Origin of the sequence: Motilimonas thetidivivens, assembly GCF_046452435.1 — a bacterium.
Taxonomy (GTDB): Bacteria; Pseudomonadota; Gammaproteobacteria; order Enterobacterales; family CBDFNC01; genus Motilimonas.
The window spans coordinates 1-57,671 of sequence record NZ_JBKFDK010000019.1; the positions used below are offsets into that span (position 1 = coordinate 1).

Sequence of the window (57,671 nt, forward strand, 5' to 3'; positions counted from 1 at the left end):
CAATACTAAGCCCGAGTCTCACGACTTGGGCTTTTTTACATCTGCAGAAAACTAAACAGATCCTCGGAGCAAGCTCCGGTCCTACAATGAGAACCGCGTTCAGCTCGAACATATCTAGGACACCGACTTTCATCATGCTCCCATTCGAAGAGGCCCTTACAGAAATGTAAGGGCTTTTTTACGTTTTCAGAAAACTAAACAGATCCCGGAGAAAGCTCCGGCACCACAGATCGAGTTGGTAGCGTTAAAAACGTGAAAGCTCTAAGTTGGCATCATTAATAATGATGCTCATTTTATTATTACTGAGTTGGAGAACTTGGGCATCGATGATCTCATTGTCGAAGCTTTCGGTTTTTTTTCCTCGCTTCATTACAATTTTTTTATTGACGTCAAGTTGCAGGAAGCCTTCTTCATAATGCCAAGTGCCCATGATGTCTGTTGAATTTTTTGGATCATTGAGAGATTGAAAGCTGAACTGCTGATTAGGCTTTAAAATCAAGGTTGACTTGCGTAGTGAACCTGGTGGTGTGATCCAGTTTCCAGATATCATATTGTTGGATTTATTATCAGATACCGTTGCAGTCTGCGCCTTAGTGCTTGTCGATGATGCTGCTGGGAGTTGTTTAACCGGCGGGGGAGCGACGAATTGCACCTGCTTAGCATCCACGCCTTTTGGCTTGTCTTGAGAAAAATGGGCGACACCATTATCATCAACCCAAGTGTATACCTTGTCTGCATGGGCTGTGTTGACAAAACATGCTAGCAATAACAATGAGTTAATTTTAATTTTCATGCCAGTATCTTTCCTTGATTAACAATTTTGATATATAAGAATAAGGTTTTTTAAATGAAATGTCAGCGTTGTGGTGACTGGTTTATTAAGAAGTTAGGGCGATGTCATGCTTGTATGATACAGACGGCCTTGCTGTTTATGGTTAGTCTAACGTTTTGGCTCTATTTGGAGGGCAGCAGTAGCGTTGAGGCTATCACTGCCATGTTCTTTGTTTTTGCTTCTGGCGGCCTATTTACATTACATATATTGGTATGGACAGTCAGGCGTATATTGGGCAAACCCTAAGTTAAGGTTGGTATATTGCCCCCAGTGTTGCTGCTTTTTTGGCTCCTGTTACTTCGGGTAAATTGCCTGCTTGTGATTCCAATCTTTGTTTTGCCAACCAAGCGAAGGCGATTGCCTCAACGTAGTCTGGATCCATCCCATATTCAATGCTCGAAACTACTTGTTGCTCAGGTAGCAGTCCCCGGAGCGTATTGCATAAAGTTGTATTATGAACGCCACCGCCACAAAGAATGATTTGATTCACTGAACTAAAATGCTTTATTTGATCGGCTATGGTTTGTGCAGTGAAATGCATCAAAGTGTGTTGTACATCGGCCGCTTGATAGTCATTATTTAAGAATGCAAGTAACCAGCCTAGGTTAAAATATTCTCTACCTGTGCTCTTGGGCGTTGGTAATGCAAAATAAGGGGCTTGGAGCAGCTTGTCTAACAATTCAGGAATGATGCAACCTTGAGCTGCCCAATGGCCATTTTTGTCGTAGGGCTTGTTGAGCTTTGCTTCGATCCAAGCATTCATCAACATATTGCCCGGCCCCGTATCATAGCCTAAGGTAGGTTGACCTTTTGCCAGTACCGTGATGTTAGCTATGCCACCAATGTTTAAAACGATATTAGTGCCTGTTTCAGGTGTGAAGATAGCTTGGTGAAATGCAGGAACTAAAGGCGCTCCTTGGCCACCGTAGGCCATGTCCATGCGCCGAAAATCGGCAACCGTGGTAATGCCCGTCTGTGCAGCAATAATATTGGCATCACCGATCTGTAAGGTAAACGGATGTTCACCATTGGGGTGATGAAACACGGTTTGGCCGTGGCTACCAATCGCTTTAATTTGCGCCGCTTTGATACCTGATTGTTGTAGTGCTGCATTGACACATTCGGCGTGGTATCGCCCAATTTGGTGATCTAATTGACCCAGTTGTACCAAGGTTAAGGGTTGACCTTGGCAAATACTTAGGGTGTTTTGTTGTATCGTATTGGGTAAGACAAAGGTTTGGCTAAAGATAGGTTTTATTGGCCAAGATGTTAGGTCGACGATGCTGACATCAACACCGTCGAGGCTAGTTCCCGACATCAAGCCTATATAATATTGCGGGTTAATTTGTTCATTAACCATGGCAATTATTCGTCATCTTTAAGCTCACCTGCGGCCATTAGCATTCGCATAAGCTGTGCTAGGCTACGTGCCTTCATCTTGGTCATGATACGCGAGCGATGAATTTCTACCGTGCCTTGAGCGATGTTAAGATCAATGGCGATCACCTTGTTGGCATGGCCTTGCGCAACCAAATCCATGATCTCTCGCTCTCGCTTAGTGAGAGAGGCTATGCGTTCATCAATTTCATGTTTTTTAGTGAGGTCATGGCGCTGCTCTTTATCTTGAGCAAGGGCTTTATCGATTTTTTCTAGCAGTTCAAATTCACGAAACGGTTTTTCCATGAAATCAAACGCGCCCTTTTGCATGGCCTCGACTGCCATAGCAATATCTCCATGGCCTGTGATAAAGATGATCGGCAACAATGCATTTAATTCATTTAGCCTGTCTTGTACCACCATGCCGGATAGTCCAGGCATACGGATATCTAACAGAATACAGCCATGTTGCTCTTCGAAGTTGTCGAGAAACTGTTGACCATCACTGTAGCTGCGAAATTGGTGACCTACGCTTGCTACCATCATTTCAAGCATTTCGCGAATGGATTCATCATCATCAATGATATAGATGATCGGGCTTTCTTGACTCATTTGGATGTGTTCTCCTGATTAGGGCTTAATGGCAGTTGAATTGAGAAGCAAGCGCCTTTATTTGCTTCGCTTGTGACCATAATATTACCGCCATGAGCTTCAATAATACTATGACAAATTGACAAGCCAACTCCCATACCTTGTTCTTTTGTGGTTATAAAAGGCTTAAATAAGTTTTGCATTACCTTGGCGGCAAGACCTGGGCCATTATCGGCAATATGCATGATGACTATCTGATTAATCACTTCAATTCTGATCTTAACCTCGGCATGTTGGCGTTGCTTTAATGCTTCTATGGCATTACGGATAAGGTTAATCAGCACCTGTTGTAACTGCACTTTATCGACATCAATGCTGGGTGAGGAAGACAGCGTTTGGAAGTCAATTCTCACTTGGTTTTTAGTGGCCATATCTTGCAACATGGCGATAGATTCTGCGACTAAATCGGTTGCTTTATGTGAGCCACGTTGCGGAGTCCTATCTCTAACAAACTCGCGAGTGCGCCTTATTATCTCAGAAGCACGAATAGCTTCACTGGATACTTTTTCTAAGGTTTTTTCAACCATAGCGGTGTTGATAGGATCTTGGCCCACAAATCGCTTACAGATATCAGCAAAGCCCGTAATACTGGCTAAGGGTTGATTGAGTTCATGGGCCAGTGAGGTCGCCATTTCACCCATAGTAAACACACGATCAAGTTGAGCTAATTGTTGATTTTGGTTGATGATTTTTTCTTGTAGCTGCGCTCTTTCTTGGCTGGCTAAACGCTCTGCTTGATGAGCGTTAAACAGCCTTTGTTGCATGGCATTAATCGCATTGGCTAACTTATCCATGTCATCCGCTTTTAGAGGCCCAGAGCGTTTGAGTTGGATTGGCAGGGGGGGGGCATCCGGAGTCACTTGCTCCAAATTAGCAACAATTTTTACCAGATGACGACCAATTAAGCGGTCAATCAAAAACAGCATAAACAGCATGACGGCAAAGGTTTTGATTGCGTTGAATAATAGCGTCAAGGCTGCAGCATTAACTAACTCTTGATAAATGTCATGTAGATCCGCTGTAACGGTAAGGGTACCCAGCTCTCGTTGCTTGTCTCTGTGCTGATGGATAATGGGAAAAGTGTAAACCTTAACCCAGTCGTGCTCTATCGCCCCTGAGCTAAACTTCTGGCCATCGACGAGCGCTAAGTGTGTTTTGACTATATAAGGCTGACTTAATACGCCTTCTAGCTGAAGTCGGATTAGTTTATCGTCGTAATCCCAGACGCTTTCACTCAGGCTTTTTAGTAAAGAGTTTTTAATAATTTGTTCAGATTGATTGAGCTGGTTAATATCACGCGAGTATTGGGTGTAGAGTGTAATACAGGTGAGAATAAGTGTAATAACTGAACTACAAAGCACGGTGCCAATGATGAGCTTTTTAGCTAACACACTGTCTTTATAGATAGTTTTCAAATTATATCCCTTTCGATATGGCTAAACCTATGAGTAAACCTATGGCTAAACCTATGGGTAATCCCTAATTTAGAAGCGTACGACATGCACTTATTATAAGCTCATGACTTCATCATTTAGACATCAATCATGAAAATTGGCTTATTAGGCTATCAAAAAATGCCTGATGCATTCTCCACTTGGTTGGAGTCTTCTGATATTGAAATCAAGCAGTATAAATCGACCGCTGAGTTTGTGCTAGACCAGAAAAAGTCACTTTTGGCTCTGCTAGTGTCTACTTTTCAATTAGATAACGGTTCAATAGTATCATTAATTCAACAATATCCCGACATAGCTCAGGATGTTAATTTAGTGGTTACTGAGTGTAAAGGGGTCTCTCAAGCGGTCCAAGCCATGCAAGTTGGCGCAAAAGAAGCGCTGCCAGATAAAATTCAGTCGGCTAAATTAATGGCTTTAGGCAATCAGTACGCCAATCATTAAAGCTTTGTCTTCCCCTCTGATAAGTATTTGATCACAAACTTTTTTATATTTTGCTTACCAAAGTCTAGCATTTTCGGTTATAAGTCATAGTAAGGCTGTTGATCGTCGAGGTAGATTTGCTCAAGCATATAGAGATAGTCGGATTTAGAGGTATAGCTAGGTTATCACTTGAACTATCGTCGACTTGTGTCTTAATCGGTGAAAATGCTTGGGGTAAATCGAGCCTATTAGATGCATTAAGTTTACTGCTTAATAGCGCCCAGCGGTTATATAAATTCCACCATGAAGACTTTCATGTCGCCCCTGAAACGGAGGTGACTCATCGCCAAATCACCCTCGTACTCACTTTTGAAGAAGCCTATATTGGCCAGCATCAACGCGCTCGATTTCGTTCCATCGCTCCTTTGTGGATCGGTGCGCCGAAATACAAAAAGCGCATTTACTATCAAGTTGAAGGCACTCTAGGAGAGGATAATCAAGTTCACACCCAGCGAGCGTTTCTCAATAGTCAGGGTGATGTGTTACCGTTTGAAAACAGTAATGAATTAGCCAAACAGTTGATGTCGTTTTTTCCGGTGTTAAGGATTAGTCAGGAATGCAGTTTACAGCCTTGGATGGCCGATATTGCGGACACGTCTGAGCGGGTTCAATCTGAGCTCTTAGTAGAAAAAACCGTGCTGCGTTTACACTCGTCTTCGCAACCTCTGCCAGAGCGTGAACTGAAACAGGCGATAATGGCGACAAAATACTTGTTTGAGCACTATTTAACTCCTCGTTTCACCCTTGCCGAACAACCAAGCCAGCCACGAAAAGTACGTGAAATGGGGCTAAAGCCCATCTCATTTCGTGCCATTGATGATTTTAGTGAGCTGTTAAAGCTCACCGCAGGAAAACATAATCGCGCAGCTTTGCTGGTTTTACTCGGGTCATTTTTAAGGGCGCGAGGCCCCAGTTTATTACGCCGGGGCAGTAGCCCAATTTTACTGGTGGAAGATCCAGAGGCCCGATTACATCCCATTAATTTATTGACCAGCTGGGCTTTTTTAGATCAACTCCCAATCCAAAAAATAGTGACGACTAATTCATGTGATTTGTTGGCTGCCTTTAAATTGGACGATATTGTACGCCTAGTGCGCCATTTTGATAGAACCTTAGTTCATACCTTAAACGAAGCTATGTTCGCCAGTGATGAATTTAGACGAATAGCGTTTCATGTCAGAATCAATCGTCCTGCCAGTTTACTTGCCCGCTGTTGGTTGCTCGTTGAAGGGGAAACCGAGCTATGGCTGTTAACTGAATTAGCGCGAGTCTGTGGTTACAGTTTTGCGGCAGAAGGAGTGCGTATTGTTGAGTTTGCCCAGTGTGGTTTACCACCTTTAATTAAAGTGGCTAAAGATTTTGGCATTGAATGGCACTTGCTAACCGATGGTGATGAAGCAGGCAAGAAATATAGCTCACAAGCCAAGGCGTTATTAGGGCAAGAAGGGATCCGTGAGCGGCTGACTTTTTTACCGGATAAAGATATAGAGCATTTTTTGTTTAATAACGGCTTCAGTGATGTCTATCTGCGTCAGGCAAAAGTCAAAAGGCAAGAGTTAGACAAAATGGGAGCAACTAAGGTGATCGATAAAGCGATAGGCAGAAGCTCTAAGCCGAGGTTAGCGTTAGCCATCGCCGAAGCGGTAGAAATGAATGGACGGGATTCGGTTCCATTGTTGCTAAGGCGAATGCTGAGTCGCCTAATCGCCTTAGCAAGGAGTCAAGCTGGTTAAGGTTAGTCAGCTTGTTGATAAACGAGTGTATGCTCATTACCAATTAAGATTAATTGGTTACCGTTTATACTGACTTTGCTCCATTGGTTGAGTGTTGTACTCACTTTTTGCTCTAACGTGTCTAAACCTGCTGGACACATCATCATGGTCATTCCCATCTTATCAATTTTTAATTGACCATCTTGCCACTCAGCTTGACCAAAGAAGTTATTACAACCAGCAATACCATTGGCTTTTAGTGACTCATCTAATTGTAAACTAGGTGTTTTTTTACCTAGCGGCATAACTGGCTCGCCATCGACGGTGATTAAATGCCACTTTTGTCCGGTGATATCCGCTGCATTAAGATCTTGAGGTGCGTTGTTACTAGTACATGCACTAAGAACAAGGGCTGCTGCAGCAAAAGGAATAAGACGTAGTTTCATAAAGCTCTCCAAATGATTAAAGGGGTAAGCTGTATTGCTATATGAGTATAATAATATGGAATAAGTGTTCTGTGTATCTGTGATAGTGTAGATGTTTATAGTGATGTTGTATTGAAATACCCATATTGCTTGCTACTTTTGCCGATATTTGGGTTCATTTGTTGAGGTTATGCCAAATTTTCACGGGGACGACATTCACCGCCGTCTCATAGCCTATGGTGTAAAGTCTTTGTTTATCTTCCATCGACATATGAAAGTCGACCGGTGAGGTGTTGCCTGTGTTGACCACTATAGTTCGGTGCCAAAATTTTTCATTAACGTATTCCCTTGAAATGGTTGTCATAAAGGTGCGAATTAGCAATGAAATATAAGAGGCTAACGGGAACAGTTTGTTGGTGTTGATGGGGTGAGTATCACCATCGCCGCGTAAACGAAAGCAAATCACTGGAGTGCCGTTATCGGCCCAGTCTTGATGTAAGGCATCTTCGGATAAAATGCTGCCATCGACCATCAAGTGGTTCTCATAGGGTTTAAAGGCAAAAATGAGTGGAATTGACATGGAAAACCGCACCGCACGCGATACTTTCTCATTGGGTGTGTTAATCGCATCAAATACCACAGGTGTGCCTGAGCGAACGTCTGTAGCAACAACATGCAGATTGATAGGTAAGTCGGCAAAACGTTTGCCACCAAGCTGATGATCTAACCAAGCCTCAAACTTGTCGCCAGAACAAAGCCCGCCATTGCGCAATAAACTAAGTAACGAAAATCCCTTAAATTGCTCAAAGTCGGTTTCGAGCGCGATGCCTTTTATGGTGTCGAGACTTAAGCCGCTGGCATACAATGAACTGATAATACTTCCGCCAGACACGCCGACGAGGTGATCAAAATTGACCTCTAAATCATGCAAAGCTTGTAAAATGCCAATATGAGCAGGCAGACGAGTGCCGCCGCCGGCGAAAATAGGGACTAAATAGCGTTCGTTATTCTGCGGGATATTCCCTTGTGGCCATTGATGAGTGGCTAGGTGATCTGAGTTAGAGTTAAGGTGCGGCGAGGGGGCGGTGCTTGCCTGAAAATCTAACTGATGATTGCTTTTCGCATGATTCATGAAGAGACAGCTCCAACATCGACATATTGAAAGTATGGAGTAATTTTCGATTCTTGCGCGATTCGATCGACTAAACTTAGCTTAATAGTTTGTCAAAACAGGCAACCAAATGAATCGTTCACACTTTATCAAGTTAAGCTGGGTGCTGTTGTTATGGGCAATTAGCCAAGTTGTACATGCTAAATTGGTCGACACCGTTGCGCGCGTTAAAGCATCCATTGTGGCAGTCGGTAGCCATAGTCCTACGGGCAGCCCGAGATCTGAATTTAGCGGAACCGGCTTTGCGATTGGCGATGGTAGCCTCATTGTGACTAACTATCACGTCGTGCCAAGCGACTTAAATGCCAGTAAGCGTGAACAACTGGTGGTATTTGTAGGCCAAGGGAGTAAGCCCAAGGTTTATGATGCGACGGTTATTGCCTCGGATCGAGTACATGACTTAGCCATACTAAAAATGAGTGGGGTGAAATTAACACCGTTACGCTTAGGGGATGACACTCAAGTTCGTGAAGGCCAAAGTATCGCGTTTACCGGTTACCCCATTGGCGCCATTTTAGGGCTTTATCCGGCGACGCATCGCGGTATTGTATCGGCCATTACTCCAATTGCGACGCCGCAAATTAATAGCCAACAAATTACCCCGCAAATGCTTAAACAGTTACGTAAGCCTTATAAGGTGTTTCAGTTAGATGCGACCGCTTATCCGGGTAATAGTGGTAGCCCTGTCTATGATCCCAATACCGGAGCCGTGATAGGCGTGATCAATAAAGTATTTGTACAAGGCTCAAAAGAAGCTGCGTTAACCAATCCCAGCGGTATTTCTTACGCTATTCCGATTCGTTACGCCAAGGCTTTGTTACAATAAAAAAGGCCGCACGTTGGCGGCCTATTCACTCAATCTCAGTTGCTTACAGAATAAAGCGGCTGAGATCTTCGTCTTCGACTAGCTCATCAAGGGCATTAACCACATAGTCTTTATCTATGATAATGCTATCGCCATCACGCTCAGAAGCATCAAAAGAGAGTGATTCCATTAAGCGCTCCATGACAGTGTGTAAACGGCGAGCACCAATGTTTTCGGTTTTCTCATTCACTTTCCAAGCGGCATCGGCGATGTGGCGAATACCTTCTTCGGTAAACTCCACTTTCACCCCTTCGGTGGCCATTAAGGCGGTATACTGCTCGGTTAACGATGCGTGAGGCTCGGTTAAGATGCGCACAAAATCTTCTGCTTTTAGTGCTTCTAATTCAACGCGAATAGGTAAACGGCCTTGTAACTCAGGGATCAAGTCAGAAGGCTTGGCAATTTGGAACGCACCCGATGCAATAAATAAAATGTGGTCGGTGCGGATCATGCCGTGTTTGGTACTTACGGTTGAACCTTCAACCAATGGCAATAGGTCGCGTTGAACCCCTTCACGGGATACATCTGGGCCAGAAGATTCGCCTCGCTTACAGATCTTGTCAATTTCATCAATAAAAACGATGCCGTTGTTTTCAGCAGCAAAGATCGCCTTTTCCTTGAGCTCCTCAGGATTAATCAGCTTGCTTGCTTCTTCTTCCACTAAGGCTTTAAGGGCTTCTTTTACCTTAAGCTTGCGTTTTTTAGTGGTGTTGTTGCCCGATAGACTTTGGAACATGCCTTGTAGCTGGTTGGTCATTTCTTCCATGCCCGGAGGCGCCATTATTTCCACACCCACTTGCGGCACGGCAACATCTATTTCGATTTCTTTATCATCTAGCTGACCTTCGCGTAGCTTTTTGCGAAATACTTGGCGGGCATGACCTTCTTCTGGCTTGCTGTCACTGTTATCCCAGCTGGTTTTAGCCGGTGGTAACAGGGCATCAAGAATACGCTCTTCGGCTTGCTCTTCAGCGCGAAACTTCACCTTTTCCATTTCTTGTTCACGGGTGATTTTTAGCGCCACATCAGCTAAATCGCGGATAATGGTTTCGACTTCTTTACCTACATAGCCCACTTCGGTGAACTTAGTGGCTTCAACCTTAATGAAAGGTGCATTAGCTAATTTTGCTAAACGACGCGCAATTTCGGTTTTACCCACACCCGTTGGGCCGATCATTAAGATGTTCTTTGGTGTGACTTCTTGGCGGATGCTTGGCTCTAATTGCATGCGACGCCAGCGGTTACGTAGGGCAATTGAAACCGCTCGTTTTGCTTTATCTTGACCTATGATGTGGTCATCTAATTCACTTACTATTTCTCTAGGCGTCATTTCAGACATAAAATAATCCTGTCTTAGTGTCAGTTAGCTGACGAAAAATGGGTTAGTATTCCAGTACTTCAATGGTCTGGTTAGTGTTGGTATAGACACAAATGTTGCCCGCAATAGTCAGGGCTTTTTCGACAATAGCGTCAGCCTCAAGGTCGGTATTTTCAAGCAGGGCGAGTGCGGCAGATTGGGCAAATGCACCACCTGAGCCAATGGCAATCAAATCATGCTCGGGCTGCACCACATCACCATTACCGGTAATAATGTAAGATTTTTCTTTATCGGCTACCGCCAATAAGGCTTCTAATTTACGTAGCATACGATCGGTGCGCCAATCTTTGGCGAGCTCTACCGCGGCACGCTCTAAATGGCCTTGGTGAGCTTGTAGCTTGGCTTCAAAGCGTTCTAGCAAGGTGAATGCATCTGCCGTACCGCCGGCAAATCCTGCTAAAACCTTGCCATTATAAAGACGGTGAACTTTACGGGCGTTACCTTTCATTACTGTATTGCCAAGTGAGACTTGGCCATCGCCACCAATTACAACTTTATTACCACGGCGAACTGAAACTATCGTAGTCACGGGATACCTCATCAGTATTCAAGCGCAAGATATCTTGCAAGATAAAAACTAAGATGGGGGGGGGAGATCTCATTTTCAAGCGTGGTTAGGGGTTTTTCCCGAAAAAAATCCCCACTTGAGTGGGGATTAATCGCGTTACTTTGGCAGAGGCCCTTGCCACTGCCAGATTTGACAGTTGCGAATACCTGCTCGATTGAGCTTGTGCGAGTCTGTTTGCGCCGCGCGTTTGCGCTCGTAAGGACCCAATATCACTTTGTACCAAATGCCTGAACTGCCATTCACCTTACGGATTTGACTTTCAAGCCCTTGAAAAGCAATGGTGGCTTTTAAGGTCTCGGCTTGATCCATTGCCCTGAAAGAGCCGCATTGCATTTGATAAGGAATGGCGGGTGGTGGATCGTCTGGCACATCCACTTCCACTTCCTTGTTTTCAAGTTGCTCTATGTAGTCCCATTTTTCCTTGGGTTTTTCTGGTAGCGGTTTTTCTGTGCTAACCGGTTTAGGCTTTGGTGTTGGTACTTCAGCAACAACGGCTTCGCTGACATCATCTTGTTGCGCCGAACCACTGATGCTGTACAGAAAATAGCCGAAACCCGATAAACCTAATACCGCAATAACGATAGCAACGATCGGCAGAGGGCTGGGTCCAGCAGATTTGGCAGGACTACGCTTGGCATTGCTTTTGCGCTTTTTAGGTTGATTGCTGACGTAGTCCCTCGCCATTACATACGCTCCAAGGTATCAATGCCCAGTAAGCTAAGGCCTTGTTTGAGGGTGCGAGCGGTTAGCCAAGCTAGCTTCAAGCGGCTTTGTTTTTGCGCTTCATCTTCAGCTTTAAGAATTGAGCACGCTTCATAGAAGCTAGAGAACAATCCCGCTAGCTCATATAAGTAGTTACACAATAAATGTGGGTAGCCGAGGCGAGCAACACTGGCGATAACTTCATTAAATTGCACCAACTTACCGGCTAAATCGATTTCTTTCTCATGATTTAAGATAACCTGACCCGTTAGCTGCTCTGGCGCAATTCCCGCTTTTTCAAATACGCTTGCCACACGAGTGTAAGCATATAACAGGTAAGGAGCGGTATTACCTTCAAAGCTCAGCATCTGATCAAAGCTAAACATATAGTCGCTGGTGCGGTTTTTCGACAGATCTGCATATTTCACCGAAGCGATACCGACCACATCAGCGATGCTGCGTAAGTCTTGTTCGGCCATATCGGGATTTTTCGATTTAACCAGCTCGTAGGCGCGATTTTGCGCTTCGGTTAAAAGGTCTGCTAGCTTAGCCACGGTGCCAGAGCGTGTTTTAAACGGCTTGCCGTCTTCGCCCATCACGGTGCCAAACGGCATGTGCTCTAGGCTGGTTGTTGGCTTAACAAAGTTTGCCTTGCGCGCAACGGTAAATACTTGCTGGAAATGTAAGCCTTGGCGAGCGTCCACAAAATACAAAACTCGATCCGCATTAAGGACTTTTTGACGATAACGCATCGCAGCTAAATCTGTGGTGGCATATAGGTAGCCGCCGTCTTTTTTCTGGATGATAACCGGTAAAGGCTCGCCTTCTTTGTTTTTAAACTCATCGAGAAAAACACAGTTAGCACCTTGGTCTTGCTGTAATAAACCCAGTTGGTCTAAGTCAGCGACTACTTGCGCAAGGTCGTCATTGTAAGCACTTTCACCACGCACATCGCTGCGCTTTAGGCTAACACCTAAGCGGTCGTAGGTTTCTTGACAGTGAGACAAGCTCACTTCGTTAAACTCACGCCATAGTTTGTTACAGTGCTCATCACCCCCTTGTAGTTCCACCACTAGGTTACGGGCGCGAGCGGCAAAATCTTCTGACTCATCAAAACGTTGTTTGGCGGCGCGATAAAACACTTCGAGGTTGGCAAGGTTTGAATCGATCTCTTCCCCCTTGGCTTGCAGCTCTTCCATATAGGCTAACAACATGCCAAATTGGGTTCCCCAGTCGCCTACGTGGTTTTGACGAATCAGGTGATGACCTTGAAATTCAAGGGTGCGGGTTACGGCATCACCAATAATGGATGAACGTAAGTGACCCACGTGCATTTCTTTGGCTAAGTTAGGCGATGAATAATCCACCACTATAGTTTGTGGGGCTTCGACTTGGCTAATACCTAGACGTTCATCAGCCAGCGCTACATCGATTTGCTCAACCAACCAAGCTGGATTTAGGAAGAAGTTGATAAAACCCGGACCCGCAATATCTACCTTAGTAATCAGGCTAGATTGTGGCAGGTTGTCGATAATTAACTGCGCTAACTCGCGTGGGTTTTTCCCCGCGGCTTTGGCTAACATCATCGCCAAGTTAGTAGCAAGATCGCCGTGAGCTTTGTCTTTGGTTCGGTCAACTTGAATTCGTGGCTCGGCCTCGGCAGGGATGATGCCTTGTTGCTTTAGGGACGCGACTGTTTGCTCAAGTAGTTGTTGAAGTTGCTGTTTCATTCAGGATGACCGCCAATAAATCTGAGACTAAAAAAATAAGAGCCCGATTTTAACGTGTCTGCGCCGCGAAAACCAGAACGGAAACGGGCGCAAAGCACGCGAGGTATATGTCTAAATAAAGTCCGTCGGGTCGATGTCGAGGGACCAGCGTACTTTAACCGCAGACTTAAGCTTTTCCACCTCGGTTATACAGGAGCTGAGTAGGCCTGCAATCAATGCTCGACTCGGCGCTTGAATTAGCAGTTGAAAACGATATTTGCCGGCGCGGCGCTCCATAATGGCAGGCATTGGTCCAATCAGCTCTATCTGTTGATATTGCTGGGCATAAGGCTCAAATATGGCCTTTATTTCCTCAAGGAACGTCAGCGGTAAATTGGCATAAGTGGCTTCGGCGCGAAACAAGGCTTGAAATGCAAAGGGCGGCAATAATGCATCTTGGCGCTCGGAGAGAGCGCTGCGGGCAAAATCTTGATAGCCATTATTGACAAGATCCTGCAGTAAATAATGCTCAGGATGATGGCTTTGAAGTACCACTTGACCGGGCTTGCTGGCGCGACCGGCGCGTCCTGCTACTTGAGTAAACAATTGGGCTAATTTTTCTGGTGCGCGAAAATCACTGCTAAATAGTGAGCTGTCGACATCTAAGATGCCCACTAAGGTAACATCGGGGAAATGATGGCCCTTGGCGAGCATTTGCGTGCCGATTAAAATTTGGTATTCACCTTTGTGAATGCCCTCTAAATAGTCGGCTAGGCTGCCCTTGCGTCTTGTGCTGTCGCGATCAATACGTACCGCTTTATATTGGCTGAATAACTCGGCCAAGGTTTGCTCGAGTTGCTCGGTGCCCACGCCTGCGCCAACCAATTGCGTTGAACCACAATCTTCACATTGATAAGGCACGCTTCGGTGGCTATTACAATGATGGCAAATCATCGCGTTATCACCTTGATGCCAAGTATAAAACGCATCACAACGCTGGCATTTGGCGAGCCAGCCACATTCATGGCATAGCAATGCAGGTGCATAACCGCGACGATTTAAAAACAGCATCACCTGATTGCCTTGCTTCAAGTGCTTGTGCATCAACTCCATCAGTTGCGGTGACAGTCCAGCACTCAGTTGAACATTTTTAATATCTTGCAAGTAATGGCGGGCGTGCTGAGCATTACCCGCGCGCTGTTTTAGACTTAAATGGTGATATTTTCCGGTTAAGGCGTTATTCAGGCTTTCTAACGATGGCGTGGCTGAGCCAAGCACGATCGGAACTTGTTCTCGCATGGCGCGCATCACGGCGAGATCGCGCGCATGATAACGAAACATTTCTTGTTGTTTAAAAGAGCTATCGTGCTCTTCGTCGATAATGATAATGCCTAGGTTAAGCATCGGCGTGAAAATGGCGCTGCGTGTGCCAATCACAATGGCTGCGCTGCCTACTCGGCCATGTAACCAAGTATCTAAGCGCTCGCGATCCGTTAATTCGGAATGCACTAAATATATTGGCACGTTAAATCGAGATTTAAACCGCGCCACGGTTTGTGGGGTTAGGCCTATCTCGGGCACCAACACGAGAGCTTGTTTGCCCTGAATTAAAACGTGTTCGATCAGGTTTAAGTAAACTTCGGTTTTACCGCTGCCTGTTACCCCTTCGAGTAAGTAACAAGCAAAGGAATCAGCGTTATTAATGCTGGCTACGGCGATGGCTTGCTCGGTATTAAGCTCCGGCTTGGTTTCGCTGAGTGCGAAAGGCTTATTCCAATCGGTTTGAAATTTGCCTTGCTGTTGAGTTTTCTCGGCAAGTCCTTTGTTGGCCAGTGCATTTAACGTGGCGGAGCTGACATCTGCTTGGTTGAGTTCGCTGCTGGTTAAGCTTTTCCCCTTTAACAAAGTCCATGCCGCGAGTTGTTTGGGACTGCGTTTAAACAAAGTCGACTCGGCTTGCTGGCCTTGAAGGGTGAGTTGCCATAAGGTCGACGACTTTAAGGTATCGGGCTCGCCCTGTTTGAGTAAAGCGGGTAACGCTTGTGCAACCACATCGCCGAGAGGATGGTGATAGTAGTCACTGGCCCAGCGAAACAATTTGAGCATTGCTGGTGGAATGATAGGTTGGGTGTCGATGATTTCTGTTAAGGATTTTAGCTTAGCAATGTCAAATTCGCTGGTCTCTTTAACCGCGATCACTAGGCCAATTTTGTCTTTATTGCGAAAGGGGGCTTTAACGCGGCAACCCACATCAACCTGACTCCCTTCGGGGATCAGGTAATCAAAATGTCGACGCAGTGGCACAGGCAAAGCAAGGGTACAAATCATAGACGTTTAGCTGCAATAAGAGTTCGCATTAGTGTAACGGCAAGCGAGGCAAAATAAGAGTGCAAATATCGCAAAGCAAAGCTTGCTAGCGGCCAACTGATGGATTATTATTCGCCCCCTAAAATTCCCGTGCATATTTGCACTTTATTAATTACGTGTGGTATCTGGCAAGATCTGACCAGATGGCGACACGGCCCTAACGAGGTTATTCCTATGAAAGCTGGTATCCACCCAGAATACAAAGAAATTACTGCTACTTGTTCTTGTGGCAACGTAATCGCGACTAAGTCTACCGTTGGTAAAGACCTAAACCTAGACGTATGTGGTGCATGTCACCCATTCTACACAGGTACTCAACGTGTTGTTGATACTGGTGGTCGTGTTGACAAATTCAAGAAACGTTTTGCGGTACTTGGCAAAAAGTAAGCTTGCAAAATGTTCAATTAAAGGCGCTAAGGCGCCTTTTTTTATACTTAAAATTTACCTGTTCGTAACATCTGCTCACTATTCTAGCAATTGATTTATTCCTCTTTTGTTTTTGCTGGGAATTTGGTCAATACTTGACTATCATCACATTTCTTTATTTTAGTACTTTCTTTTTCCGAAACAGGATATTGGATCTAACATCATGACAGATGCGCGCCAGCAAGCCCTTGATTATCACGCCTTACCGACACCTGGTAAAATTAGCATAGAATTAACTAAACCCGCCGAAACCGCAAAAGACTTGGCGCTGGCTTACAGCCCAGGTGTGGCCGAGCCGGTTAAAGAAATAGCCATGAATCCGGACGAGGTTTATCGCTACACGGGTAAAGGTAATCTAGTCGCTGTTATCACCAATGGTAGTGCTATTTTGGGCTTAGGTAATTTGGGGCCATTGGCATCAAAGCCAGTTATGGAAGGTAAAGCTTTATTATTTAAACGCTTTGCAGGCCTCGACTCGATTGATATTGAAGTAAAACACCGCACTGCGGAAGAGTTTGTTAACACGGTTGCGAATATTGCCGACACCTTTGGTGGTATCAACCTTGAAGATATTAAAGCGCCAGAGTGTTTTGAGATTGAAAAGGCGCTCGTCCAGCGTTGTAGCATTCCCGTGTTTCACGATGATCAACATGGCACCGCGATAGTAACTGCAGCTGGCATGATCAATGCGCTCGAGATCCAAGGCAAGAATATTGCTGAGTCGACCATAGTTTGTATGGGCGCGGGCGCTGCCGCGATTGCCTGTATGGAGCTATTGATCAAGTGTGGCGCGATGCGCGAGAAAATCTATATGCTCGATCGTAAGGGCGTGATCCATACTCGTCGCGATGATCTGAACGAATATAAGAAGCTGTTTGCTAACAATACCGATAAACGTACCCTTGAAGACGTGATTGCGGGAGCGGATGTGTTTGTCGGTGTGTCTGGCCCAGATGTTTTACCCGCTGAAGCCGTTGCATTAATGGCGCCAAATCCTGTCATATTTGCGTGTTCAAACCCAGATCCTGAAATTAAACCTGAACTTGCCCACAGCGTGCGTGATGATTTAATCATGGCCACTGGGCGCAGCGATTACCCTAACCAAGTGAATAACGTGCTTTGCTTTCCGTTTATATTCCGTGGTGCCTTAGACGTACGTGCTCGCGCCATTACCGATGAGATGAAGGTGGCTGCAGTCCATGCCATTCGCGAACTAGCCAAAGAGCCAGTACCAGCAGAAGTGTTAGCCGCCAGCGGTGAGAGTAAGTTGAGCTTTGGTCGAGACTACATTATCCCTAAGCCCATGGATGCGCGTCTATTGCCAAAAGTAGCAAGAGCGGTCGCCGAGGCTGCGGTGGAATCCGGTGTGGCGCAAATTGAAATGCCAGAGGGGTATATGCAGGCAAAATAGGGAGCCAAATGTTTTGTCGTTAGGAATAAAAAGCCCTTCAAATGAAGGGCTTTTTTATTTATTTTGCTTTGCAAGCATCAGTAACAGGCCACTCGCCACAGCGCACTAGCCGAACTGAATAAGACTCTCTGGTTTGCCCTTCGGGTCGTATTGGATTTTCAAGTCCTGTACGAAAGCTAATGATTCTTGATGTAATATGATCATAATTGCTACCCGCTACACTATCATCTGAGCCCTTGTATGGCGTGCTTGAATAGTAGTTAACAGGATAAGTATTAGGAAAAATATCCTGGTTAATTGATGGATTGTAGCAACTTCTGTCTACAATCGAGTCTAGCTCTTTGATATTGGGCATCCGCCAATCATTCGCTGTTAAAGTTGGGGTTGTATTTTCTGAAACAACGGCTTCTAGTGCACTTTTCCACGTAGGGAATGAGGTCGGTGTCCCTTTGCATGTTTCTTTACCATTTTGATCCAAAGCCCATGTTTGACCAAGACTACAAAGAGACCACACTAACCCTGTGCGCGTATCTTTGATTGTTCCGTCGTTTAGAGACACAAAGTGCGCTGGCACGTAGTCTTTCTTTATGTTGCTATTACAGTAAGTATCTGCAGCAAAAGATGAAGCACTTGTTAAGGCTACACTTGCAAGCAGGAAGGTATTAAATAATTTCATTGGTTTTACTCCTCCTATTAAGGTGTAGGCTCGTTACTTGGCGTTGGGTTGTTATTGACAAGTGACTTATCATCTCTTCTAACTATCATAACTTTGTTTGACTCAAGTTTAGAGCAAAGCTGTAATTGACCACTGGTTAGGTTAAAACACATCGCGCTGCCAGGTTGCTCTGCTGAAGAAGTTGCTGTCCAGTATAAATTGGTGGCACCGTTTTCAATTAAGCAATCATCACTTGCACAATCAAAAAAGAATTTGTCTAAAATGTCTTTTTCGCCATTTGAGATATTTTGGTAATTGAACACGCTTCGAAATTGTTCAACTGTAGGCAGTTGCCAATCGGTAAAACCGCAAACGCCAAGATCGCTGGCTTCACGAACATAGTCTTCTGTTGAGCAGTAAATAGCATTATCTCTTGGGCGAAGTTGATAGGCACAAATAGAGTTGGCTGGCTGATAAGGAGCGTTATTTGGTAACGCTCCACTATCAAATCCGCTAAACCAGCCAGCCTTGCCTCCATTAGTCATTGTATTTGTGTCTAACCAAGGATACTTAAAATTAACGGCATTAAAATTACTAGGAGTCGTTGAAAAATAGAAAATTTTTCGTTTATCTGGTTCTCCGGGCCCTGGAGGCTCTGCCGCAGGATCTAGAGCAGTGAAAATAGCATTAAAGGGAGCTTTACGCTCCCATACCATTCCGGTAATTTCATCTTTTACACAACGCCAATCTGCCGCGTTGGCATTTAACTCATTACCTGCAAAGTCTAGCTTGGTATAACGAAAGCCAGCTTGCCCCAAATATTGAGCAGTGCCAGAGCTACGCTCTGAGCCATCTTTGTAATAAGGTGCATCAGCTTTATCATCATCGATATTGACAACATCAAAACCTCTGCTGGCATCTTGGCCGGGATGAGACGTTGGTTCTAATGAAAGATTGTAGTCAGTTTCATCAGAAAATGTTTCCATACCTGTATCGTTTAAACGAACATCGCCAGAAATAATAAAGGTTTGGGTTGCTTCTTGTCCTTCATCATTAGAGAAACGTATTTTTAGGGTGCGTCCACCTCGTGGAGTCGATGATTGATATGTGGTTAAACTTAAGATTGCTGTTTTATTTCCCGAAGTAAAGGTCAGCGTGTCTTTAGGTTCAATATCATAGTCTTCACCCATAATCGCTGTGCCCGTGATTTCCATGCTGTATTTAGCATCAAAAGATGGCACCAAGTCGAGGGTATAAGGGAAAGGAATAGTGTTGTTTTTTCTATCTAACTCCAATATTTCAGCTGGAATAGTTAAAACAACTTTATTGCTTGGAGCATCAGAAGGAGAGATACTAGGTTCCACGCTAGGTGATTGAGTAGGCTCTGAACTAGGTGTTGTCCCCTCATTACCTCCACTAATATCTGTACCACTACCGCCACAAGCGCCCAATAGTATCGCTGAAGTTAATACTGCTAATTTACGCCAACACATTTTCTTCTCCCTCAATGTGTTTAAAACATGATAGTCATGTTTTTATAAATAAATAATCCGCTGGCATGTTAACGCTTAAATCTGTATTTATAAAGATGTTAGAGGTGAATGATGTTTACCAATAGGTTATTTATGCGAAGTCAGTGGTGTTTTTGCTGAATATGTAACCAGTCTTAGGTAATTTGGAATTTGTAGAATGAATATTAGAGATCTGGAATATTTGGTTGCGCTCGAGGAGTTAAAGCATTTTCGCAAGGCGGCGGAGAAGTGCTTTGTCAGCCAGCCTACCTTAAGCGGCCAAATTCGTAAGCTGGAAGATGAGTTGGGTGTGCTTTTGATGGAGCGATCTTCGCGCAAGGTATTATTTACTCAGGCGGGTTTGGATATCGCGGCAAAAGCGCGCAAGGTTTTATTGGATGTAAAACAAATCAAAGAAGCTGCGCGCTCTTACAGTGAGCCAATGAATGGCCCCTTACATGTTGGTTTAATTCCGACCGTTGCCCCCTATTTGTTGCCTGCAATTGTTCCTCCTATGCGTCAGGCTTTTCCTGAGCTCGATGTCTATCTTTATGAAAATCAAACCCATGTTTTGCTTCGCCAGCTAGAGGAAGGAGAGCTTGATTGTTTGATCTTGGCTTTGTTGCCTGGAATGGAAGGTTACGGACATATCAGCTTGTATCATGAGTCCCTAGAGCTGGTGGTGCCACAGGGGCATAAGTGGGCAGAGCAGCCACAAATTGATCTGGCTAAGCTAAGAGGTGAGCGGGTGCTCATGTTAGAGGATGGCCATTGCTTGCGAGATCAAGCCATGGGATTTTGTTTTACGGCGGGGGCCGATGAAGACACCACGTTTAAGGCTACGAGCCTAGAAACGTTACGTCATATGGTGAGTTCGGGAATTGGCATTACTTTACTGCCGCGTTTAGCGGTGCCGAAAGGGCGAAATAAGGATGGTTTAGTTTATGTGCCTTTTTCCGACCCCAAACCTGCCCGTGAAATCGTGTTGCTCTATCGAAAAAATAGTGTCAGAAGACCTTGCTTCAATGAGCTGGGTAAACTGATTAAACAAAAAATAAGTAAAAAAGCACAATAATTGTAGACAACGTTGCGTTAAGGACTGAGCCTTAACGCAACGAGATATGTTACCTAGAATAACTCACTTTCTTCATCTGGATTAGTGAAGATGTCGGATTGGTCTTCCGGAACATAACGGTTTGGCTCGGTACCTTCTTCGAAGTATTCCGTGCGCGCCTCTCTTCCTGAAGCGTTAGCGAGTAGCCCTGTTTCTAAATCAATGACTTTTTTGACTATGTCGGCTGGAATGGTTTTGGGTTGCTCAGGATGATCTTCCAAAAAGCTTGACATAAACTCAATCCAAGCAGGCTGTGCTGTGCGTCCACCAAATTCGCCACCCGTAACTTGTTGATTACCAAGATTAGGGTTGTAAGCGGCATAACCTAAGGTTCGGCTATGATTGTCAAACCCAACCCATGCCGTGGCAACCGAGTAAGGTGTCATTCCCGAGAACCAAGCGTCTCTGGCTTCGTTAGTTGTACCGGTCTTACCTGCAATATCGTGACGTTTTAGCTCTTTAGCTGCACGCCAGCCGGTACCATTCCAGTGCTCTCCATTAGCCTTTCCACCCCAGATTGCACTATAAAGGGCCTCCTTTATCAAAAATGCGTTAGCGCCTGAAATCACGCGCTTAGCCATTTTGGATGTAGGTGGCTGATAAGTTTGCCCATCTTGTTGTGGTTCCAGCTTATTCTCTAATTCTGTTGAGGTAAGAATCTCTTCATCAAATTGAGCGAGCGCTTGCTCCTCTGTTAGCGGCTGACCTGCGACAGGAACTTCTGGGCCACAAGTCATACAAGCAAGGTCGGGCGCAGCTTGATAAATGAGATTTCCATATGCATCTTCCACGCGGGAGATAATATAAGGCGATATTTTAAAGCCGCCGTTAGCCAAGATTGCATATGCCGTTGCGACCTCAAGTGGGGTAAGCTCAGCAGCGCCAAGGGCTAAGGTTTCATAGGGTGGTAAGTCTTCTTTGTTGAAGCCGAATTTAGTTAGATGATTAATAACGCCTTCAACGCCAACGCTACGAATTAGGCGGACAGAAACCACGTTTTTAGATTTAGCTAGCGCAACCCTGATCCGAATTGGACCATCATAGACTGCGGGGGAGTTCTTTGGTCGCCAAGCTTTACCAAGACTCGCATCCCAATGGTTTATAGGTGAGTCGTTCACTAAAGTTGATAGGGTGTAGCCATTTTCCAATGCTGCTGAATAGAGGAAAGGTTTGATATTTGAACCGACTTGGCGTTTTGCCATGGTTGCTCGGTTAAACTTGCTCTGTTTAAAATCAAAACCACCCGAAAGAGCTTGGATTGCGCCATCTTTAGGGTTTATAGCAACAAATGCACCGGAAGTGTCTGGTAGCTGAGACAACTTTAGATTTTCACCATCAGCTCTAACCCAGACCATGTCTCCTGCACTCACGATTTCACTTGCGCGTTTAGGCGCAGGGCCTTGGCGCTTATCATTAACAAAACGGCGAGCCCATTTTAGCCCATCCCAATTAATATTACCGGCTTTGCCACCCTTCACCAGTACTTCAATGTCTTTGTCATTCACCTTAGTTACGACAGCAGGAGAGAGAACATTATAAAAAGGTTGTTCAGCTAAATGATCAAAAATGCGTTGCATTGTCCAAGGCGCTTCACCTTTAGTTTCGTCCCAGAGTTTTTCGATTGGGCCTCGAAAACCATGGCGTAAATCATAGCTTAATAAGTTATTAACTAAGGCGGCATTGGCCGCGAGCTGTGGTTTTTCGGTCACTGTGGTGTAAACATTTAGACCTTGGCTGTAGGCTTGATCTTCACCTAACATATTAACTAGCTCTTGCCGCGCCATTTCCGCAACAAAAGGAGCATTAAGTTCAATTTCAGCACCATGGTAGCGGGCTGTAATAGGGGCTGCATTAGCTTCATCATATTGCGCTCGAGTAATGTGGCCTTCTTCTAACATACGCATTAATACGACGGCGCGACGGGCCCTTGCATTTTCAGGTGAATAGATCGGGTTGAGTTTAGACGGTGCCTTAGGCAAGCCTGCTATCACTGCGGTTTGTGCTAATGTGAGTTCATCAACCGATTTTCCGTAATAAACTTGTGCTGCCGCGCCAACGCCATAAGACCGATAACCAAGTGATATTTTATTTAAGTAGAGTGCCAGAATCTCATCTTTGGTAAGCAGTTGCTCGATATGCAGGGCAATAAATACTTCTTTAATCTTGCGAATTAGAGTTTTTTCACGTGTTAGGAAATAGTTACGCGCTACTTGTTGAGTGATGGTACTCGCGCCTTGTTTTGCGTGACCACTGGCAAGATAAACGGAAGCTGCACGCACGATACCTATGGGATCTATCCCTGGATGCTGATAGAAACGACTGTCTTCTGTTGCTAAAAAGGCATCAATCATCTGTTGTGGAATTTCTTCGATGGCAAGAGGAATACGGCGCTTTTCACCAAATTGTGAAATGAGCTTGCCATCGCTGCTGTAAACCTTCATTGGGGTTTGCAGTTGGACTTCGGTTATGGTTTTTACGTCAGGAAGTTCAGGTTTGACATAGTAATACATGCCAACGATTGCAGCGACACCGGCAAAACCTAAAAATAGTGCGACTAAGAGTAATCGCTTAAACCATTTCCACATGAAAATTCCTACTTAGTTAACAAAAAACACAAAGAGTGGCTAGTATATCCTTTATATCTTGCAGTTAAACAGTGATTTGTGATTTAAAGCATTGGAAGAAAGATATATTTGCGCTTATTATAGCGGCTAAAATACGCTACTTTTCACTTAGTTATCAAGATAGAACTGGGACGTTATGTTATCAGGATTAAGGAAAAAGCAAACCTACGCTATGATCGGAATCGATTTAGGATCGCATTCTGTGAAGGCTGTTGCCCTAAGTAAATCGGGTAAAAGCTATAAAGTTGAAGGTGTTGCAGAAATGACTGTGCCTAAAGGTGCCATCTCTGATCGCCAACTAATCGAAGTTGATAAAGTGGCTCAGGTTATCAAGCAGGTTAAACGTAACTTTCCTGCTAAATTTAAGTATGCAGCTGCCGCTGTTTCGGGGGCTGATGTTTATACCCGCGTCGTACAAATGGACGCAGACCTCAGTGAGTCTGAGCTTGAAGGGCAAATTGAACTTGAAGCCGAGCACTTAATACCGTTCCCTATCGATGAAATCAGTATCGATTTTGAAGTGTTGAATAAAAACCTAGCTGATCCATCACGTAACGATGTACTTATTAGCGCCGCTCGTACCGATACTATCGTGACTAAGGCTTCTTGTATCGAAGATGCTGGATTAGAGCCCAAGGTTATCGATATCGAGTCTCATGCGTTAGGCCGTGCTTGCCAGCTGGTTTTGACCGATGATGAGTACGATAAGGTGGTTGCGGCTATTGATATCGGCGCATCAATGATGACCTTTGCTATGATGAATAAAGGCGAAACGGTTTATGCGCGGGTGCAAAACTATGGTGGTCATAACTTTACTCAAGCCATTGCCAATTTTTATAGCATGAGTGTTGAGCAAGCGGAGAAAGATAAGCTTGCTAACACCTTGCCAGCAGATTATGACAGTGATGTGTTAGCGCCATTTGTCACCTCGGCTATTCAGCACATACGACGAAATATTCAGTTATTTTGTAGCTCGAGTGGTTTTTCCAAAGTTGATAAATTAGTGTTAACCGGTGGTGGTAACTTATTACCTGAGTTGGTCAGTCAGATTGAATCTGAATTAGAAATCCCATTACTGCTTGCTAACCCGTTTACCGAGTTTAGCTATGCTAATTCAGCCGATGAAAAGTTAATGGCCATGAATGGACCTAAATATATGACGGCATTAGGGTTGGCATTGAGGAGTTTTACACCATGTCAAATATAAACCTACTGCCTTGGCGCGAAGCCCAGCGTAAGCGTAAAGAAAAAGATTTTTATGGTCTGCTATTTTTGGTTTGTTTAGTCACTGGCGCGTTAATGTTCGGTGGTAAAGTTTACCTCGATGGTGAAATAGATAAACAAAATCAGCGTAATGCTTTTCTAAATAATGAGATTAGTATTTTAGACCGTCAGATTGCAGAGATTAAGAATATCAAAGAGAAAAAAGCGGAAGTAGAAAAACGCATTAATCTGATTCAACAATTGCAAGATCGTCGCAATTGGCCTACTGATTTATTTAACTCATTACCTGAAATTACCCCAAATGGTGTATTTTTAGAGAGCCTGAGTTTCAACGATGTGAAAATAGCCATTAGTGGTAAAGGTGAATCCCAATCAAGAATTTCGAGAATGTTTAGAAACATTGAAGAATCAAGTCGTGTTGGTAATGAGACACTGGGTGGGATTTATGCAGCAGAAACTAAGCCGATCAAACTGTTTAAATTTGATATGACCTTTGAGGTGTTGAGTCAGGTCGCAAACGACCAAGCTGGAGGGGCTCAATAATGAATGTGAATGAGTTAGATTTTGAGAATATCGGTAGCTGGCCTCCATTATTCAAAGGCATATTTTTACTAATCATCGCGGGTCTTATTGTTGGTGGCTTTTATTATTTCATTTTTGACGATCAAATTAAGTCGCTTGAACAAGCTCAAACCAAAGAGCTTGAAATAAAACGGCAGTTTGAAACCAAAGCGGCCTTAGCTTCTAATTTAGAAGCGTATCGCGAACAAATGGTACAAATTGAAGGGCTGTTGGCTGAACTAGTGAAAAAGCTACCCAGTAAGAGTGAAGTGTCGACATTGCTCGATAACGTAAACTTTATAGGTAGCGATAATGGAATGCAATTTAAGCGCTTTAAGCCATTGCCTGAGATAGAAAAAGAGTTTTCTGTTGAAGTTCCTTACAGCTTAGAAGTGGTTGGTACCTATGATCAAATAGGTCAATTTTCAGCTGATATTGCTAAATTACCGCGTATCATTATCCTAGATAACATTGATATCAAAAAAGTGGATAATGAAATATTAAATGTGCAGATAACAGCCAAAACTTATACCTACAAGGAGGCCAAATAATGAAACGCCTTCTGCTCACGGGTTTACTGTTATCGCTAATGGGATGTCAGGCTAATGATGACGATCTTAATTCCTATGTAGCAAATATTAAGTCAAAAAGTTATCCTATTAATGACAAGATTCCTGAAATACAGGAAATAGAAATAGTACCTTATTTAGGTGAAAGTAAACGAAAGCCGTTTTCTATTCCTAAACCCGAAACTGCTTCAGGCAATCCGGGCGCTCCGGATACTTGCCCTCAGCCAAATACCTCAAGGCAGAAACAGCCTCTGGAGTATTTTTCGGTTGATAACCTATTTATGCGCGGCACCATAGAACTTGATAAAGAACTTTGGGCTCTAGTGCAAGTCAGTGGCGGTGAATTACACCGCGTTAAAGCTGGCTATTATATGGGGCAGCATCACGGACGGATCCTTTCTGTTAAGAAAGATCAAATTAACTTGTTAGAACTGGTACCAGATGGCGAAGGGTGTTGGAGTGAACGCACTACCCAAATTGCTTTGGTTGGCGAAGAAGAATAAGAGAGAGCAGGGAAGTCTTAAATGAGCACCAATAAACTTAAAATTAATATGGCCAAGCTAAGTGCAGCCATTTTAGGGGCGACACTGTTTTCAAGCCTAGGTTATGCCGAGCCACAGTTAAATAAACTGAATGTAAATTCGTTAATTGCTGGCAAGGTTGAACTTGAAATGGAGTTCAGTGAGCCGGTTATACGTTATACCGATAAGCTCCATTACCGACCAAATCAATTAGTGATTGATGTTAAAGATGCATCTTCAGTGTTAAAGCTTAATCCCGTACCAGTTGATAAGGATGGGGTTGAGTTGGTAAAAGCTGAGCGCACGGCTGATGGCTTGAAGGTGATTATCGAATTACGTCAGTTAATGCCTTACCGCTTACAACATGACAATAACAAGTTAACAGTTCGCTTTGGCGATGTAGCCACTGCTTCGCGTAAACCTGCTTCAACTAAAGAGCAAGCCATTGTTGAATCAGTTCAACAAAATCAAACGCCAGCTCCAGTTGAAGCCGCGGTAGCAGCCACAACTGCAACTGCTGTAACGGTAAAACCGACACCTGAGCCCGTAAAAGTAGTTGAGCCTGTGAAGCAGACTAAACCGGCTGCAAAACCAGTTCCAGTGGTTGCTAAGCCCGCAGTTGTCACGTCAACTGCAGGGACACCTAAAGGCTTTGTTAACAGTGTTGAATCTATTGACTTTAAACGCGGTGAAGAAGGCAATGGGCAGTTACTGGTTAAACTAGATAACTCAACTATCGCGGTGGATATTCGTAAGCGTGGTACTAAATTATTGGCAGAATTCCAAAGCACCTACATAGAAGATGATCTTATTTATGTAATGGATGTGTTGGACTTTGCTACGCCAGTCAAAAATGTTGAAACTTTCTCGGCTAATGGCAAAACCCGTTTTGAAATGGAAATTGCGGGTGATTTTGAATATCGTTACGACCAGCTTGATAGCCTTTTCGTTATCGATGTGAAAAAGAAACAGCGCGACGAAAAGAAAACAGTTTACCAAGGCAAGTTAATCTCGTTTAACTTCCAAGATATTTCGGTTCGTACCGTGTTGCAAATTCTGGCGGATACCAATGGTTTCAACCTAGTTACCACGGATTCGGTTGGTGGTAACATTACTTTACGCCTGGATGAGGTGCCTTGGGAGCAAGCCCTAGATATTATTCTTAAAGTGAAAGGCTTAGGTAAACGCATGGAAGGCAATGTACTGATGGTTGCATCAGCTGCAGAGCTAGCCGCGAAAGAAAAAGCACAATTAGAAAGCCAGAAAGAAGTCAGTGAATTAGCCCCACTTTACTCTGAGTTCTTACAAATTAATTATGCTAAAGCCGGCGATATCTCTCGTATGCTTTCAAGCAGTGATGCTAGCTTGTTATCAAGCAGAGGTAGTGTATCAATCGATGAGCGTACCAATACGCTGTTGATTAAAGATACGGCTGATGTGATTGATAGCGTTAAGCGTATGATTGAAATCCTAGACATCCCAGTTAAGCAGGTATTAATTGAATCACGTATGGTGACGGTTCGAGATAATATCGGTGAAGAGCTAGGGGTGCGTTGGGGTATCACTAAAGCTACGACGGATGGTACCACATCAGGTAGTTTAGAAGGCACTAACCCAGCTTCAGGTGTTGACGGTACGCCAACGGTACCAAGTCTAGATGACCGCCTGAACGTTAACTTACCAGTGGCTAATCCTGCAGGCTCTATTGCGTTCCAAGTGGCTAAACTTGCTAACGGTCAGATACTTGACCTAGAGTTGTCAGCGCTAGAGCGTGAAAACAAAGCAGAAATTATTGCTAGCCCGCGTATTACCACGGCTAACCAAAAAACGGCCTATATCGAACAAGGTACAGAAATACCTTATGTTGAATCGGCTTCAAGTGGTGCGACTTCGGTAGCATTTAAGAAAGCAGTTTTAAGCCTAAACGTGACACCGCATATCACTCCCGATAACAAGATTATCCTTGACCTTGTTATCACTCAAGACAGCAAGGGCGAAGTGGTCGCCACCGCAGTCGGTCAGGCTGTTTCGATTGATACGCAAGAGATCGGTACTCAGGTATTGGTTGAAAATGGTGAAACCATCGTACTGGGTGGTATTTATCAGCAACAAATAAGCGACACGGTGCAAAAAGTGCCACTACTTGGTGATATTCCTTGGGCGGGTGCGTTATTTAGAACAACGATCAAATCGCAACGCAAGGATGAGCTCTTGATTTTTGTTACACCAAAAATCATTACTCAAGACGCGTTTTCTGATTAAGCAGGCAAGTTAATCGCGTAATTAAAGAGGCCACATAATAAAATGTGGCCTCATTTTTTTTCAATGGTTGCAAATTCCCCCCGACAATTGAGATAATCACCGCCTTAATCACGGATATACAGGTTATACGGGTCAGTCGAACTGTGCTGACGTTTAAACAGCTTTATTTAGAATACGTAGGACCATGGCAGAGAAACGAAATATTTTTCTGGTCGGCCCAATGGGCGCAGGCAAAAGTACTATTGGCAGACATCTAGCACAGATGTTACATCTTGAATTCGTCGACTCAGACACAGAAATTGAAAAACGTACCGGTGCCGATGTGGCTTGGGTGTTTGATGTGGAAGGGGAAGAAGGCTTTCGTAAACGTGAAGAGGAAGCCATAGACGATCTCTCACAGCGTCAAGGAATTGTGCTGGCAACAGGTGGCGGCGCGGTTAAAAACAAAGATAACCGTAATCGCTTATCTGCACGCGGAATCGTGGTTTACCTTGAAACCACAGTTGATAAGCAATTGGCCCGGACTCAGCGCGATAAGCGTCGACCTTTGTTGCAAACCGATGACCCTCGTGGTGTGCTCGAAAACTTAGCTGAAGAACGCAATGCGCTATATGAAGAAATTGCTGACTACACAGTGAAGACCGATGAGCAAAGCGCCAAGGTGGTTGCTAATCAGATTATCAAATTACTGGACTTTTAATCAGATATGGAAATCCTTAACGTCGATTTAGGTGACCGCAGTTACCCAATCTACATAGGCTCAGGCCTATTAGCGCAGGCAGAATTGTTCGTTCCGGCGATCAAAGCTAAAAAAATCATGGTTGTAACCAACGATGTGGTTGCTCCCTTGTACCTGCAGCACTTAAAGCAGACTTTAGCGGATTACCAAATTGATGAAGTGGTGCTTCCAGATGGTGAACAATACAAGACCTTAGCTTCTTTTGAGCAAATCCTAAATGGCTTACTAGCCAAGCGCCATGCTAGAGATACCTGTGTGGTTGCCTTGGGTGGTGGTGTTGTTGGCGATATGGCTGGCTTTGCAGCAGCTTGTTACCAGCGAGGTGTGGACTTTATTCAGGTGCCGACTACCTTACTATCGCAAGTCGACTCATCCGTTGGCGGGAAAACAGCCGTCAATCACCCACTTGGGAAGAACATGATTGGCGCTTTCTATCAGCCAAACGTTGTGACCATAGATATTGATTGTCTTAAAACCTTACCCGCTCGTGAATTTGCAGCAGGGATGGCGGAAGTGATCAAGTACGGTATTATCTACGACTACGAACTATTTTGTTGGATTGAACAAAATATTACTCAATTGAAGTCACTTGATGCCGATGCATTAACTTATGTGATTAAACGCTGCTGTGCCATCAAAGCAGAAATCGTTAGCCAAGATGAGCAAGAGCGCGGCGCGCGTGCTTTATTGAATCTAGGCCATACTTTTGGCCATGCCATTGAGGCGGAGCAAGGCTACGGTAATTGGTTGCATGGCGAAGCCGTTGCCGCAGGCATGGTGTTAGCCGCGCAAACTGCGCAGGCGTTAGCTATGTTGTCTGGTGAGCAAGTTGAGCGCATCAAAGCGCTAATTGCCGCCTTTGATTTGCCTATCACCGCGCCTGCAGAAATGACGTTTGAAACCTTTATGCATCATATGCAAATTGATAAAAAGGTACTTAACGGCCAACTGCGTTTAATCTTACCTACCGACATTGGTAAATCAGATATCTTTGCAAATGTTTCCGAAGATGTACTGAGAAACGTTATTTCAGGTAGCTAACCAGTCATGCTGGATCAACATATCCAACTGGCTGACATTCCTTCTCAGTTGCAGCTTATCGACAGGCTGCAACATCTTGTTAAATTTAGTTCTAACTTAACTTTTGTTGCAGGGGCTGCTGGCTCCGGAAAAAGTATCATTATTCAGCGTTTGCTGGACCAAGATCTCGAATCTAACCAAAGCTTACTAAGCTGTACTCCGGGGATTAGAGCGGCGAGCGCTCGCGAGCAACTGCTATCGCAACTCGTACCCAATCCGTTATTTAATTCCAGCGATAACTTGGGGGAAAGTTTTTTCCGTTTAATCGATGAAGCTCCCCAAGATATATTATTAGTTATTGATGATGCACATTTTTTGCCACAAGATGTGATCAGCGAATTGTGGTTACTGCTATTAGAAAACCGCTTTCAAGGTTTTAATCATCATATCAATGTGCTGTTATTTGCCGAGCCAACGTGGTGCCAACAGCAAGTTGCCTTGTTAGCAGGGAAAACCGAGCAACCGGCGATCGAGATGGAAATTCCAGCTTTGTCGGAATCAGAAAGCCATCAATTTGTTCGGGGCTTGTTAGCGCGCGCCGATTACCATGCCAAGGTCGAAAATAACGCCGCAATTCACCGACAAATAGAAGCATGTGACGGTTTACCCGCTTGCTTGCAGCAGCTTGTCGATGTGATTGTGAATGAGCCATCAGCAGCGGAGCCCGCATCTAAAGTGAAAAATCACAATCAGCATATCCTTATCGGATTAATGGTCGTCGCGGCGCTGTTGATGTCAGGCGCGTTCTATTACTTCATTGTGCCTCAGCAAGACACAGAGTTGGTTGAAAATAACGATACCTTAGCCATGGCTTTGCTAGACGAGCCCGTACAAACGGTGACAGTGGGTGAAACCTTGCCATCGCCGCAGCCGACTTCAGATCCAGTCACACCCGATGCCTTAGTCAGCAATTGGGAAGATGACACCGAGTTGCCTGAGCAAGCGAGTCAGTCTGATATCGAATTGGTTAAGCTAGATGATGGGCGCAAGCGGGTAACGCTGACCGAGCAAGCTATTGCCGATCTAGGTAGCGCAAGCAGTGACGCCAGCGCTGCCCAAGCTCAACTCAGCCCAGAACAAATGACCGCCGATAATGTCACGGTTAACTCCGTTGCTCAGTTAAATCAGGTTTTAAATCAACCTATTGCAACCGAGCAACAGCCTGATATTGAGTCTGAAAGTGGCGAGCAACCTAGCGCCGATGTAGATACAAGCCCAGAGCCTGCAACGGCTATGACAACTGAGCCTAGCGTTGAGCCAGAGAGTGCGCCAGACGTTGGATTTCAGCTGACCTCGGTTGCCGAGCTCAAACAGATCCCAAGCAGTGCCTTTAGTTTACAGCTTGCTGCGGTGAGCTCGTTACCTGTACTAAAAGCGTTTGTTAAAGAGCACGGTATCGAACAAAGTGCGACCTATTTTAAAATCAGCCGTAAAGGTAAAACGGCTTATTTGGTGATTTACGGCCAGTACAAATCACGCCGTGAAGCAATGAACGCCATCAATACCTTACCCACCCATTTACGCACATTAAAACCTTGGGCTAAGGGCTATAAACAAATCCAGCAAGAAGCGATTGACTGACCATAATAATGAAAAAAAATCGGGCTTTTTTAAAATGGGCTGGCGGTAAGTTTGGCTTAATTGAAGATATTACACGCCATCTGCCCCAGATGTCTGCTTCGCAACGCTTGATTGAGCCATTTGTCGGCGCAGGCTCGGTGTTTCTCAATACCGACTATCAAGAATACTTACTTAATGACATCAATCCTGATTTGATCCACTTGTATCAAATTCTGCAGCAGCAGCCAGCGGATTACATTAAAGAAGCGGAAAAGTTTTTTGCCGCTAAATATAACGATGCCGAGCAATACTACGACTTACGCAGCCAATTTAATCTTTGCCAAGACAAGTTTGAACGTGCGCTCTTGTTTCTGTATTTTAATCGACATGGTTATAACGGGCTTTGTCGTTATAACAAAAAGGGTGGTTTTAATGTGCCGTTTGGTCGCTACAAAAAACCTTATTTCCCTGAAGCTGAATTATGGTTTTTTGCCGAAAAAGCTCAGCGAGCGCAATTTGTCTGTGAATCTTACGCAGACACCTTTAACCGTGCTAAAGCCGGTGATGTGATTTATTGCGATCCGCCTTATGCACCATTAAGTACCAGCGCCAGCTTTACATCTTATGCGGCCAATGGCTTTTCTCTGGATGATCAGGCCATACTTGGGCGGTTAAGTCGCCAAGCGGCGGCCAAGAATATCCCCGTGTTAGTGAGTAATCACGATATTCCGTTAACGCGAGAGCTGTATCATGGTGCACAATTAAACGTGGTGCAGGTGAAGCGTACTATCAGCAGTAAAGGCAGCAAGCGTAACAAGGTTGCCGAGCTATTAGCCTCCTTTACCCCAGCTCCATCAGCTTAGAGCCCACTGCACGACAAGCAGCACTACTCCTAGAAATAAGGCAATGGCGATAAATCCCGCCACCACAAAACGCCAGGGCGAGGTGGCTTTAAAATCCCGCTCTCGGTTCTGTTGTGATTGAATACCAAATAAAGCCGCTAACGCACTGGTGAAATTCGTTTTAAATGAAGTTGACTGGGGCTTATCGGTTTCGTGTTTAGAATCGCTAGGTTTCATTTATTACACCTTAGTTTTGTCCCTGACTGGGCTCATTGGGTTAGCTTTCTGGCTGGCCAAATAATCCGCACTAGCCTGAAGCGGACGGCTTAGGTAAAATGCACCGCGAGCCCTACCAGAGAATAATAAAATGAAAGATTTTTTGATTGCCCCTTCGATTTTATCTGCCAACTTCGCGCGTTTAGGTGAAGAAGTTGACAATGTATTAGCCGCCGGTGCCGATGTTGTCCACTTTGACGTGATGGACAACCATTACGTCCCTAATTTAACCATAGGACCTATGGTGTGCCAAGCGTTGCGCGATCATGGTGTCACCGCGCCAATCGACGTACACCTTATGGTTAAGCCTGTTGACCGTATTATCCCAGACTTTGCTAAAGCGGGCGCGTCAATTATCACTTTTCATCCCGAAGCGTCTGAGCATATCGATCGCAGCATTCAATTGATTAAAGATCACGGTTGTCAGGCGGGTTTAGTGTTAAACCCAGCAACGTCATTGCATTATCTCGATTATGTGATGGATAAACTGGATGTGATCTTATTGATGTCGGTTAACCCAGGTTTCGGTGGTCAGTCTTTCATTCCTGCAACGCTGGATAAATTACGCCAAGTGCGCGCTAAAATTGATGCCAGTGGTTACGATATTCGCCTTGAAGTGGACGGCGGTGTTAGTGCCAAAAATATTGGCGAAATCGCTGCAGCGGGTGCCGATATGTTTGTTGCTGGCTCGGCTATTTTTAACCAGCCAGATTATAAAGCCGTGATTGATGAAATGCGCGCTGAGCTGGCGAAGGTGAAGGCATGATCAACTACGAGCAAATCAACACAGTGCTGTTTGACCTAGACGGCACCTTACTTGATAGTGCCCCAGATTTGGCTCAAGCGGTTAACCAAACCTTAATTGCCATGGGCAAAACGCCATTTCCCGAAGAGCAAGTGCGAGGTTGGGTTGGCAATGGCGCGAATGTGTTACTGAAGCGTGCCTTATCCGGCTCAACAGAAATGACGGGTGACATTTGTGCGGATGAGTTACAACAAGCTCATTTATTGTTTAAGCAGCACTATGCTGCGTGTTTAAGCGATAAATCTAAGCTGTATCCCGATGTTCGCATGACCCTGATTAGCCTGAAACAAGTTGGCTACAAGCTGGCGATTGTGACCAACAAGCCTGGTCAATACATGGCGCCTATTTTGTCGGCTTATGGCTTAACGGGATTGTTTGATCTAGTGGTTGCTGGCGATTGTTTACCGGTGCGCAAGCCTGATCCTGCGCCTTTATTGCATGCTTGTGAGGTGCTAGGTAGCAAGATTGAACAAACCTTGATGGTGGGCGATTCAAAAAATGATATCCTCGCCGCTAAAGCCGCCAACATGGCAGTGGCTGGCTTAACTTACGGTTATAACTACGGTGAAGATATTCGCTTATCTGAGCCGGATTTAGTGTTAGAAAACATTTCAGAATTGTTGCATTCATTATCTTGTAATGTCAGTGCGTAATAGCAATAAGCAAAAGTAGAAAATAAAGGAAAGATTTATGGCAAAACCAGTTGTATTAAGCGGCATTCAGCCTACCGGTGGCATGACAATAGGCAACTATATAGGTGCAATAAACCAGTGGCTGAATTTGCAGCAGGACCATGAATGTTTCTATATGTTGGCAGATTTGCATGCGATCACCGTGCGCCAAGAGCCGCAAGCGCTGCGCGATCGCGTGCTTGATGGTATCGCGCTCTACACGGCATGTGGCATCGATCCTGAGAAATCGGCGCTGTTTGTGCAGTCTCAAGTACCTGAGCACGCGCAGCTTGCTTGGGTGCTGAATTGTTACACCCAAATGGGTGAGTTAAACCGCATGACGCAGTTTAAAGACAAATCAGCGAAGCACGCTAACAACATCAATGTGGGCTTATTCAGTTACCCTTCATTGCAAGCGGCCGATATCTTGATTTATCAAGCCGACAAGGTGCCAGTGGGTGAAGACCAAAAGCAGCATTTAGAACTGACGCGTGATATCGCGACTCGTTTTAACAACTTGTACGGTGAGGTATTTAAGGTACCGGATCCATTTATTCCGCAAGTGGGTGCGCGCGTGATGAGCTTACAAGAGCCAACCAAGAAGATGTCTAAGTCCGATGAAAATCCGGGCGCTTACATCATGCTGCTGGACGAGCCAAAGCAGATCGAGAAAAAGCTTAAACGTGCCGTTACCGATTCAGACGAGCAAGCGCGCATTTACTTTGATGTTGCAGAAAAGCCGGGCGTGTCTAACCTACTAACTCTACTTTCGGTGGCAACAGGTCGCAGCATTGCTGATCTCGTGCCTGAATACGAAGATAAAATGTATGGTCATCTGAAAAAAGACACGGCTGCTGCAATGGTCGCGATGATCGAGCCTATTCAACAGCGCTTCCATCAAATCCGTGAAGATCAAACCGAGTTAGAGCGGATCATGAAGCTAGGTGCAGAGAAAGCATCCGAGCGCACTGAAAAAACCTTAAAAGCGGTTTACGATGCGGTAGGCTTTATTCCTCGTCCACGTTAATTGTGGGTTGAAGCATAAAGATAACTAGCCGAGGCCTTTGTCCTCGGCTTTTTTATGGCCTGTTATGACTGCTCTTGATCCCAGACCATTTTTTTACGGTAAATGGTGGACGGGCTCACCGCTAACAAAGCCGCTGCCTTGGGAATATTGCCATCGCAAAGGTTAATGGCATGCTCTATGGTGTCTCTCTCTACCTCGGCTAACGGGCGTACTGGCATGTCTAACAGCGTGCCTGTTTCAAGTGTGGCGGCGTTAACTTGGTCATTGCTATGGTTGTGGGCGTCCTGCCTCGCCGGTTCGGTTTTATGTATCGCCACTGAGGCTGAAGGAGAGGACGCCTGATTAAGTGGCGGCGGCAAGTGTTCTAAAGCAACCGAATCACCATCATTCAGTACCACCACATTGCGAATAATATTTTGCAGCTGGCGAATATTGCCGGGCCAAGGGTAATCCAATAACCGTTCAATCACGGGCTGAGATAATTCAGTAAATCCTTTGCCTTCTTCCTGACTGAATTGCTCTAAAAAAGCCTCGGCAATACGAATAATATCGTCACCGCGCTCCCTTAAAGGCGGCAGGGCAATTGGGACCACATGTAGGCGGTAATAGAGATCTTCACGAAAACGCCCCGCAGCCACTTCGGCTAAAGGATCTTTGTTGGTGGCGCAGATAAAGCGGACATCGACTTGTTCAGGCTTGCTACCGCCGACTTTTTGCACCACCCCCGTTTGCACAAAACGCAGTAACTTGGTTTGTAAATCTAAGTCCATCTCACCAATCTCATCAAGAAACAAGGTGCCGCCGTTAGCCAAGCTGGCGGCGCCTTGGCGCTCGCTTGATGCGCCGGTAAAGGAGCCTTTAACATGGCCAAACACTTCACTCTCCATTAGATCACGGGGTATCGCGCCGCAATTTAATGCAATAAAGGGTTTGTTTTTTCGTGGGCTTTGCTTGTGAATTGCCTCGGCGCAAACTTCTTTACCTGTGCCGCTTTCGCCGGTAATAAATACCGTGGCTTTACTTGGGGCTGCCGCATCAATAATGCGATAAACCGCCTGCATTTCAAGGCTAGAGCCAATAAATCCATGATAGTTAGCGCGTGCCGTACTTTGGATTTCAGCAACGATATGATTGAGCCGATGTTGCTGTAAGGTGTTCATCACCGTCGTGCGAAGGCGAGCGGCATCAAACGGTTTTTCAAGAAAATCTTGTGCGCCCAAACGCATTACATCGACAGCGACATCCACCGAGCTATGGGCCGTCATCACCACCACACTACAAGGGTATTCGTTGTCGCGGATCCAAGTTAACACTTCTTGGCCAGACATATCGGGCAGCTTTAGATCCAATAGCACCAATGCAGGTAACAAATCCTTGATCGCTTGCTTAGCCCTTTCGCCACTATCAACATGGGTTAAGAAAATAGCTTCATTGCTAAGATAATGCTTATAGGTTGCAGCCAGTGATAGGGTATCTTCAACCAGTAACACTTTGGGCATGGCATGCATGGCTAGCTCCTAAAATAAAAATGTCTTAATTGTCATTGAGTTCAATTAATAATAGCAAGGTATCATCACAGTCTAGTGTGGCGTATTGCTCAAAAACGGACATTAAGTGGCGGGCAGCCTGTTTTATTGGCAGCGCAAGGGTGTGGGGCAGTTGTTCAAGTAGCGTCTGCTCTAACTGCTGGCGTTGTGATGGCGTTTTTGCGGATTCGAATAAGCCATCGGTAAAAAGCAATAGGCGCTGACCCTTATCAAGGCGGCAGGGTATGGCTTGATATTCAGTATCTGCCATTAAACCCGCCAGCATGCCGCTACCGCTGAGTTGTTTGACGCCTTGTTGGCTGATTAATAGTGGTGCCGGATGACCTGCGCAGGCATAACTAAAATGGCCCTTGGGCTTGAGCTCTAGCGCTAGCAGGGTCAGCAGCTTTTGTTGTAGTAACTGATCTTCATATGCCGCTTGTGAGACGACCTTTAACATTATCGACAGTGAGTTAACCGATTGCGTTTTCAAGAGCCCACGTAAATATCCTGCCCAAGCATGGGCAAAAAATTTAGCATCAATATCATGGCCTTCCACGTCACAAAGCAGCAGTCTTATCTGATCATCAATCAGGTAAGTTTGCAGCAAGTCGCCGCCCCCTTTGCCGGTATTGCGCGAGATAAGGGCAAAGCGCCAGTCTTGGCTGTCAGCGGGCGTTGAAGCTGGTAAGCTGTTACTAATTCGTTGGTTGAGCACCGCGCTAAAGTCATGTCTGAGTTGGTGATAGCGCATCAATACTCTATCTATGGTTTGCAGCAGAGTGTGTTTATCGATAGGTTTGACTAGGTAATCATCAATGGCGAGTAAGCTAGCTCGGCTTTTCACTGCATCGGCAGAATCAGCGCTAATGAAAATAAAGGGTGTTAGGCTAGTGTTTTGTAAACTAAGGGTTTTTTCCCTTAACGTGAGGCCATCCATGGTTGGCATATGAATGTCGGACAGCACTAACAAGTAGTTGTTATTCTGTAGCATTTGCCAAGCTTGTTGGCCATCATTGGCGCAATCTACCGTATATTCATTACTTAAATATGCCGACAATAGGGCGCGGATCGTGTTGTCGTCTTCAACCAGTAATAGCTTATCGGCTTGTGGTAGGGGAGGGTTCGGCCAGCGCATCACGACGCCAGCTTGGGGAGTAAGTTGAAATTGCCAATCAGGACAGAGAGTTTGCAGTAGCCCTAATCCTCGTCCATGGGTTTGCTCGCAGATACTGACATCCAAGGTGAATGCTTGTGTGCTGTCTGGCTGCCAAGCTTGGCCGTCGTGGTAAAGGGATAATTGCAAGATGTCGCTATCACAAATAAGTTGGCAGTGAATAAAGCGCGGGCGGGGATTGGCGTGGAGGATGATATTGCTCGTTAGCTCGGCAAAGCAAAGTAAAATGTTATTTTGGCAAGTTGTGCTAATGGTTAGGGTCGCAAGTACGCGCGCCAGCAAACGCCGAACTAAGCTTAATTCTTCAAGGTCGGCTGGTCTTTGGATATCAATCAGCTGTTTTTTCATCATCAGTTTCCATGGCCGCTAAGGCCAGTTGCAGATCTTTTAATGAAGCAACAAAGACTTGCTGCAACTGCTCAATATAAGGGGCTAATTCTGCCCCTTGTTGCTGGTGGCTATGGTCTTCGATGGCCTTCGCCAATTGTTGTAATCTTTCCAATCCAAAGCTGCCGGCGCTGCTTTTTAAGCTATGCGCTTCTATTTCAAGTAAGCGCCAGTTTTGTTGCTCAAAATGAGCGTGAATGTCGTTAATTCGTTGTTCACTTTCTTGATTGAAAATCGCCAAAATATCATCGAGCACGTTAGATGGTATGTCTTTCTTTAGCTGTTTTAATGTGGCTTGATTAAGCCAAGCTGCTGCGCTTGCTTCATCTTCTGACACGGCTACTTCAGCTGGTTCTGTCACGGCAGCTTGGGCAGGTAGGGCTGGTTGTTCATCTTGCGCGTTAACACTGGCTGCCAAGGTAAGCCATTCCAGTACCGTGCTGCGAAAGATGTCTTTATCTAAAGGCTTGCTGAGAAAGTCATTCATGCCGACTTGATAGCAGCGGTTTTTATCTTCGGCAAAGGCGTTGGCTGTCATTGCGATGATGGGGGTTTGTTGGTTCAAGCCTGCGCCATTACGGATCATTTCGGTCGCCGTGAGACCATCCATCACAGGCATGGCGAGATCCATTAGGATCAAATCAAACTTTTGCTGCTTGCATTGCAATACGGCTTCTTTGCCATTCTCAGCGACACTGATGATGGGGTTTATTTTTTTGAGTAGCGCCTTAGCGACAGCTTGGTTCGTCGGGCTGTCCTCAACCAAGAGGATGTGTTGGGGGCTGGCGCTAGTTGTGACGCACGAGCTGGCTTCAATTTGCTGCGCGGCCAGATGATGTTTGGTTACACTGCCGCTGCTGATGACTTGTACTAGGCTATTGAGTTTGATTGGCAAAGCTAGGCTGCCTTGATAACCTTCGGGGCGCTGCGTATGGAACAAGGTTTGCTTATCAAGTGGCAGTAGGTTAATAAATTCTAACTTGGCGCTGGGCTCTAGGTGTAAAGACTGGCGTCGTAGCCCAGATAAGTCGTTATCAATAAACACGATACTCGGCTGGTCAGGGCTTGGCTCTTGAGTGCGAATATCCAACAGAGGCAGGGCAAACCAAGCTAGCTGTTTGGCCAAGCAGTCAATCAGCACCTGATTATCAATAGCATGATAAAAGTGCAATTGATGAGGATTGTTTCGCTGGTTAATAGGCACCACGCGCTCTGCCTCATTATTCGTTTGTAAAGGCAACCAAACCGTAAACACCGAGCCTTGGCCTAAGGTGCTTTCGACCTCAATGGTTCCGCTCATTAACTCAATGATACGCTGGCTGATGGCTAGGCCTAAGCCACTGCCGCCAAAGCGACGGTTCGAGCTGCTTTCCGCTTGCACAAATTCACTGAAGATATTGTGCTGGTCTGATTCGCTGATGCCGATGCCGGTATCTTGCACCTGAATATCAATTCCTTGTTGGCGCTGAATGCTAATGGTGACAGCGACCCCACCTTGTTCGGTAAATTTTATCGCGTTGCTGATCAGATTAATCAGCACCTGACTTAGCCTTAGCGGATCGCCGAAATAGCTTTGCTTTAGATCGGGGTCGATGGCTAAACACAAGGCGATGTCTTTTTGCTGTGCTTGAGGGGCTAACAGGGTAACCACGGCTTCGGCGGTTTGTTGCAAGCTGAACCAGTCTTGTTGCAGTACCAAGTGGTCAGATTCAATTTTGCTGAAGTCGAGGATGTTGTTAATTAAGGCCATCAGGGTGTGCCCCCCTTGGCTGGCTAGTTGCACTAATTCTTGTTGTTCAGCATTGAGCTCCGATTCTAGTAACATATCTGTCATCGCTATGATGGCATTTAATGGTGAGCGGATTTCGTGGCTCATGGTTGCTAAAAATCGGCTTTTGGCTTCACTGGCTTGCTCTGCTTGTTGGCGAGCTTGTTTGAGTCTGGCTTCGTTCTTTTTCTGCGCGCTTATATCAATAAAATGGGCGATGTAATGGCTCACGTTTAAGTCTGCGTCTTTTACCGCGGTGATAGTGAGGTGCTCGGGATAAATTTCGCCATTGTTGCGTTGATTGTAAATCTCGCCATGCCATTGCCCGTTTTGCAACAGGGCTCGCCACATTTCATGATAGAAGGCAGCATCATGTTTGCCTGAGGATAATAGCCGCGCATTTTGTCCGATGGCTTCTTCGGCAGAGAAACCCGTAACCATAGAAAAAGCTCGGTTGCTACGCAAGATAGTGCCTTGCGCATCGGTGATGAACATAGGCTCGATCGAATCAAAGGCATGGGCTGCTAGTTTTAACTCTTGCTCAGCCTCAAGACGCTCCGAAATGTCGCGAATAAAGGCGGTGAATAATGCCTCTCCGCCATAACGAATAGGCGAAATGGCAATTTCAATCGGAATGGTATGGCCGGCTTTATGTAAGGCGACCAACTCGAGACGACGACCAAATACCGGCCCTTCACCCGAGGCCATGTAGTGCTTCATGCCTTTATTGTGGGCCTCGCGAAACTCAGGTGGAATAATTCGATCGGTTAACGATTGGCCTAACATTTCTTCTCGGGTCCAACCAAACATTTCTTGTGCTTTTAAATTATATTCAATGATCTTATTTTGATGGTCGATGGTAATAATGCCATCAAGGGAAGCGGAAAGAATGGCTTTATTTAGAGCGGTGTTTTTATTGGCTATGGTGGCAATTTTTTGCTGCTGTTGATTTGAACTTTGTAAACTTTGTTGGTTGCTGGCGAGTTCCTGCGACATCCGGTTGAAAGCTTGGGTCACTTCGCTGAGTTCGTGATTAATCAGCTCGGGTAGCTGGTGGCCAGGCCCCATACTTTGAATCAAAATCGCACCTTGTTTTAAGTCTTCCAATTGGCGACTAATGGCACTGGAAAGCAAAAATGCAATCAAGCCACTCACTAACCAAATCAACAAGGCAATCCCTAGGCTTGTTGATAAAGCCGGTGGCGGCGCTATTTGCGCAGCATCAAGCACTAATGCAAGCTCATCAATCTGACTGTTACGGCTTGGCCAAGGCAGGGTTAAGGTATAAGGCGTTACGGGATGGTTCAGGGTTGTATTTGCTTCAAACAACGTCTGGCTATTGGCATCAAGTAGTCGAATTTGCAATAAAGGGGCATGTTTAATCTGGTGTTGTAACGCTTGTTTTAAGCTTGAATCATCGATGTTTGTTTGTTGTAGCTGTGCAATCAGTTGTTTGGCCAGCCACTTTCCTTGTTGTTGAACTTGTTGCTCATGTTGCTGGAACATTTGGTAATGCATATAACCTAGGCTGGTCAGCAAGATCAGCAAAGTGAGTAGCAGTGTGGCAAGGGTATTTTTGATCCTAAAGCTCATGATGCTGACCTTAGTTGATAAGTTAAATTTCGGTATTCAGTAAACGGGTTTGCTTGACCCGTTGACATAGCCATAACGCCAACTTAGGTAGCTTAGCTTGCAAGCGCCTTATCTCTCGGCATATTTCATCGGCTAAGCGAGGATTGTATTGATCGTTAATCACACTGCCGACTAAGTTCGCGTTAGCCTCATCCAAGCGGGCTAGTGCTGATTGGATCATGCTCTCGCTTGTTTGTCCTGCTTGGGCGACCAGCACACACCCTTGAGCCGCCGATGCCACCAGCTCGGCAGGAATATTTTGTTGATTGCGTTGATTAAGGGCACTGGTGTCAAGTATCACGTGATCGAACTCTTCGAGCCAACTTGCGATTTGTTGTTTCAGAAAGTGCGGCTCACGACATTTTTGTAGCCATTCTCTGCGCTGACTAATGCAAATGCCGGTAAATACACTTTGGCTATTATTTATACTCACCAATTCGGCTTGATTATCATTTGCGGCCAAGCCCGCGTTGACTTGCTGACCACCTTGGCTGGGCAATAAGCGCGCTAAACTGGGATGATGCAAGTTAAGATCGACCACTAAGGTGGCTTTTCCTGCTAGCAAAGTGCGCTCGGCTAAGGCTCTAATTAAGGTTGTAACCCCTTCTTTTGGCGTACATCCTACTACGGCTAAGGAGCGCAGCCCCTGCCCGAAGGTTTGATTGTAGATTTGCTCTAATTCTTGATATTGATGCAGCTTCGCGCTGGTATCTTGCTGGTTACAGAACTCCTGAGCCAATGGGGTTAACAGGGTCATAGCGCCTCCTAAAATAAGCCGATTAATGCCGCAATCGACACCAGTTGGAAAATATCCGTTAAACCTTCACGGGCCTTGTATAAATTACTGTCCTCTTTACTTGGCACATAGACGGTGTCACCAACGCGCACCAAGGGCAGCGCATCAAAGTCAGCGGTTTGGCTAAACTCCAGCAAGTCAAAGGTGGTTGCCTTATCTTTACAGCAAGATAGATTCACTATGGTGACTTTCTCTAAATAGGCTTTATCCGTCGGACCACCAGCCTCGGCCAATAAATCGAGAATAGTCATGGTGTCATCAAAACGATAGCGACCGGGTTTATTCACTGCGCCTAACACCCGTACCGTGGTTTCTTTAGATTGGCTTAACCACAGCCTATCTTTTTCTGGCACATAAATGGTATCGCCGGTTTGCACCTTAGGCAGCAAGTGCTCATCGCCGGTTTCAAAATACAGCGCGAGGTTTAGCTTACTAACTCGGGCGTGCCCCCCATTGCGATGGCTGACGCGGATATTATGAATATCGGCCTGATCTGTAGGTCCGTCGGCGGCTGATAAGATATCTAGAAAATGCATGTCATCATTAAATCGATAACGGCCTGGGGCGCCGACTTGACCGAAAATGTAGATGGATTTTTCCGATGACTGGCGCACCCATTGAGACTTATTGTCACTGGGATCTTGGGGTAAATCATGAACACGTATGATGGTACCCGCCACAATTGCTGGTAAGGGGGTCCCCTTGCCAGCGCTTTTGATATAGCTGTCTAGGTTGAATTTTATGTTATTGGTGTTATTCCCCTGCGGAATCAGCACATCAATGTTACTGGTGTCAGCTCGTGACGTCGGGCCGCCGGCATGGGCTAATAGATCCAGCAATGACATTTCATTGGACCACTCATAACGCCCAGGTCGAACGACTTCGCCGATAACGTTAACTGCGCGATCGGGGGCTACCTTTAACCAAGACTTTTCGTTCATGTCGGTTTTTTCCGGCACAAAAATAGCGTCTCCTGATTGCACACTTGGAATGCGGCTGAGTTGGCCTTCGGTGTAGGCCGTCATATCAAATGGCACTATGCTGCCATCACCTTTAATAATGCGAATTTGGCGGCTTTCGGCAAACCGAGTTGGGCCGCCCGCATTGGCGAGGATGTCGATAAAAGTAGCCCCTTCTTTGCCTTCATAGGCGCCGGGCTTAAATACTTCTCCCATCACATAGACGGTATTGGCGCCCGATTTAATTTCTTCTTCTTGCTTGGGCACGAAAATCGTTGTCCCTTCAGCGATTTGGGGTAGGTGACTGCTATCGCCCGTGTCTAGGTAGCGCTTTAAATTGAAGGTTTTGGGCTCGTTATCTATGATCACGCGAATTTGCTCAACGCCAGCATAACGGGTTACGCCTCCCGCCTGCATGATCAAGTCCACCAAACTGTTGCCCGGTTTATAAGAGAAACTGCCTGGGCTGTTAACCTCACCAAACACCTTAATTGCGCTGCGGGTTTCAGACGCATCTCCCGATAAGGCCATTTTGGCCGGATCAAATTCAACCTCTATGTTTCCCGTCATGGGCGATGCGGGTACAAATAAGGTATCGAGCGGCTCAAGGCTAGGTAATGTGCTGCTATCGCCAGAATCCAGATAGGCTTTGTAGTTAAAGGTTTGGGTTTGATTGCCGCGACGTAATTGTAATTTGTTTAATTGCGCACCGGCGCGCAAACCACCAGCTTTGGCAAGCGCCATTTGGACACTGGCGTCAGCCGGTAAAATCACTAACCCCGGGTTTTCGACATAGCCATAAACCTTTAATAGTAAGCGCTTTTCAAGGATGTAAACTTCTAAACTATCGAGGTCGCGATAAACCCGCTTTAACGCTTCTTTGACCTGTTTTTTTAACGCCACTTCATCTAATTGGGCGACATCTACGCTGCCCGCTTCTGGGAGTATAATTCGACCCCGCTCATCTATCGCGTATTCACCGGTCAAGCTATCCTCACCGGGTAAATTCACGTAAATAAGATCGCCTACTTGGGTCAAATGTTGCGATGGCGCCGCTAATGTTGACCAGCATATGGCACAGGTTATTACTATCACTAGACTTCGAATCCATCCCCACATGGTGGCCTCCTCGCGCTTGGTATAGGTCATTGCGGTTGTTCTTGGTGCGCGTTTTCTATCAAGGTAATGCTAACGCGGCGATTAACTAGTTGATTTTCAGATCCTTCTTGCTCGAAAAGCGGAGCGCTTTCACCCATGGCGGCGACGTCGAAGCGGGTGGGATCTAGGCCTAATATTGCCAAGTAACGCGAAACTTGCTCGGCTCTAGCCTGTGAGAGAGCCATGTTAGCTTGCTCGCTACCGCTGCTATCGGCGTGACCGTAAATCATTAGCCGGTAATGCTCTTGTTGTTTCAAAAGGGCTACCGCTTCAGCAAGTCGGCCGATGTATTTAGGGTTAAGCTCACTCGAGTTTAAAGCGAACTGATTATCGGCATTTAACAACTGCTCTATGGTCATGCCCACTTGAGTGGCTGTTTGATGTGCGCGCTGGCTAATGACACAGTCAGATTCGGCTAACGCTTGGTTTAACTGACGCTCTAGCTGGGCCGTTTGTTGGCGCTGAATTAATAAGGTGTTGGCGGCATCTTGACTCATGCCTGCTTTGAGCTCGCGGGCGATGCGATTTTCCCTTTGTTGCAGCTGGGATACCGTAGCGGGGTAGCATAGCTGGGCGCCTTGATTGACTAAGGTATCCAATAATTGGCGCTGTAATTCAAAATCAAAGCGCAAGCCGTGATCGGCTGTTAGCGGTTGCTCTGCTTCCACTGGGATCAGTTCTGATAGATTATGCTCAGCCATCCCCCCTTGACCCGGCTCAGCCCATTGACTGCAGCCGGAAAGCAAGTTGATGCAAGCAAATAAGCTCAGCAGCTTGTATTTCATGGTTGCTCCTTTTTCATTGCTTAACCTATGACTAACCTATAACTAAGCTGTAACGCGCCAATAAGGTGCTCATTTTTGCCTTTTACACGTTTGCCCAAGTAACGGGCATCGCTTGATGAATTCTCAACAATTCAAGAAGTTGTCTAGGTTGTCCTTGTGCTCCGATTAATTCTAGTTGACGTTTTTCTTTATGCAGGCGTTTAAACAAAAATACGATGGCACCAATGCCTGAAGAGTCGATGAAGCTCACATGTGAGAGATCCAAAATGATACGACTCGCTTGATTTTGGCTGGCAACCTCTTCTAATTGTTGACGAATTTGATTGACATTAAGTGCATCAAAATCGCCACTCAAGTACGTGACCAGCTCATCTTGTTTGGGTGTGTTAGTGTAAATATCCATGTTATGTCCCCTTATTGAACTTTTTCTTGAACACTAGAGGTACTGCATAACTGATGCCATTTTGTAATGTATTGATTTTAAATGTTTTTATTTTTATTCAAAGGCTTTTTGATGGGTTTTTTTGCAAGCTGCAAAGCGCTTTGCTACTGCGGTTTGGGTGGTTTCGCGTGCTGATGTGTAAGTGGGGGGCAGCTGCGTCCTTGCCGCTGCCATTGAAGTAATGACGACTGTTACTGGCCGCGACCGGTGATCATTACCACCAAGGTCTTGAGTAAAATTGCCGTGTCGGCTTTTAGCCAACGCCAAGGGGAAGATAAACTTAAGGCGTAACAGTGATCAAATGCGACTTTGCTTTTCACGTCTTCTATGCAAGTGTCATAGCCTTGATTAACCTGAGCAAGGCCCGTGATACCGGGTGTTACTTCATAAGTACGCTCGGCAAAGTAGGGGATCGCTTGTTCTAACTTTGCATAGAAACCTGGCCGTTCAGGGCGAGGTCCAACCAATGACATATCGCCCCGGAGCACGTTAATCAGTTGTGGCAGTTCATCTAAGCGGGTTTTACGTAAAAACTTGCCCATGCGGGTGATTCTAGGATCGGCCTTTTGTGCCCAAACCGCTCCGCTGTAGCGTTCGGCATCGGCAACCATAGTGCGAAATTTCAGCATGTTAAAAATACAGGTTTGCTGTGCTTTCGCTTGGCCGATCCGAGGCTGGCTAAAAAACACCGGTCCATTTGAATCGAGCTTGATAGCAAGCGCAATGAACGGAAATAAAGGCAGTAAGACAGTCAACGCGGTGGTTGCGATGAGCAAATCAAATCCACGCTTACAGCGACGTGTGAATGGGCTGATGTAACTGGAATCAGCGGTCGCTGAGCTTAAGGTGACGGGTTTAAGATGTGCTGTGTTCATAGTGAGCCTCTTTGTTATCTATCTAGGAAATTATTTTTCAACTTTTTGCCACTTGTGTGGCTGTAAACCGCATAAGTAACGAGTGCTGCCGATGAGGTTGGCGCAATGACCTAACACGAGATAATTAATGGTGCGTACTAGTTTGGGGCAACGCGGATCCAGTATTGGAGCAAGCAGCGCTAGAGCATACAGACTCAGTTGGATTAACAATAAACTGGTAAATACCCAGGATTGAGGGCTTAGCCAAGCGCTAAGCAGCAGGCTGGCCAGCATTAAAAATGGCATTAACACGCGCAGTGCTTTGCCGGATATAAACGTAAAGGCGACCCCTATGCCTGCTTTGCCCAACAGAATTGAATGTAGGCGCATGAGTTGTTGAGTATTACCAGCAGCAATACGCTTGCGTCTTTGGCTGTCCATATGTTGGCTTGCTTGCTCTAACTCCACCGCATTCATCTCAGGCTCATAAAGGCAGCGGTAACCTTGAGCGACGATTTGCATGGGTAAAATAAAATCATCATTAATGGTGTCGCTGGCTAATGGGGAGAATAAATCGCGTCTAAACAAATACAGGGCGCCGTGAGCGCCTAAGGTGGCGCCAAAAGCCGCTTCTTGGCGCTTAATATTACTTTGATAGCGCCAATAGGTTGCTTCCCCTTCGCTGCCGGGCTGCAGCATTTGATAATGACTGCAAATCACTCCGATGGGCTTTTGCTTGCTGACGCCGGGGTGTGAATGATGTGCGATGTGGTGAGCCGCTAATGTTAAGGCATCTAATGAGATCAAGGCTGAGGCATCGGTTAACGCGACCCATTGCTCAGACAAGGGGCCTTGTTGCTCAGTGATCAGTTGCATTAATTGATTAATTAAGGCCACCTTGCCCTGATTGTGTTGGTTAATCACTAATTGGCAATTTAAGTGACTATTTTCAGGCATCGAAAGGGCGAGCTGCGCCCGCTGAACAGAGTCATCGGTGCAACCATCAAATCCTATGATGATGCGCAGCTTGGCGTGCGGGTAATCTAAGGTGCCAAGATTATAAATTTTGCTTTCTATGTATTTCGCTTCATTAAATACTGGCATCAAAATGGTGATTTCTGGCCAAGTCGCAATTGCCACAGGGGCTACCTTGGTTTTCTCTTGACAGCCTGCGACCCATTTTAGAACCAAGGGATAAGCCAAATGATGGTAAATCACTAGGCCAATACAAATCAGCGTTATCCATGCCAATGGGCCAAGGTTGATGTCGGCCTCGATGGCTTGGAGCCAATCTGTCCTTTGAAGGCTTAATTGGTTGGACTGCATGATTATTTTCCTTCTGATCAAGAGGTTTGTGTCAATGCTTGATAGGCCGCTACGGTGCGACGAATATCTGCAAATTGGGTGACAAAGCGTCTTGGAATACTGGCTGGCGTGTCGTTTAACATGGTCTCAAGCAAGGCACCAGCAAGCGCTTGAGGGTTGGCACGTTGTACGATACGACCGCTAATGGGGCAAAGCGCTTCGCGAGATGCCCCTGTAGCGGTGACCACGGCTGGCACACCGCAAGCTTGTGCCTCAAGTGGAGCCAGTGGCATACCTTCATTAAGTGACGGTAGACAAAACACGTCTAAGCTTTGATAAAAGCTCACCATGTCATCAACCCGACCTAAGAAAGTAACCTGCTGAGATAGCCCCAGTTTAGTCACTAATTCATTGAGGGAAACAAACTCAGAGCCGTGTCCGGCAATTACTAAATGTGTTTGTTTTGGCAACAAGGGGAGCGCCTGAATTAAGTACTTGTGGCCTTTCTCTGGCACCAAGCGGCCGCTGCAACCTATGATGCATTTGGTGTAGGGTAAGTTAAACTTCGCGCGAGCCAACACTGGGTTACCTGGCTTAAAGCGTTGGCTATCTATGCCGTTTAAAATAACTTGCGGTGGTGGGCATTTTAAATAGCTAGCGAAATCCAAAGCGACGCGTTTGGCGTCGGCAATGACCTTAGGTTGCAACAGCTTACAAAGGTGTTTTTGTAAGCGACGGTTTTTGACTTCTCTTAGATACCAAGCGTCGTGCTCGGTATGGATCAAGTGTGACACGCCAGCAAGGCGAGCCGCTGCCCCAGCATATAGTAGTGGGCCGATATGATGACTGTGAACGGTATTGATATTGAGCTCGCGGAACAATTGAGCCAACTGCCAAATTAAACCAATTCGCAAACCTGGCTTTTTGTTCATAAAGATCAGCCGATTGGCGACGGGTTGCAATCTCGGCCAAGCGCTTAGGGCTTCATGGTGCACACCTTCGAGGCTGAGGATATAACGCTTACCTGTGCTGGTGTTCAGCTTGTCTAACTCAAGCGCTAAGGTTTCAATCCCACCGGGCTTTAAATGTTGCACCACTTGAATAGAATTTAAAATTGCCATGGTTGCTGTCCTCTACTTATGATAACAATAGAAGTACATTTTTTGTGCCAATATTAAGTTGTTGTTATTAAAAGGTTAGTAGTTGTTGCTTAGGCTGTCACAGCAAGCTGCATTGCGTTTTGCTAAACAAGAATTTGGCTTATTGCAATGGTGGGATCCTCGCCAGCACAGGCTTACCAGTGAGTGAAATGAGTTGCTCTTGGCGGCGAATGGTCGCGTCGGACACTTCGATTAAGGTGGCTAAGCCAATACCTAGGGCAAGTCCCGCTATCAAGCCAAGAATGACATAGACAATCAAAGGAAGGTTACTTGGGTTACTTGGGGTGTAAGGTAAATCAATAATTTTTATTCTTTTCTCTTGCTCATAGTTGCCCAAAGATCCTGTCACTCTGGCCATTTCGTACCGCTGAGCAAGCTCATGATATAACTCTCGCTTTACATCAATTTCACGAATTAATTGCGACAAGCTGCGCTCTTGTTCACCATAGCGAGCCACTTGTTGTTGCAACGGCTCTATCAATCTAATCAGGCTGGCCGTTTCTTCTTCTAAGCGAGTTACTTGGCTGCGGGCGGTTTGAAGATTTTGCATCTGCGATATCAATAGGGGTTGGCTGTTGTGGTTGCTTTGGTCAGTCGTGACCGTGCTAGCGATATCCCATAGCTGGCTTGTATTCATGCCGGAATCGTTATTGGTCAGGGCCTTTTGGCGCTCGGCTTCAAGGCGATTGATTTTTCTCATGGTACCTAACACTTGGCTGTGATTGTCGGTGTATCTGGCCCTTAATACCGCTAGCTCAGATTGTAGGGTTACAATTTGTTCTTCTAAGCGTCCCACCACAGGATTGGTTTTGGATAATTGGGCATCAAGGCTGCCTAAGCTTTTACGAGCGCCGGCTAACTCGGCCTCTTTTTCGGCTAAGGTTTGTTGTAATTGCGATAGCCGAGCCACGCTACTGACATGTAATTCGGGCAGCTGTGCGGCGTTGATATTTTTATATTCGGCGAGGGCTTGTTCGGCTTGAGCTAGATCTGCCTTGCGCTCAATCAGCAAATCGGCAAGAAACTTGGTGGAGTCTCGCATCGACGAACGTTCGGGGGCGAGTAGCTGCTCGATAAAATGTTCGCTGACCACGGTTAAGGTTTCTTTCATTCCGGCTGGCTGGTTGCTTTTAAAATCAATTCGGATCAGATCTTTTCCGGCCATACTCATGTTCAGCGCGCTGGATAACTTAGCTATTGCAATATCGTGTTCACTGGCGGAGCTGCGTTCGTTGATTAAGCCTCGCTCTCGAGCGACCTCGCTCAGAATATGGCGACTGTGCAATAAGGTTTGCAGTGCAGCCATACGCTCTTTGAGCATGGCGGAAACGGCAAAGTCTTCGAGAAATGGGTTCATTTTCGAGGTTTCTTGGATCAACATACTGGTATGAGCTTGGTATTGTTTAGGCGTCATCACCCCTATGATGGCCCCTAAGATGGGCATCAGTAGGATCGGGATCACTATGATGTAACGTTGCCGCCATCCGCCCGCTAAGATGCAATACAATCGATAGCTTAAACTCTTTCCTTGCGCTCTCATAAACACTCCAACCAAGTGGCCAGTTGCGCAACCCGATGTCGCCAGCTTTGCTGTTGCACTTGTTGCAAACCAAACTGGCTTGCTTGTTGAATTCTAGGCTGGTTTTGCTCAATTGCGCGTAAATGTTGAATAAAGTTGTCGCTGGTTTGAGCGACATTTACACTCTGTTGATACGGGTCTAGTGCCGGAAAATAGGTGCTGACTACTGGGCTGCCTGCTGCAAGGTATTCTCTTAGTTTCAAAGGGTTGCATGCGCGAATTTGATCGTTGTCGACAAACGGCAATAAGCTGGCCTGCCAGTGTTGGCTGTAGCGAGCCAGTTGTTCATGAGGTTTCGCCGCAAGGTGAATAAAATTGGGTAGCGCGAGTAACTTGGCAATATTGGTTTCTATATTGCCAATAAATACAAATTGCCAGTGAGGCAGCGCCTGCATTACTTCCACCAGTAAGGATTGATTGAGCCAGTTGGATAAGCTGCCGTAGAAGCCTGCGATCAAGTGACTGGCAGGCAAATCATCCGCTGGGGCGGTTGCTGTTTGAAACAATTCCAAGTCAACCCCGTGGGGTAATACCCGAATATTGCGTTGCTGCGGGGCTCTTGATTGGAGTAAATCCGCTAAGGAGTCACTGGCTGCAATGACTAAATCAGCTTGCTGTAACAGGGCTTGCTCTCGTGCTAATACCGTTAGATGGTCAACACCGGCCAAGGCGCCAAAATCATCCCCCGCGTAATACACTAAACCTTGATGAGGTAAACGCTGGATACTGTCGATGGCGGTGGGTAATGCCGTGTAAATGATATCACTGCTATATGGCCTTAATTGTTTGGCTAGCATTTGGCTTGCCAAGGCTCTTGCCCATCCTCGTTGCGGTGCAGGCCAAGCCTTGGGGTGCAGTACCTTTAATGGCGAAGACTGGTTTAAGGCAACCGATGGCGCAATGGGCTGGGCGCGGCGTGAAACCAACTTGTTCATCACCCGCTTAATATCGCGAGGGCTAATGCGAGGTTGACGCAGGCCAATCGAATTAACCCAATTAACGGGCGTGTGGTATTGCTCTATCAACCCTTTAATTAAATGTTGACTGCTACTGGGATGACCGCCCCAATCTTCACCAAAAACCAATAAAGACTTTGTCATGGTTGCTGCCTCGCTTGGTTAGGCTTTACGACTATTGGCAAAGCTAGGTTTCAAGTGCTTTACCACCTTGGCGGGAGAGCCGGCTGCAACCACAAAATCTGGAATGTCTTTCGTGACTACGCTACCCGCGGCGATAATGCTGCCTTCGCCTATGGTTACCCCGGCCATGACACTGACTCCTGTGGCGAGCCAAGCACCATTTTTGATGTGGATTTTGCCAACTTGTTCCGCTGTATCGGGCAATCCCGCTGCGCGCTCAGCATTGTCTAGGGGGTGACCTGGGTAGCCGGCCAGAAAGGCGCGCCCTGCGATGCGCACGTTATCTTCTAAAATGATTTGGCTGCCAACGGCTAAGGTGGTCATCCAGCCGATATCGACATTGTCACCGACAATCAGCTCAGGTCGCCGGCCTTGGCTACGCCCTGAAATCGTAATGTGACCGCTGATCCGGTCATGATTACCAAGGCGTATGCAAGGCGAACCACTAATAAAAGGCATACCGCCGTATAGATAAAGGTCTTTACCCGCCTGCTGACACTGACTTTTAAACATAGGTACCCAAAACAAACTGTGGCTAAGCCATGACAATAAGCTTGTGGTGAGTTTATATAGCCAGAAAATGGGGTGATATAGCCATTTGGGCGCGGGTAAGGAAAAGTGCAAGATGGCTTTGATGGAATGAAACAACCCGCGAGCCATGGGGCTTTGGCTGGTTTTTAGCCAAGTTTTGGTGCTGGATAAATTTAATATGGCCATGTTGGATACCTGCTTATTTGAGTTGTAGTGTGATGACTTTCGTTGGGTTGCAGGAATTGTTCCGGTTTTATTTCATTTAAATTCAGCGGGTTGTGTTTTTATTTTATAAGCAAGTTCTTACTTAGCTGCATTTTGCAATGCAATTATCAACGTAAGCGTCAACGTAAAGGTAAACGCATTGTGTTTAAGGCAAAACAATAACGTGCACTATGTGTTGAATGTTTAACCCATTTTTTTATGGCTAGGTATAATCGGAACTTTAGTGAAGGCGAATGTATTAGGGAGCTCCATGCTGCGTTTGGTTTTGTGCTTATCATTGTTATTTTCTAGTGCGTGGAGTGTGGCCGCAGAGCGCCCCAAGATAGGGTTGGCATTAGGTGGCGGTGGTGCCAAAGGGGCTGCCCATATTGGTGTACTTAAAGTATTGGAAGAGCTAAACATCCCTGTTGATTATATTGCTGGCACCTCGATGGGGGCATATGTGGCGGGTATGTATGCTTCTGGCTTGTCTGCTGCTGAAATCGAGCAACGCATGCTTGGCACCGATTGGCATCGGGGGTTTTCCGACCAAGTGAAGCGTGAGAGTCTGAGTTATCGCAAAAAACAGCAAGCACAGCAATTTATATTGCAATCTGACATTGGTTTTGATGGTAAAAAGATTGCTTTGCCTCACGGCGTGATCCAAGGCGAAACCATGGCGCGATTGTTGCGTGAATCGACCTTAAATCTGCCTAATTTGACTAGCTTTGATCAATTACCTATCCCTTTTCGCGCCGTTGCGGTGGACTTAGCGTTAATGCAGCCATATGTATTGCAATCGGGTAATTTGGCTAATGCCATGCAAGCCAGTATGTCTGTGCCCGGCGTGCTTAGGCCGATGGAAATTGATGGTCGTTTTTTAGCTGACGGCGGCATAGTGAACAATTTGCCCGTGGATGTGCTCAAGGAGATGGGCGCAGACATAGTGATTGCGGTAGATATCGCTTCGCCATTGATGCCGAAAGAGCAGCTCGATTCATATTTTATGGTACTGGATCAACTGAGCAATTTTATGACTCAGTCGAGTACGCAAAAACAAATAGACTTAATGACGGAGCAGGATATTTTGCTGCAACCGGCCATTGATAAGTTTGGCACCGGTGAATTTGAACGCATGGCCGAAATCTTGCCATTGGGTCAAGCGGCAGCGCAGCGCCAAAGAGATAAGCTGGCTGGATTGTCTGTTTCAGCACAAGAATATCAGCAGTATTTGTTGAGTAAATCGACGAAACGCGCCGAGATCCCCACCGGTGAGGTGTTTATTGTTGACCGCGTGGAGGTGGAAACCGATGCAAAATTAGCCGAAGAAACCATTCTCTCGAGGGTTGAGGTGGTTGCAGGCCAACCTTATACCGATACTAAGTTGGAGCAAAATATTGAATCACTTTATGCCGAAGGGATATTTGAACGAGTCGATTACAGTTTTGACCTAAAACCAGATGAAAAAGTGCTACGTGTTAAAGCAAAAGAGAAGCCTTGGGGTCCGGGTTATTTTGATTTTTTAATGGGGGTTGAAGAGACCAGCGGTGACAATACGGACATTTTCTTTGGTATCTCATACACCCAAACGGATTTATCGCGTTATGGCGCCGAATGGCGTAGTCGAGTTATTGTCGGGACAAATACCCTATTAAGTACAGAGCTTTACTACCCACTAGATGTGACGCAGCGATATTACTGGGGTGGGGAAGTTTACTACATCAAAGATCAGCGCAACTATTTTCTGGAAGACTCTGGTAGTGATGGGGTACTGCGATATTGGCGAGCAAATTATAATACTCTAGGTTTCAATACTGCCTTGGGTATTAACCTTGCCTCACCGGCTGTGGTTGAATTAGGTTGGCAGATGGAATCTGGAGATATTGATTTAGTCGGCACAAATCTGGATGCCAATTTTCATTTTAATAGCCCTTATGTGTTTTTTGGCTTTGACTCACTGGATAACCCATTCTTTCCTACCAGAGGGGCGCGCATTAATAGCCAAATACAATGGGTGTCGGCATACAATAACGGGCTTGACGACGAAGGCTGGCGTGGTGAAATCGCTTGGCAACAGGTTCAAAGTTGGGAACGCCATGCGCTGGAGTTCAATATCGAATATGCTGGGACGGAATTAAATACCAAGGTGCCTACCTTGCTGCCTGAGTTGGGCGGCTATCAAAACTTATCCGGTTTGTTACGTCATGAGTTATCGGGCCCGCAGAAATTATTCGGCTCTATGGTCTATCGTTATCGCATGCTGGATAACGATTTTGGTGCGCTGAAATTGCCTATCTATCTTTCTGGCTCGATTGAGCAAGGCAATATTTGGCAACATAGTAAGGATTTTAGTTTTGATAATATGCTAAGTGCAGCCAGTCTTGGCTTATCGGTTGATACCCGCTTTGGCCCTGTTACTTTAGCCACAGGGCTTGCCGAAGGTGGCCACAGTGCGGTTTATTTCTTCTTTGGCTCAAAACTTTAACTAACGTGAGCTTGGGATAAGCCATGTGCTAGCTTAAGTGGCCGAAGCAGTGCGCTTTAATGTATTGATATTCGGCTAATCCAGTATGGCCGCCTTCGCGGCCGATGCCGGAATATTTGATGCCGCCAAAGGGACTGATGGCATGTGAAACCATACCGCTGTTGATCCCAACCATGCCAAAATCTAATGCGTTAGCCACTCGCTGGCAGCGATGTATGTTGTCACTGAAAAAATAAGCGGCGAGCCCTGCATCTGTGTTATTGGCTAGGCTGATTACCTCAGCTTCATGGCTGAACCATTGGATAGCCAGCACTGGACCAAAAATTTCACTATTGGCAATGGCCATTTGCATATTCACTTCGGTGAGTAAGGTGGCGGGATAGTAGTGTGGGCCTAGGTGTTTGATATCCGCTTGATACACACATTGCGCACCTTTAGCCAAGGCGTCGGTAACTAATGTTGCCACCTTACTGACTGCACTACTATTTATCATCGGGCCAAGGTCGACGTCTTCTGTTAGGCCATTACCACAGGTTAGCTGCTTAAGTCGCTCGATTAACATCGGTACTAATTGTTGTTTCAACTTGATATCGACATAGATGCGATTGGCAGCAACGCAGGTTTGGCCATTATTGCGAAACTTACTTTGGATAAGCGCTGAGATAGCTTGGTCTAGGTTAGCATCATCAAATATGATAAAGGGCGCGTTACCGCCGAGCTCTAGTGATAGGCGCTTGATATTGTTCGCACTTTGCTGAAACAGTTGCTGGCCAACCCGGGTTGAACCGGTAAAGGAAAGCTTTTTGACTCTGACGTCCTGACATAATTTATCGCCTATCATGGCCGCATCGCCGGTGATCAGGTTGATAGCGCCATCAGGAAAGCCAGCTCGTTGCGCCAATTCTACTAAGGCTATGGCTGTAAAGGGCGTCAGCTCGCTCGGTTTAATGATAATGGTGCAACCTGCGGCAAGAGCCGCTGCGGCTTTACGGGTGATCATGGCCGCGGGAAAGTTCCATGGGGTAATGAGAGCGGCTACCCCGACCGGGTGTTTGTGTGTGGCAAAGGATTTACCAGCAACGGGCTCTGCTAAGGTCAAGCCATGGTCGCTTTTGATTTGCTCTGCAAACCATTGAATAAAAGAGGCCGCATATTGAATTTCAGCTTTGGCCTCGGCAAGCGGCTTGCCTTGCTCTTGGGTGAGTATCTTTGCTAGGTCATCGGCATGGGCTAAGACCAAGTCATACCACTTTAGTAGCCATAGTGATTTTTCGTAACTTGTTGACTTTGAATAGCTATTAAAGCTTTTCAGGGCTGCATGTATGGTGTTTTCTACGTTTTGCTCATCAATTAGTGGTATCTCACCGAGCGCTTGCGTCGTGGCTGGGTTGTAAACTGTTATCGAATTGTTACTGGTTAGCCATTGACCATCAATCAAGTTTGCTTGTTTTATCAATTGATTATCGTTTAATTGCAAAAAGTTCATTGGGCCTAGCCTAAGTGGGTTGGAGTTCGCATTTTAATAAGCTGATAACATAAATGAAATAATTTACTGACGTATTAAATTTTAATTTTTACTTGGATCTTATATACTCACGCTGCTTCGAAATGGTCATATTGCCTGCATTCTTGCTTTTATATCGCCACCAGCGCGGATTTATTGCAACGACGGCAATGTACCCTTCACAGGATAATAGTCATCAATAATAGATGACATACTAATAAGAGGAACGAGTCGTGCTTGAAGCTTATCGTAAACACGTCGCAGAGCGTGCTGCCCAAGGAGTGGTTCCTAAGCCGTTAGATGCTGAACAAACCGCTGCCCTAATCGAACTAATCAAAACGCCACCTGCTGGCGAAGAAGAGTTTATCCTAGAATTACTTGCCGATCGTATACCTCCTGGCGTGGATGAAGCGGCTTATGTAAAAGCCGGCTTTCTTGCCGCGGTAGCTAAAGGTGAAGCTCAATCTCCGATCCTATCTGCAGAGCGTGCCGTTGAATTACTGGGCACCATGCAAGGTGGTTACAATATTGAGCCACTGATCTCACAGCTGGATAACGATGCCCTTGCGCCTATCGCGGTTAAAGCGTTATCGCATACCCTATTAATGTTCGATGCTTTCTACGATGTTGAAGAAAAAGCCAAGGCGGGCAATGCCTTTGCTCAACAAGTATTAGAGTCTTGGGCAAATGCAGAATGGTATTTAAGCAAGC

50 protein-coding genes (1 of these 50 running past the window's edge) are annotated in these 57,671 nt (G+C 45.8%); 21 read left to right on the top strand and 29 right to left on the bottom strand.

What is annotated here, in order from left to right:
- Positions 1–244: 244 nt before the first annotated feature.
- Positions 245–793: a DUF4124 domain-containing protein gene (locus ACK8OT_RS13830; RefSeq protein ID WP_410197112.1), complete on the bottom strand. Its 549-nt coding sequence runs from the start codon at positions 791–793 to the stop codon at positions 245–247.
- A gap of 54 nt (positions 794–847) precedes the next feature.
- On the opposite strand from ACK8OT_RS13830, the gene ACK8OT_RS13835 reads away from it, so the two are divergent.
- Positions 848–1,078 (top strand): DUF3624 family protein, encoded by a 231-nt coding sequence (locus ACK8OT_RS13835; protein ID WP_410197113.1) that lies wholly within the window; start codon positions 848–850, stop codon positions 1,076–1,078.
- Between the two features lies 1 nt (position 1,079).
- Here ACK8OT_RS13835 and ACK8OT_RS13840 read toward each other — a convergent pair whose 3' ends face one another.
- Genes ACK8OT_RS13840 through ACK8OT_RS13850 form a run of 3 tightly spaced genes read right to left on the bottom strand, consistent with a single transcriptional unit; the run spans position 1,080 to position 4,275 of the window.
- Positions 1,080–2,192, bottom strand: a complete 1,113-nt coding sequence (locus ACK8OT_RS13840) for an anhydro-N-acetylmuramic acid kinase (RefSeq protein WP_410197114.1) — start codon at positions 2,190–2,192, stop codon at positions 1,080–1,082.
- A gap of 5 nt (positions 2,193–2,197) precedes the next feature.
- A complete protein-coding gene (locus ACK8OT_RS13845; RefSeq protein ID WP_410197115.1) occupies positions 2,198–2,821 on the bottom strand; it encodes a response regulator transcription factor in 624 nt (207 codons plus the stop codon).
- Positions 2,818–4,275, bottom strand: a complete 1,458-nt coding sequence (locus ACK8OT_RS13850) for a sensor histidine kinase (RefSeq protein WP_410197116.1) — start codon at positions 4,273–4,275, stop codon at positions 2,818–2,820. Before ACK8OT_RS13850 ends, ACK8OT_RS13845 begins: the two co-directional genes overlap by 4 nt.
- Before the next feature lie 129 nt (positions 4,276–4,404).
- On the opposite strand from ACK8OT_RS13850, the gene ACK8OT_RS13855 reads away from it, so the two are divergent.
- Together ACK8OT_RS13855 and ACK8OT_RS13860 are read left to right on the top strand one after the other, a co-directional pair.
- Positions 4,405–4,755 (top strand): hypothetical protein, encoded by a 351-nt coding sequence (locus ACK8OT_RS13855; protein WP_410197117.1) that lies wholly within the window; start codon positions 4,405–4,407, stop codon positions 4,753–4,755.
- A 116-nt stretch (positions 4,756–4,871) separates the two neighbouring features.
- The gene (locus ACK8OT_RS13860; protein ID WP_410197118.1) at positions 4,872–6,527 is read left to right on the top strand and encodes a DUF2813 domain-containing protein; all 1,656 of its coding nucleotides are present in this window, start codon (positions 4,872–4,874) and stop codon (positions 6,525–6,527) included.
- A 2-nt stretch (positions 6,528–6,529) separates the two neighbouring features.
- Here ACK8OT_RS13860 and ACK8OT_RS13865 read toward each other — a convergent pair whose 3' ends face one another.
- Together ACK8OT_RS13865 and ACK8OT_RS13870 are read right to left on the bottom strand one after the other, a co-directional pair.
- Positions 6,530–6,952, bottom strand: coding sequence for an META domain-containing protein (locus ACK8OT_RS13865; RefSeq protein WP_410197119.1), 423 nt, complete (start codon positions 6,950–6,952; stop codon positions 6,530–6,532).
- Positions 6,953–7,106: 154 nt separating this feature from the next.
- Positions 7,107–8,063: a patatin-like phospholipase family protein gene (locus ACK8OT_RS13870; RefSeq protein WP_410197120.1), complete on the bottom strand. Its 957-nt coding sequence runs from the start codon at positions 8,061–8,063 to the stop codon at positions 7,107–7,109.
- A gap of 109 nt (positions 8,064–8,172) precedes the next feature.
- Here ACK8OT_RS13870 and ACK8OT_RS13875 point away from each other — a divergent pair, with 109 nt between their 5' ends.
- Positions 8,173–8,928 (top strand): S1C family serine protease, encoded by a 756-nt coding sequence (locus ACK8OT_RS13875; RefSeq protein WP_410197121.1) that lies wholly within the window; start codon positions 8,173–8,175, stop codon positions 8,926–8,928.
- Positions 8,929–8,971: 43 nt separating this feature from the next.
- Here the strand turns inward: ACK8OT_RS13875 and hslU are convergent, their stop codons facing one another.
- From hslU to priA, 5 genes are all read right to left on the bottom strand, one after another.
- Positions 8,972–10,306: an ATP-dependent protease ATPase subunit HslU gene (gene hslU / locus ACK8OT_RS13880; RefSeq protein WP_410197122.1), complete on the bottom strand. Its 1,335-nt coding sequence runs from the start codon at positions 10,304–10,306 to the stop codon at positions 8,972–8,974.
- 43 nt (positions 10,307–10,349) lie between these two features.
- On the bottom strand, positions 10,350–10,874 hold the full coding sequence (hslV, locus tag ACK8OT_RS13885; protein WP_410197123.1) for an ATP-dependent protease subunit HslV: 525 nt from the start codon (positions 10,872–10,874) through the stop codon (positions 10,350–10,352).
- A gap of 135 nt (positions 10,875–11,009) precedes the next feature.
- The gene (locus ACK8OT_RS13890; RefSeq protein ID WP_410197124.1) at positions 11,010–11,597 is read right to left on the bottom strand and encodes an SPOR domain-containing protein; all 588 of its coding nucleotides are present in this window, start codon (positions 11,595–11,597) and stop codon (positions 11,010–11,012) included.
- Positions 11,597–13,345 carry an arginine--tRNA ligase gene (gene argS / locus ACK8OT_RS13895; RefSeq protein WP_410197125.1) on the bottom strand — a complete coding sequence of 583 codons (1,749 nt, stop codon included), beginning with the start codon at positions 13,343–13,345 and terminating at the stop codon, positions 11,597–11,599. The genes ACK8OT_RS13890 and argS overlap by 1 nt, the downstream gene beginning before the upstream one ends.
- 111 nt (positions 13,346–13,456) lie before the next feature.
- Complete coding sequence (gene priA / locus ACK8OT_RS13900) at positions 13,457–15,652, bottom strand: primosomal protein N' (RefSeq protein WP_410197126.1); 2,196 nt, start codon at positions 15,650–15,652, stop codon at positions 13,457–13,459.
- 213 nt (positions 15,653–15,865) lie between these two features.
- Here priA and rpmE point away from each other — a divergent pair, with 213 nt between their 5' ends.
- Complete coding sequence (gene rpmE / locus ACK8OT_RS13905) at positions 15,866–16,078, top strand: 50S ribosomal protein L31 (RefSeq protein ID WP_410197127.1); 213 nt, start codon at positions 15,866–15,868, stop codon at positions 16,076–16,078.
- A gap of 202 nt (positions 16,079–16,280) precedes the next feature.
- Entirely contained in the window at positions 16,281–17,528 is a 1,248-nt protein-coding gene (locus ACK8OT_RS13910; protein ID WP_410197128.1) for a malic enzyme-like NAD(P)-binding protein, read from the top strand.
- 58 nt (positions 17,529–17,586) lie between these two features.
- Here the strand turns inward: ACK8OT_RS13910 and ACK8OT_RS13915 are convergent, their stop codons facing one another.
- Positions 17,587–18,204 (bottom strand): Lcl C-terminal domain-containing protein, encoded by a 618-nt coding sequence (locus ACK8OT_RS13915; RefSeq protein WP_410197129.1) that lies wholly within the window; start codon positions 18,202–18,204, stop codon positions 17,587–17,589.
- 17 nt (positions 18,205–18,221) lie between these two features.
- Positions 18,222–19,676, bottom strand: coding sequence for an Lcl domain-containing protein (locus ACK8OT_RS13920; RefSeq protein WP_410197130.1), 1,455 nt, complete (start codon positions 19,674–19,676; stop codon positions 18,222–18,224).
- A 196-nt stretch (positions 19,677–19,872) separates the two neighbouring features.
- On the opposite strand from ACK8OT_RS13920, the gene oxyR reads away from it, so the two are divergent.
- Positions 19,873–20,769 (top strand): DNA-binding transcriptional regulator OxyR, encoded by an 897-nt coding sequence (gene oxyR / locus ACK8OT_RS13925; protein ID WP_410197131.1) that lies wholly within the window; start codon positions 19,873–19,875, stop codon positions 20,767–20,769.
- A 53-nt stretch (positions 20,770–20,822) separates the two neighbouring features.
- Here the strand turns inward: oxyR and ACK8OT_RS13930 are convergent, their stop codons facing one another.
- Positions 20,823–23,393 (bottom strand): penicillin-binding protein 1A, encoded by a 2,571-nt coding sequence (locus ACK8OT_RS13930; RefSeq protein WP_410197132.1) that lies wholly within the window; start codon positions 23,391–23,393, stop codon positions 20,823–20,825.
- Between the two features lie 211 nt (positions 23,394–23,604).
- Between ACK8OT_RS13930 and ACK8OT_RS13935 the strand changes: the two genes are divergently transcribed.
- From ACK8OT_RS13935 to ACK8OT_RS13975, 9 genes are all read left to right on the top strand, one after another.
- Positions 23,605–24,639: a pilus assembly protein PilM gene (locus ACK8OT_RS13935; protein WP_410197133.1), complete on the top strand. Its 1,035-nt coding sequence runs from the start codon at positions 23,605–23,607 to the stop codon at positions 24,637–24,639.
- Complete coding sequence (locus ACK8OT_RS13940) at positions 24,627–25,199, top strand: PilN domain-containing protein (protein WP_410197134.1); 573 nt, start codon at positions 24,627–24,629, stop codon at positions 25,197–25,199. The genes ACK8OT_RS13935 and ACK8OT_RS13940 overlap by 13 nt, the downstream gene beginning before the upstream one ends.
- Entirely contained in the window at positions 25,199–25,768 is a 570-nt protein-coding gene (locus ACK8OT_RS13945; protein ID WP_410197135.1) for a type IV pilus inner membrane component PilO, read from the top strand. The genes ACK8OT_RS13940 and ACK8OT_RS13945 overlap by 1 nt, the downstream gene beginning before the upstream one ends.
- On the top strand, positions 25,768–26,289 hold the full coding sequence (locus ACK8OT_RS13950; RefSeq protein WP_410197136.1) for a pilus assembly protein PilP: 522 nt from the start codon (positions 25,768–25,770) through the stop codon (positions 26,287–26,289). The genes ACK8OT_RS13945 and ACK8OT_RS13950 overlap by 1 nt, the downstream gene beginning before the upstream one ends.
- A 21-nt stretch (positions 26,290–26,310) precedes the next feature.
- Entirely contained in the window at positions 26,311–28,569 is a 2,259-nt protein-coding gene (locus tag ACK8OT_RS13955; RefSeq protein ID WP_410197137.1) for a type IV pilus secretin PilQ, read from the top strand.
- Positions 28,570–28,753: 184 nt separating this feature from the next.
- Entirely contained in the window at positions 28,754–29,269 is a 516-nt protein-coding gene (gene aroK, locus ACK8OT_RS13960; RefSeq protein WP_410197138.1) for a shikimate kinase AroK, read from the top strand.
- A 6-nt stretch (positions 29,270–29,275) separates the two neighbouring features.
- Positions 29,276–30,349 (top strand): 3-dehydroquinate synthase, encoded by a 1,074-nt coding sequence (aroB, locus tag ACK8OT_RS13965; protein ID WP_410197139.1) that lies wholly within the window; start codon positions 29,276–29,278, stop codon positions 30,347–30,349.
- Positions 30,350–30,355: 6 nt separating this feature from the next.
- The gene (locus ACK8OT_RS13970; protein WP_410197140.1) at positions 30,356–31,969 is read left to right on the top strand and encodes an AAA family ATPase; all 1,614 of its coding nucleotides are present in this window, start codon (positions 30,356–30,358) and stop codon (positions 31,967–31,969) included.
- A 5-nt stretch (positions 31,970–31,974) separates the two neighbouring features.
- Complete coding sequence (locus ACK8OT_RS13975) at positions 31,975–32,811, top strand: Dam family site-specific DNA-(adenine-N6)-methyltransferase (RefSeq protein ID WP_410197185.1); 837 nt, start codon at positions 31,975–31,977, stop codon at positions 32,809–32,811.
- On the opposite strand, the gene ACK8OT_RS13980 is transcribed toward ACK8OT_RS13975, so the two are convergent.
- Entirely contained in the window at positions 32,803–33,027 is a 225-nt protein-coding gene (locus ACK8OT_RS13980; RefSeq protein ID WP_410197141.1) for a DUF2970 domain-containing protein, read from the bottom strand. The genes ACK8OT_RS13975 and ACK8OT_RS13980 overlap by 9 nt on opposite strands.
- Positions 33,028–33,157: 130 nt before the next feature.
- Here ACK8OT_RS13980 and rpe point away from each other — a divergent pair, with 130 nt between their 5' ends.
- Genes rpe through trpS form a run of 3 tightly spaced genes read left to right on the top strand, consistent with a single transcriptional unit; the run spans position 33,158 to position 35,569 of the window.
- A complete protein-coding gene (gene rpe, locus ACK8OT_RS13985; RefSeq protein ID WP_410197142.1) occupies positions 33,158–33,832 on the top strand; it encodes a ribulose-phosphate 3-epimerase in 675 nt (224 codons plus the stop codon).
- Complete coding sequence (locus ACK8OT_RS13990; protein WP_410197143.1) at positions 33,829–34,524, top strand: phosphoglycolate phosphatase; 696 nt, start codon at positions 33,829–33,831, stop codon at positions 34,522–34,524. The genes rpe and ACK8OT_RS13990 overlap by 4 nt, the downstream gene beginning before the upstream one ends.
- A 37-nt stretch (positions 34,525–34,561) precedes the next feature.
- Positions 34,562–35,569: a tryptophan--tRNA ligase gene (gene trpS / locus ACK8OT_RS13995; RefSeq protein WP_410197144.1), complete on the top strand. Its 1,008-nt coding sequence runs from the start codon at positions 34,562–34,564 to the stop codon at positions 35,567–35,569.
- A gap of 62 nt (positions 35,570–35,631) precedes the next feature.
- Here trpS and ACK8OT_RS14000 read toward each other — a convergent pair whose 3' ends face one another.
- From ACK8OT_RS14000 to ACK8OT_RS14060, 13 genes are all read right to left on the bottom strand, one after another.
- A complete protein-coding gene (locus tag ACK8OT_RS14000) occupies positions 35,632–37,077 on the bottom strand; it encodes a sigma-54-dependent transcriptional regulator (RefSeq protein WP_410197145.1) in 1,446 nt (481 codons plus the stop codon).
- Positions 37,078–37,102: 25 nt separating this feature from the next.
- Complete coding sequence (locus tag ACK8OT_RS14005) at positions 37,103–38,623, bottom strand: SpoIIE family protein phosphatase (protein ID WP_410197146.1); 1,521 nt, start codon at positions 38,621–38,623, stop codon at positions 37,103–37,105.
- On the bottom strand, positions 38,601–42,020 hold the full coding sequence (locus ACK8OT_RS14010; RefSeq protein ID WP_410197147.1) for a PAS domain S-box protein: 3,420 nt from the start codon (positions 42,018–42,020) through the stop codon (positions 38,601–38,603). The genes ACK8OT_RS14005 and ACK8OT_RS14010 overlap by 23 nt, the downstream gene beginning before the upstream one ends.
- A 22-nt stretch (positions 42,021–42,042) precedes the next feature.
- Positions 42,043–42,816 (bottom strand): P-loop NTPase family protein, encoded by a 774-nt coding sequence (locus ACK8OT_RS14015; RefSeq protein WP_410197148.1) that lies wholly within the window; start codon positions 42,814–42,816, stop codon positions 42,043–42,045.
- An 8-nt stretch (positions 42,817–42,824) separates the two neighbouring features.
- Positions 42,825–44,933, bottom strand: a complete 2,109-nt coding sequence (locus ACK8OT_RS14020; RefSeq protein ID WP_410197149.1) for an SLBB domain-containing protein — start codon at positions 44,931–44,933, stop codon at positions 42,825–42,827.
- Positions 44,934–44,959: 26 nt separating this feature from the next.
- Positions 44,960–45,757 (bottom strand): OmpA family protein, encoded by a 798-nt coding sequence (locus tag ACK8OT_RS14025; protein WP_410197150.1) that lies wholly within the window; start codon positions 45,755–45,757, stop codon positions 44,960–44,962.
- Positions 45,758–45,839: 82 nt separating this feature from the next.
- Positions 45,840–46,160 carry an STAS domain-containing protein gene (locus ACK8OT_RS14030; protein WP_410197151.1) on the bottom strand — a complete coding sequence of 107 codons (321 nt, stop codon included), beginning with the start codon at positions 46,158–46,160 and terminating at the stop codon, positions 45,840–45,842.
- Positions 46,161–46,390: 230 nt separating this feature from the next.
- The gene (locus tag ACK8OT_RS14035) at positions 46,391–47,074 is read right to left on the bottom strand and encodes a sugar transferase (protein ID WP_410197152.1); all 684 of its coding nucleotides are present in this window, start codon (positions 47,072–47,074) and stop codon (positions 46,391–46,393) included.
- Positions 47,075–47,104: 30 nt separating this feature from the next.
- Positions 47,105–48,379 carry a glycosyltransferase family 2 protein gene (locus ACK8OT_RS14040; RefSeq protein WP_410197153.1) on the bottom strand — a complete coding sequence of 425 codons (1,275 nt, stop codon included), beginning with the start codon at positions 48,377–48,379 and terminating at the stop codon, positions 47,105–47,107.
- Between the two features lie 17 nt (positions 48,380–48,396).
- A complete protein-coding gene (locus tag ACK8OT_RS14045; protein ID WP_410197154.1) occupies positions 48,397–49,479 on the bottom strand; it encodes a glycosyltransferase in 1,083 nt (360 codons plus the stop codon).
- Positions 49,480–49,618: 139 nt separating this feature from the next.
- On the bottom strand, positions 49,619–51,058 hold the full coding sequence (locus ACK8OT_RS14050) for a GumC family protein (RefSeq protein ID WP_410197155.1): 1,440 nt from the start codon (positions 51,056–51,058) through the stop codon (positions 49,619–49,621).
- The gene (locus ACK8OT_RS14055; RefSeq protein WP_410197156.1) at positions 51,055–52,197 is read right to left on the bottom strand and encodes a glycosyltransferase; all 1,143 of its coding nucleotides are present in this window, start codon (positions 52,195–52,197) and stop codon (positions 51,055–51,057) included. Before ACK8OT_RS14055 ends, ACK8OT_RS14050 begins: the two co-directional genes overlap by 4 nt.
- Before the next feature lie 18 nt (positions 52,198–52,215).
- A complete protein-coding gene (locus tag ACK8OT_RS14060) occupies positions 52,216–52,953 on the bottom strand; it encodes an acyltransferase (protein WP_410197157.1) in 738 nt (245 codons plus the stop codon).
- Positions 52,954–53,242: 289 nt separating this feature from the next.
- Between ACK8OT_RS14060 and ACK8OT_RS14065 the strand changes: the two genes are divergently transcribed.
- Positions 53,243–55,456 (top strand): patatin-like phospholipase family protein, encoded by a 2,214-nt coding sequence (locus tag ACK8OT_RS14065; RefSeq protein WP_410197158.1) that lies wholly within the window; start codon positions 53,243–53,245, stop codon positions 55,454–55,456.
- A gap of 28 nt (positions 55,457–55,484) precedes the next feature.
- Here the strand turns inward: ACK8OT_RS14065 and ACK8OT_RS14070 are convergent, their stop codons facing one another.
- On the bottom strand, positions 55,485–56,942 hold the full coding sequence (locus tag ACK8OT_RS14070; protein ID WP_410197159.1) for an NAD-dependent succinate-semialdehyde dehydrogenase: 1,458 nt from the start codon (positions 56,940–56,942) through the stop codon (positions 55,485–55,487).
- Between the two features lie 251 nt (positions 56,943–57,193).
- On the opposite strand from ACK8OT_RS14070, the gene acnB reads away from it, so the two are divergent.
- A protein-coding gene (gene acnB, locus ACK8OT_RS14075; protein WP_410197160.1) for a bifunctional aconitate hydratase 2/2-methylisocitrate dehydratase crosses the window boundary here: on the top strand, positions 57,194–57,671 show its 5' portion. 2,120 nt of this gene lie beyond the right edge of the window; the window shows 478 of its 2,598 coding nt (coding positions 1–478); it begins with the start codon at positions 57,194–57,196; its stop codon lies beyond the right edge, outside the window.

Excerpts from the sequence above, each read along its gene's own strand:
- ACK8OT_RS13890 (WP_410197124.1), bottom strand. The coding sequence starts at position 11,597 with ATGGCGAGGGACTACGTCAGCAATCAACCTAAAAAGCGCAAAAGCAAT.
- ACK8OT_RS13955 (WP_410197137.1), top strand. The coding sequence starts at position 26,311 with ATGAGCACCAATAAACTTAAAATTAATATGGCCAAGCTAAGTGCAGCC.
- ACK8OT_RS13910 (WP_410197128.1), top strand. The coding sequence starts at position 16,281 with ATGACAGATGCGCGCCAGCAAGCCCTTGATTATCACGCCTTACCGACA.
- ACK8OT_RS13970 (WP_410197140.1), top strand. The coding sequence starts at position 30,356 with ATGCTGGATCAACATATCCAACTGGCTGACATTCCTTCTCAGTTGCAG.
- ACK8OT_RS14050 (WP_410197155.1), bottom strand. The coding sequence starts at position 51,058 with ATGAGAGCGCAAGGAAAGAGTTTAAGCTATCGATTGTATTGCATCTTA.
- ACK8OT_RS14030 (WP_410197151.1), bottom strand. The coding sequence starts at position 46,160 with ATGGATATTTACACTAACACACCCAAACAAGATGAGCTGGTCACGTAC.
- ACK8OT_RS13835 (WP_410197113.1), top strand. The coding sequence starts at position 848 with ATGAAATGTCAGCGTTGTGGTGACTGGTTTATTAAGAAGTTAGGGCGA.
- ACK8OT_RS13870 (WP_410197120.1), bottom strand. The coding sequence starts at position 8,063 with ATGAATCATGCGAAAAGCAATCATCAGTTAGATTTTCAGGCAAGCACC.
- ACK8OT_RS13915 (WP_410197129.1), bottom strand. The coding sequence starts at position 18,204 with ATGAAATTATTTAATACCTTCCTGCTTGCAAGTGTAGCCTTAACAAGT.
- ACK8OT_RS14055 (WP_410197156.1), bottom strand. The coding sequence starts at position 52,197 with ATGACAAAGTCTTTATTGGTTTTTGGTGAAGATTGGGGCGGTCATCCC.
- ACK8OT_RS13865 (WP_410197119.1), bottom strand. The coding sequence starts at position 6,952 with ATGAAACTACGTCTTATTCCTTTTGCTGCAGCAGCCCTTGTTCTTAGT.
- ACK8OT_RS13950 (WP_410197136.1), top strand. The coding sequence starts at position 25,768 with ATGAAACGCCTTCTGCTCACGGGTTTACTGTTATCGCTAATGGGATGT.
- rpe (WP_410197142.1), top strand. The coding sequence starts at position 33,158 with ATGAAAGATTTTTTGATTGCCCCTTCGATTTTATCTGCCAACTTCGCG.
- trpS (WP_410197144.1), top strand. The coding sequence starts at position 34,562 with ATGGCAAAACCAGTTGTATTAAGCGGCATTCAGCCTACCGGTGGCATG.
- ACK8OT_RS13920 (WP_410197130.1), bottom strand. The coding sequence starts at position 19,676 with ATGTGTTGGCGTAAATTAGCAGTATTAACTTCAGCGATACTATTGGGC.
- hslU (WP_410197122.1), bottom strand. The coding sequence starts at position 10,306 with ATGTCTGAAATGACGCCTAGAGAAATAGTAAGTGAATTAGATGACCAC.
- ACK8OT_RS13945 (WP_410197135.1), top strand. The coding sequence starts at position 25,199 with ATGAATGTGAATGAGTTAGATTTTGAGAATATCGGTAGCTGGCCTCCA.
- argS (WP_410197125.1), bottom strand. The coding sequence starts at position 13,345 with ATGAAACAGCAACTTCAACAACTACTTGAGCAAACAGTCGCGTCCCTA.
- rpmE (WP_410197127.1), top strand. The coding sequence starts at position 15,866 with ATGAAAGCTGGTATCCACCCAGAATACAAAGAAATTACTGCTACTTGT.
- ACK8OT_RS13875 (WP_410197121.1), top strand. The coding sequence starts at position 8,173 with ATGAATCGTTCACACTTTATCAAGTTAAGCTGGGTGCTGTTGTTATGG.
- aroK (WP_410197138.1), top strand. The coding sequence starts at position 28,754 with ATGGCAGAGAAACGAAATATTTTTCTGGTCGGCCCAATGGGCGCAGGC.
- ACK8OT_RS14045 (WP_410197154.1), bottom strand. The coding sequence starts at position 49,479 with ATGGCAATTTTAAATTCTATTCAAGTGGTGCAACATTTAAAGCCCGGT.
- ACK8OT_RS13980 (WP_410197141.1), bottom strand. The coding sequence starts at position 33,027 with ATGAAACCTAGCGATTCTAAACACGAAACCGATAAGCCCCAGTCAACT.
- ACK8OT_RS13990 (WP_410197143.1), top strand. The coding sequence starts at position 33,829 with ATGATCAACTACGAGCAAATCAACACAGTGCTGTTTGACCTAGACGGC.
- ACK8OT_RS13830 (WP_410197112.1), bottom strand. The coding sequence starts at position 793 with ATGAAAATTAAAATTAACTCATTGTTATTGCTAGCATGTTTTGTCAAC.
- ACK8OT_RS14005 (WP_410197146.1), bottom strand. The coding sequence starts at position 38,623 with ATGATGAAAAAACAGCTGATTGATATCCAAAGACCAGCCGACCTTGAA.
- ACK8OT_RS13940 (WP_410197134.1), top strand. The coding sequence starts at position 24,627 with ATGTCAAATATAAACCTACTGCCTTGGCGCGAAGCCCAGCGTAAGCGT.
- ACK8OT_RS14015 (WP_410197148.1), bottom strand. The coding sequence starts at position 42,816 with ATGACCCTGTTAACCCCATTGGCTCAGGAGTTCTGTAACCAGCAAGAT.
- oxyR (WP_410197131.1), top strand. The coding sequence starts at position 19,873 with ATGAATATTAGAGATCTGGAATATTTGGTTGCGCTCGAGGAGTTAAAG.
- ACK8OT_RS14040 (WP_410197153.1), bottom strand. The coding sequence starts at position 48,379 with ATGCAGTCCAACCAATTAAGCCTTCAAAGGACAGATTGGCTCCAAGCC.
- priA (WP_410197126.1), bottom strand. The coding sequence starts at position 15,652 with ATGATTTGTACCCTTGCTTTGCCTGTGCCACTGCGTCGACATTTTGAT.
- ACK8OT_RS13935 (WP_410197133.1), top strand. The coding sequence starts at position 23,605 with ATGATCGGAATCGATTTAGGATCGCATTCTGTGAAGGCTGTTGCCCTA.
- aroB (WP_410197139.1), top strand. The coding sequence starts at position 29,276 with ATGGAAATCCTTAACGTCGATTTAGGTGACCGCAGTTACCCAATCTAC.
- ACK8OT_RS14065 (WP_410197158.1), top strand. The coding sequence starts at position 53,243 with ATGCTGCGTTTGGTTTTGTGCTTATCATTGTTATTTTCTAGTGCGTGG.
- ACK8OT_RS14000 (WP_410197145.1), bottom strand. The coding sequence starts at position 37,077 with ATGCATGCCATGCCCAAAGTGTTACTGGTTGAAGATACCCTATCACTG.
- ACK8OT_RS14060 (WP_410197157.1), bottom strand. The coding sequence starts at position 52,953 with ATGGCCATATTAAATTTATCCAGCACCAAAACTTGGCTAAAAACCAGC.
- ACK8OT_RS14010 (WP_410197147.1), bottom strand. The coding sequence starts at position 42,020 with ATGAGCTTTAGGATCAAAAATACCCTTGCCACACTGCTACTCACTTTG.
- ACK8OT_RS14020 (WP_410197149.1), bottom strand. The coding sequence starts at position 44,933 with ATGTGGGGATGGATTCGAAGTCTAGTGATAGTAATAACCTGTGCCATA.
- ACK8OT_RS14035 (WP_410197152.1), bottom strand. The coding sequence starts at position 47,074 with ATGAACACAGCACATCTTAAACCCGTCACCTTAAGCTCAGCGACCGCT.
- ACK8OT_RS13840 (WP_410197114.1), bottom strand. The coding sequence starts at position 2,192 with ATGGTTAATGAACAAATTAACCCGCAATATTATATAGGCTTGATGTCG.
- ACK8OT_RS13930 (WP_410197132.1), bottom strand. The coding sequence starts at position 23,393 with ATGTGGAAATGGTTTAAGCGATTACTCTTAGTCGCACTATTTTTAGGT.
- ACK8OT_RS14070 (WP_410197159.1), bottom strand. The coding sequence starts at position 56,942 with ATGAACTTTTTGCAATTAAACGATAATCAATTGATAAAACAAGCAAAC.
- ACK8OT_RS13845 (WP_410197115.1), bottom strand. The coding sequence starts at position 2,821 with ATGAGTCAAGAAAGCCCGATCATCTATATCATTGATGATGATGAATCC.
- ACK8OT_RS13855 (WP_410197117.1), top strand. The coding sequence starts at position 4,405 with ATGAAAATTGGCTTATTAGGCTATCAAAAAATGCCTGATGCATTCTCC.
- ACK8OT_RS14025 (WP_410197150.1), bottom strand. The coding sequence starts at position 45,757 with ATGAAATACAAGCTGCTGAGCTTATTTGCTTGCATCAACTTGCTTTCC.